We start from the raw sequence: 54,901 nt of genomic DNA on the forward strand, positions 1-54,901 counted from the left end.
CTCACGGCCGCTCGCTCACGGACGTGACAACCGTCACCCCGGCCCGAACCTTCCCGCGACGACGACGGCGTCCCGCGGGCGCGGGTGGCGCGCGTTCGGTCGTGCGCGGGCACCGGGGGCAAGATGGACCGGTGGAGACCGCGATCCTCTGGCACACCGGGCCGCTCATCGACGACGTCGAGATCGCGCAGGTCCACGACCTCGCCGCGGCGGCGGAGCGGGAGGACGGCGTGGCTCCCCTCTCGGAGCAGCCGCTGCTCAACCTGCGCGAGGCGACCGACGACGTCGTGCACCTCCTCACGTGGCGCGGGGGCGAGCTCGCGGGCTACGCCCAGGTGGACAAGCGCGGGGACGCGCCGAGCGCGGAGCTCGTCGTGCGCCCGGCGCACCGCCGCCACGGCCTCGGGTTCCACCTCCTGGGCAGCGCCGCGGACCGCGCCGTCGAGCCGCGCCCGTCCGAGCGCACCGCGGACGAGCGCGCCACGGACGAGCACGGCCCGGTCGGGGCCGGCACGGACGGCGCGCCCTCCCCCGGCAGGGACGTCCCGCCGCTGCGCGTGTGGGCCCACGGCGACCTGCCCGCGGCGCAGGCCCTCGCCGCGCGGGCGGGGTACGGCGTCGTGCGGGAGCTGCTCGTGCTCGAGCGCCCGCTGGGCGGCCCGGCGGAGCACCCGCGCCCCGCCGTCCCGGCGGGTCTGCGGCTGCGCGCGTTCGTGCCCGGGGACGACGACGCGGCCTGGGTCCGGGCGAACGCGCTCGCGTTCGCGCACCACCCGGAGCAGGGGCGGCTCACGGTCGACGACCTGCGCGCGCGGATGCGCGAGGACTGGTTCGACGCCGCCGGTCTCCTGCTCCTCGAGCGCGACCCGGCGCCCGGCGACGGTGCGCCCGAGCTCGTCGGGTTCGTCTGGACCAAGATCCCGACGGACCAGCCGGACGCCGCGCGCGAGGGCGAGATCTACGTCGTCGGCGTGGTCCCGTCCGCCCAGGGCGAGGGGCTCGGGCGGCTGCTGACCGCCGTCGGGCTCGCGCACCTCGCGGAGCGCGGGGCACGCACGGCGGTGCTCTACGTGGACGGCGACAACGTCCCGGCGGTGCGGACCTACGAGCGGGCGGGATTCGTGCGGCGCGCCGTGCACGTGCAGTACGCCCGGCCCGCCCGCTGACCGCCGCGCCGACCGCGCGGTGACCCGCGTCACGCACCGTTCATCAACTGGTGCCACCATGAACCCATGACCGACACGTCCACGCAGCGCACCCTCGACCCGGACCTCGCCGCGCACATCGCGGAGCACATCGCCGAGGAGCCCGAGATCGAACCGGTCGGTGCGGAGCTCGACCTCGGTCCGCTGCCCGACGACCGGTTCGCCGACCGCGAGCTCAGCTGGCTCGCGTTCAACCAGCGCGTGCTCGAGCTCGCGGAGGACCCGAGCCAGCCGCTCCTGGAGCGCGTGCGGTTCCTCGCGATCTTCGCGTCGAACCTGGACGAGTTCTTCATGGTCCGGGTCGCCGGCCTCAAGCGCCGCATGGCGACGGGCATCGCGGTCACGGCCGCCTCCGGGCTGTCGCCGCGCCAGGTGCTCGACGCGATCAGCGAGCGCGCGCACGAGCTCATGGACCGCCACGCGCGGGTCTTCGCCGACGACGTCCAGCCGGCGCTCGCCGCCGAGGGCATCACGCTCGTCCACTGGGACGAGCTGGAGACGCGCGAGCAGGAGCGCCTGCACAAGTTCTTCCGCAAGCAGATCTTCCCCGTGCTCACGCCGCTCGCCGTCGACCCGGCGCACCCGTTCCCGTACATCTCGGGGCTCTCGCTCAACCTCGCGGTCGTGGTGGCGAACCCGACGACCGGCAAGGAGCACTTCGCGCGCGTCAAGGTGCCGCCGCTGCTGCCCCGGTTCATCGCCGTGGACGCGCGCGGCCGCCCGAGCGCGCCGACGTCGCAGACGGCGTCGCCCGACCGCGGGCCGACGTCGTTCGTGCCGATCGAGGAGGTCATCGCGCAGCACCTCGACCACCTCTTCCCCGGCATGGAGGTGCGCGAGCACCACCTGTTCCGCGTCACGCGCAACGAGGACGTCGAGGTCGAGGAGGACGACGCGGAGAACCTGCTCCAGGCGATGGAGAAGGAGCTGCTGCGCCGCCGGTTCGGCCCGCCCGTGCGCCTCGAGCTCACGCCGGGCATCAGCCCGCGCATCCGCGCGCTGCTCGTGCGCGAGCTCGGTGTCGTCGAGGAGGAGGTGTACGAGATCCCGCTGCCGCTCGACCTCACGGGCCTCAACCTCATCGCCGACCTCGACCGCGCCGACCTGCACTTCCCGCCGTTCGTCCCGACGACGCACCGCCTCCTCGCCGAGGTGGAGAGCTCGTCCCCGACGGACGTGTTCGCCGCGATCCGCGAACGCGACGTCCTGCTGCACCACCCGTACGACTCGTTCTCGACGTCGGTGCAGACGTTCCTCGAGCAGGCGGCGGCCGACCCGGCGGTGCTCGCGATCAAGCAGACGCTGTACCGGACGTCGGGCGACTCGCCGATCGTCGACGCGCTCATCGACGCGGCCGAGGCGGGCAAGCAGGTGCTCGCGCTCGTCGAGATCAAGGCCCGGTTCGACGAGCAGGCCAACATCTCGTGGGCACGCAAGCTCGAGCAGGCGGGCGTGCACGTCGTGTACGGGATCGTCGGGCTCAAGACGCACTGCAAGCTCTCGCTCGTCGTGCGCCAGGAGTCGGACGGCCTGCGCCGCTACTGCCACGTCGGCACCGGGAACTACCACCCGAAGACGGCGCGCCTCTACACCGACCACGGCCTGCTCACGTGCGACCCCGACGTCGGGCAGGACCTCACGCGCCTGTTCAACCAGCTCTCCGGGTACGCGCCGCAGTCGCGGTTCCACCGCCTGCTCGTCGCACCCCGCACCGTACGCTCCGGCCTCGTCGAGCGGATCGACCGCGAGGCGGTCGCCGCGCGCGAGGGCCACGAGGCGTGGGTCAAGATCAAGGTCAACTCCGTCGTCGACGAGACGACGCTGGACGCGCTCTACCGCGCGTCGCAGGCGGGCGTGAAGGTCGACCTCGTGGTGCGCGGCATCTGCGCCGTCCGCCCGGGCGTGCCCGGGCTGAGCGAGAACATCCGCGTGCGCTCGATCCTCGGGCGCTTCCTCGAGCACTCGCGCATCTACGCGTTCGCCAACTCCGCCGGCCCCGCCATCGGTGAGGGGCCGGAGAGCGGCCCGGAGGTGTTCATCGGGTCGGCCGACCTCATGCACCGCAACCTCGACCGCCGCGTCGAGGCGCTCGTGCGCATCACCGACCCCGACCAGGTGATGGAGCTGCTCGACCTGCTCGACGCGTCGATGTCCGAGCGCACCGCGTCGTGGCACCTCGACGCCGACGGCACGTGGCACCGCCCCGACACCGCGCCCGACGGCTCGCCGCTCGTCGACCTCCAGGCCAGCCTCGTCCAGCGACAGCGCCGCCGGCTCGTCGGGAGGCGGTAGCGGATGGGAGTGCCGTCCTCCGCGCTCCGCGGCGGCGTGCCGCTCGTGGACACGCTCGGCCCGACGCACGTGTCGCACGCGCCCGTCATCGAGTCGGCCGGTGCCCTCGTGTGGCGCGTGCGCGACGACGAGCTGCAGGTGCGCCTCGTCCACCGGCCGCGCTACGACGACTGGTCGTGGCCCAAGGGCAAGCTCGACCCGGGCGAGACGTTCCAGGCGGCCGCGGCGCGCGAGGTCGCCGAGGAGACGGGCAAGCCGGTCGTGCTGGGCGTCCCGCTCCCGGGGCTGCAGTACCTCACGCCCGAGGGCCGTGTGAAGCGCGTGCACTACTGGGCCGCCCGCAGGGCGTCGAGCCGGTCCGACGCCGGCGCGCTCGCCGCGCGCGCCCCCGTCCCGCCGGTGTCGCCCCAGGAGATCGACCGCGCCGCGTGGCTCTCCGCGGACGACGCCGCGCGGCGCCTCACGCGGCAGGCCGACCGGGCGCCGCTCGAGGCGCTCGTGCGCGAGCGCGACGAGGGCCGGCTTGCGACGCACGTCGTCGTCATCGCGCGCCACGGCAAGGCCGTGGCGCGGTCGGCGTGGCACGGCGACGAGCAGGACCGCCCGCTCACGCCCGCGGGCCACGCCCAAGGGGTCGCGCTCGTGCCGGTGCTCGCGGCCTACGGCGTCGAGACGATCGTCACGAGCCGGTGGGACCGCTGCGCCCAGACGATCGCGCCCTACGCGACCGCCTCGGGGCTCGCCCCGGTCAGCATCGACCACCTCACCGAGGCGCAGCACGAGCGGTCCCCCGCGCGCGTCGCGCGGACGGTCCGGGAGCTGCTCGAGGCGGAGCGGTCGTCGGTGCTGTGCACGCACCGGCCCGTACTGCCCACGGTGCTCGACGTCCTCGGCCAGCACTCGCGGCGCCCGGTCGCGAACGCCCTGCCCGCGCACGACCCGTTCCTCGAGCCCGGCGAGATGATCGTGGCCCACGTGGCGCGCACACCGAAGGGCCCACGCGTCGTCGCGGCGGAGAAGGTCGCCCCGCCGCTGCACTGAGACCCGCACCGGCGTCCCCGCGCCGCGACGTCCGGACGCACGACGACGCCCCGCCGGCGGCCGCGAGGCCTCCGACGGGGCGCCGTCGTCGTGCGAGGGGACCGGCGTCGCCGGTGCGGGTCAGAGCAGGATGGGGCTGAGGATCCAGTAGACGACGGCCGCGACGAGCGCGGCGGCAGGGATCGTCAGGACCCACGCGGCGCCGATGTTCTTGGCGACGCCCCAGCGCACCGCGGACAGGCGCTTGGTCGCGCCGACGCCCATGATCGCCGAGGTGATGGTGTGGGTCGTCGAGACGGGCGCGTGGAAGATGAACGCGTTGGCGTAGAGCACGACGGCGGACACCGACTCGGCGACGAAGCCGCGCGCCGGGTCGAGCTCGATGATCTTGCGGCCGAGCGTGCGCATGATGCGCCAGCCGCCCGCGTAGGTGCCGAGCGAGATCGCCGTCGCGGCCGACAGCTTGACCCACAGCGGGATCGTGTTGTCGTCCTGGAACCCGCCCGCCACGAGGGCGAGCACGATGACGCCCATCGTCTTCTGCGCGTCCTGCAGACCGTGGCCCAGCGCCATCGCGGCGGCGGAGGCCGTCTGCGCGATCCGGAACCGGCGGAACGCCCGGGCGGGCGCCGCGTTCCGGAACACCCACAGCAGCAGGACCATGAGCGCGAACGCGAGGCCGAAGCCGATCAGCGGCGAGAAGATCATGGGGAGCACGACCTTGTCGAGGATCGCGTCCCAGTGCACCGTGATCCCGGACGCGAGGCCGACGCCCGCGAGGCCGCCGATGATCGCGTGCGTCGACGACGACGGCAGGCCCAGCCACCACGTGATGAGGTTCCACGTGATCGCGCCGACCAGCCCGCACAGGACGATGACGAGACCCTGGTGGGGTGGCACGTCGCCGACGGCGACGATGTCCTCCGCGATGGTCTGCGCCACGGCCGTGCCGAGCAGCGCGCCGATGAGGTTGAACACCGCCGCCATGAGGAGCGCCGCGCGCGGTGTGAGGGCCCGGGTCGACACCGAGGTCGCGATGGCGTTCGCGGCGTCGTGGAACCCGTTGGTGTAGTCGAACGCCAGGGCGAAGGCCACGACGACGACGACGAGCACTGCCTCCACGGGGCTCAGGACTCCTTGAGGGCGATGGTCTCGACCGTGTTGGCGACCTTCTCGAAGGCATCGGCCGCCTGCTCGAGGACCTCCACGATCTCCTTGAGCTTCATGAGGAGGACCGGGTCGGACACGTCGTCGAAGAGCTCGGCGAGCAGCTTGCGGTGGACCTTGTCCGCCTGGTTCTCCAGGCGGTTGACCTCGACCCAGTACTCGGGGAGGTCGTCCATCGAGCGCAGCCGCGGCATCGCCTCGGCCGTGAGCTCCGACGCCCGCTGGAGCACCTGGACCTGCTCGGACACGCGGGCCGGGAGCTCGTCGACCTTGTAGAGGACGATGAGGTCGGCCGCCTCCTCCATGTAGTCCATGCAGTCGTCGAGCGCCGACGCGAGGGCGTAGATGTCGTCCCGGTCGAACGGCGTGACGAACGTCTGGTTGAGGCGTCGCATGATCGAGTGCGTCGCGTCGTCCGCGAGGTGCTCGGTCTCGCTCAGCTGCTTCGCGAGCTGCTTGCGCGTGGGGCGGTCCGCCCCCAGCAGCTCCGCGAGGAGCGTGGACCCTGTGACCAGGTGCTGCGCCGAGGCGGCGAGGAGGTCGAAGAACGAGGTGTCGCGCGGTGTCAGGCGCAGGCGCACGGGGGGCTCCGGAAGGGACGCGGGGTAGGGGTCTGAGCTGGCGTCGGCCGCGGGGGCCGCTCGACCGCCGGGGGGACCGGACGGCCGGGGTGGTCACGATCTCTGGTCGGATGATCTCTCGGTGAACGCACGTCGAACTCTCGTCAAATGTAGCCGACGCGCGGAGCGATGCTGGAATCGTCGGGCCCAAGGTCCCGGATGCTCAGGACACCCACAGCCTGCGCCCGGCCTCGTCGCCGGTGCGGCCACCGCGCCCGCGCACCGCACGAGAGGCGGCGCGCGGTGGGCGCGAGGGGGAAGTAGTGACGCCGGACCGGGAGCGCCTCTCGGCGCGTGGCCGCTCGTAGCGGCTGAGTGTGGAGCCCGGGGCTACCGCGGCCCGGCGTCGAGATCCATCGTACGTGCCGCACCCCGCTCGGGGTACCCGTGTTCGCGCTCCGCGAGACCGCCCCCGCCCGCCGTGCGGGCGCGCCGCCGATCCCGCACCCTCGCGCCCGCGGGGTCCCGACGGGCCCGACCAGGTGGCTCCGGTCGGTCGAGCAGGCGGTCCGGGCGCGTCAGGTCGCACGGACGCGCCAGGTCCGCCTGCTCGGCGACGACCGGGGCTCCGCAGCGGGGAGGAGCGCGCGCTCAGTCGAGGCGGTCGGCGCGCCAGAGCTCGGCGGCGTGCTCGAGCTCCTGGGCGGTCCGCAGCAGCGAGCCCGCGCCCCGGGTCGTGCGCAGGGCGCCGTCGGGGTCGGCGACCTCGCGCGCGTCGGCGTCGAACGCGGCGCCGGTGGCGAGGATGCGGCAGAACGAGCCCGCGCGCTCGAGCGCGACGGCGAGGTCGCCGGTGAAGACGCCCGACAGCACCGCGTCGGCGAGGTCGCGCACGTCCTGCGGGCCTGGCGGCCGGGGCACGCCCGCGATGGCCTCGTGGACGGGCGCCGCGTCGACGCCGAGCCGGTAGCGGAGGGTGACGGTCTGCGGGTCCCGGCGCACCCACTCGCGCAGCACGTAGAGCCGCCAGAGCGCCCCCGGCAGCGAGTTGGGCGCGGCGTCGGACCACAGGCCGGCCACGACGTCGAGGCCCTCGGTCTCGACGAGGTGGACGAGCCGCTCGACGACCTCCGGGTCCTCGGTGTCGCGGGCGCGGTGGACGATGGCGTGCGCGGTGGTGTGCGCGACCCGGTCGCGGAGCGCGGGGTCGAGCTCTCCGGGCAGCTCGTCGGCGTCGCGCGGGTCGAGCATGGCGGGGCGCCGCGGGCGCTGCGTGCGGTCGGACCGACCGGGGTCGGGCCGGGCTCCGGGGGTGGGGACGTCGTCTGGCACCCGCCCAGTCTCCACCCGGCGCCGGGACGCCCGCAGCCTCCGGGCGCCGCTCGGGGCCCCACCTCGTTCACCGCGCCACGGTCGGGACCCCGCCCTACAGTGACGACAGAGGGACGACAGGAGCTGCCACCGGCTCCGGAACGGAGCGGAGGGCGAGATGTCGAGCAGCGGCGCAGCAGGTCAGAGGACCGTGAGCGAGCGGAGCGCCCATCGGAAGGCGATCGGTCTCGCCGTCGCCGCCGCGGTCGGCGGCTTCCTCTTCGGGTTCGACAGCTCGGTCATCAACGGCGCCGTCGCGGCGATCGAGGGACAGTTCGACCTCGACTCCGCGGTGACGGGGCTCGTCGTCGCGATCGCCCTGCTCGGCTGCGCGCTCGGCGCGTGGTCGGGCGGCCGCCTCGCCGACCGGTGGGGCCGCACGCGCGTCATGGTGTTCGGCGCCGTCCTGTTCTTCGTCTCCTCGATCCTCTCGGCGATCGCGTGGTCAGCCTTCGACCTGGCCATCTGGCGGTTCATGGCGGGCGTCGGCATCGGTATCGCGTCGGTCATCGCGCCCGCGTACATCGCGGAGATCGCGCCGGCCCGGCTGCGCGGCCGCATGGGCTCGCTGCAGCAGCTCGCCATCACGATCGGCATCTTCGCCGCGCTGCTCTCCGACCAGCTCCTCGCGGAGACCGCGGGCGGCGCGTCCAACGAGCTGTGGCTCGGGTGGGAGGCGTGGCGCTGGATGTTCCTCGTCTGCGTCGTCCCCGCGGCGGTCTACGGCATCCTCGCCCTGCGCATCCCCGAGTCGCCCCGGTACCTGGTGGCGAAGGGCCGGGACGACGAGGCGCGCGCCGTGCTCGAGTCGGTGCTCGGGCCGGAGGAGGACGTCGACGACCGCATCGCGCAGATCCACCGCTCGATCGTCGTCGACGAGAAGAACGCGCAGGAGGGCACGCTCCGGGGGTCGACGTTCGGCCTCAAGCCGATCGTGTGGGTCGGCATCCTGCTCTCGGTGTTCCAGCAGTTCGTCGGCATCAACGCGATCTTCTACTACTCCACGACGTTGTGGCAGACCGTCGGCTTCGACGAGAGCCAGTCGTTCCTGTTCTCCACGATCACCGCCGTGACCAACGTGGCGGTGACGTTCGTCGCCATCGTCCTGGTCGACAGGGTGGGCCGACGGCCGATCCTCCTCGTCGGCTCCGCGGGCATGACCGTCTCGCTCGCCGTGATGGCGTTCGCGTTCACCCAGTCGAGCGGGAGCGGCGACAACATCTCGCTGCCCGACCCCTGGGGGCCGATCGCCCTGGTCGCGGCGAACGCCTTCGTCGTGTTCTTCGGCGCCTCCTGGGGGCCGCTGGTCTGGGTCCTGCTCGGCGAGATGTTCCCGAACCGCATCCGTGCCGCCGCGCTCGGCGTCGCGGCGATGGCTCAGTGGCTCGCCAACTTCACCGTCACGATCGCCTTCAAGCCCGCCCTCGACACGTTCGGCGCCTCCGTCCCGTACACCGCGTTCGCCGTCTTCGCGGCGCTGTCCTTCGTCTTCGTCCTCGCGAAGGTCCCCGAGACGAAGGGCGTCGAGCTGGAGGACATGGGCGAGCAGCCCTCGGGCCGCTCCGCGCACTGACGGCCACCTCTGGGTCGTCACCGAGCCCGGCCCTCCCCTCGCCGCCAGGACGAGGGAAGGGCCCGGGCTCCGTCGTTCCCGCCACCAGCTCTGCCTGCCGGGAATTCCTTGCCCCACACAATGGTTGCTGAAAGCAACTTCGCGGAGTATGCTTGCCTGCAGCAACCAAGGAGTGCCTGTGCCTGTGACCGCCCTTCCCGCGACCGACGTCGCGCACCCCGGACTCACCCCCGACCCGTCCCCCGCGGCGGGACTCGTCCGCGCGCTCGACGACCTGGCGCGCGCCCAGCGGGAGTCCGCCGTCCGGATCGCCCGCGACCTCGACATGCCGCGGGCGTCGTTCGGCCTGCTCCGGATGCTCCAGCACTGCGGCCCCGTCCAGCTCGGGGACGTCGCGGCGAAGCTCCGGGTCGACCTCTCCGTCGCGAGCCGCCAGGTGAGCCACCTGGTCGACGCGGGCCTCGTGCGCCGCACGGTGGACGACGACGACCGGCGGGCCCGGACCGTCGAGCTCACCGAGGCGGGCCGCGCGCTCCTGGTGCGGGCGTACGAGCACATCGACGTCCTCGCCGCGACGACGTTCGCGGACTGGGGCGACGAGGAGATCGTCGAGGCCACGCGCCACATCGAGCGCGTCGCCGCGGCGGTCGTCGCGGTCCACGACTCCCCCCGCGCCGCCGGGTGACCGACGACGTCCGGCGGCCCTGCGCCGTCGGGCCCGCGCCCCGACCACCGGCCGCACCGCGGACCGGCCCCCGACCACCTGACACCGCCCCCCGACACGTGCGCCCCGCCCCGGCCTCGTGAGCAAGGAACCCAGCGCCTGATGACCAGCACCCCCGCAGAACGCACCGCACCGCCCGGCAGCGCCGGAGCCTCCGCACCGATGACCCGCCGCGAGGTCATGGAGTCCCTCTCCGGGATCCTCCTCGGCATGTTCGTCGCGATCCTCGCGAGCTCGATCGTCTCGAGCTCCCTCCCGAAGATCGTCAGCGACCTCGACGGCTCGCAGTCGTCGTACACGTGGGTCGTCACCTCGACCCTCCTCGCCATGACGATCTCGACCCCCATCTGGGGCAAGCTCGCCGACCTCACCAACCGCAAGGTCCTCATCCAGATCGCGCTCGTCGTCGCGGTCGTGTCCTCCGCGCTCGCGGGGCTCTCGCAGAACGTCGGCACCCTCATCGCGCTGCGCGCGTTCCAGGGCATCGGCGCCGGTGGCCTCATGGCGCTCGCCACGGTGCTCATCACCGACATCATCTCGCCGCGCGAGCGCGGCAAGTTCATGGGCCTCATGGGCGGCATCATGGCCGTCAGCCAGATCGGCGGGCCCCTCCTCGGCGGCGTGCTCACCGACGCCGTGAGCTGGCGCCTCAACTTCTTCGTCGGCCTGCCGTTCGCCATCGCCGCGATCGTCGTCCTCCAGCGCACGCTGCACCTGCCGAAGGTCGCGCGCCGCGTCGTCCGGATCGACTACTGGGGCGCGATCCTCATCAGCGCCGGCGTGTCCTCGCTCCTGCTGTGGGTGACGTTCGCCGGGCAGAACTTCGAGTGGCTCTCGTGGCAGACCTTCGCGATGGTCGGCGGCGCGGTCGTCGCGCTCGTCGGTGCCGTGCTCGTCGAGCGCGTCACGCCCGAGCCGCTCATCCCGCTGCACCTGTTCAAGAACCGCACGTTCGTCCTCGCGGTCGTCGCGTCCGTCGCGGTCGGCGTCGCGATGTTCGGGACCGCCGTGTTCCTCAGCCAGTACATGCAGGTCGCGCGGGGCAAGACGCCGACCGAGTCCGGCCTCCTCACGATCCCGATGATCGTCGGCACGTTCGTCGCGTCGACCCTCTTCGGCCAGCTCATCACGCGCTACGGCCGCTACAAGGCCTTCATGGTCACCGGTGGTGCGATCCTCGTCGCGTCGCTCTTCGCGCTGTCGACGATCGACTACCACACGAGCTTCACGCTGATCAGCGTCTACCTGTTCTTCCTCGGCGTGAGCATGGGCATGCTCATGCAGAACCTCGTGCTCGCCGTGCAGAACACGCTCGCCGTGGAGGAGATGGGCGCCGGGACCTCGACCGTCGCGTTCTTCCGCAGCCTCGGCGGCGCGATCGGCGTGTCCGTGCTCGGCGCGGTGCTCGCGAACAAGGTCACGACGTCGATCCAGGACGGCCTCACCCAGCTCGGCGTGCCGGCCGGCTCGATGGGCGGCGGCAACGCCGTGCCCGACGTCTCGACCCTGCCCGCGCCGATCAAGGACCTCGTCGAGAAGTCCTACGGCGACGGGATCGCCGAGATCTTCCTCGTCGCGGTGCCGCTCGCGCTCGTCGCGCTCATCGCCGTGTCGTTCCTCAAGGAGGTGCCGCTCGGCACCAAGACCGGCCTCCAGGAGCGCCTCGAGAAGGAGGCGGCCCTGCTCGGCGCGGACGCCCCCGTCGACGCGACCCCCGGTCGCGTGACCCTCGCGGAGGAGACGGAGTCCACGCTGCTCGGCGCCTACGAGCCCGCGGGCGTGGTCGACGACGAGGCGACCGCGCGCCGGTCGCGCTGACGTCGGCGTCCCCGCCGCACGGGGGCACCGCCGACACACCCCGAGGGGGTGGTCCCGGACCGTCCGGGACCACCCCCTCGGTCGTGCGCGGGGAGCTCCCGTCGCCCCGTGCGGGTGAGGTTCCGGGGAGGAAGGTGACCGGGCCGTGCCCTTCGCGCCATGATGGCCCTGTGCCCCCCGAGACCGCTCCGGCCCGCCCCGCTCCCGACACCGCGCACGTCGACGACGACGCGTACGTCGACCTCGAACGCGAGCTGCGGATCCTGCTGCGCCGCGCCGGCGCGGTCGCCACGGGCATGGCCCGCCGGATCCATCCCGACCTGGAGGCGAGCGCCTACCCGCTGCTCGCCCACATCGCCGACCACCCCGGCGTCCGCGGCTCGGAGCTCGCGGCGCAGTTCGGCGTGGGGCGCGCGACGATCTCCCGCCAGCTCAGCCGCCTGCACGACCTCGGCCTCGTCGCGCGCGAGGTCGACCCCGACGACTCGCGCGGGCAGCTCATCACCCTGACGCCCGACGGCGAGGCGCGGCTCCACGCGGCGCACAGCGGGCGGGTCACGTCGATCACCGAGGCGCTGGAGGGCTGGGACCAGCGCGACGTCGCGACGCTCGCGACGCTCCTGCACCGGTACTCCGAGGACGTCGTGCGCTGGGCCGCCAACCGGTGACCCTGGCCCCCGGCGCGGCATGACCGTGCCCGACGGCGCCCGCCCGCCCCACGACGCCCCGCGCGGCCGCGGGGTGGCCCGGGTCCGACGGCGGCCCGTCGTCGCGCTCGTCCTCGCGCTCGTCGTGGTGGCGGGACTCGTCGTCGCGACGCGTGTCCCCGACCCGTGGGGCGACGTCGGCGGCGACGTGCTCTACGCCGTCGCGACCTTCGTCCTCGTGGTCCTCGTGGCGCCGCGCGTGCGCCCGCTCGTGGCGGGCGCCGTCGCGCTGGGGTGGTGCTGGGCGGTCGAGGCGCTCCAGGCGACGGGCGTCGCCGCCGCCGTGAACGACGCGGTCCCGCCCGCGGCGTGGCTGCTGGGCAGCACGTTCGCGGTGCGGGACCTGGTCTGCTATCTGGTGGGCGTGGCGCTCGCGTGCGTGGTCGACGCGGGCGTCGGCGCCCGGTCGGCTACTCCGCGCCGGCCTCGAACGTCAGGCTGACCGAGTTCATGCAGAACCGGTCGCCCGTCGGGGTCTGGGGCGCGTCGTCGAACACGTGGCCCAGGTGCGAGCCGCAGCGCGCGCAGCGCACCTCGGTGCGCACCATGCCGTGGCTGCGGTCGGTGAGCAGCTCGACGCGGTCGCCCGCGAGCGGGCTGAAGAAGCTCGGCCACCCGCAGTGCGAGTCGAACTTCGTGTCGGAGCGGAAGAGCTCGTTCCCGCACGCGCGACACGCGTAGACGCCGACGCGCTTCTCGTCGAGCAGCTCGCCCGTCCACGCGCGCTCGGTCCCGGCCTGCCGCAGCACGGCGTACTCCTGCGGGGACAGCTCGGCGCGCCACTCGTCGTCGGTCTTCACGACCTCGTAGGGCTGGTTCTCGTGGGTCTGGCTGGTCATGATCCACCTCCGACGGTCCCAACCACGCCGACCGCTCCCGTGTTCCCGCCCCGCCTCACCCGCTGAGCGCAGAAAAAGCCGCGGCCGAACCGGTTCGACCGCGACTCTTTCCTGCACTCAGCGTGGGGGGCGTCAGCGCGGGCTGGAGGTCGAGTAGACGGTGCTCGACCCGCCGGCGGGGCGCTGCGCACGGCCGCGGCCGCCACGGCGGCGGCCGCCGCCCTGGCCTGCTGCGCCGTTCCCGGCGCCCGAGGTGCCGCGGCCGTCCCGGGCGCCCTCGGGGCGACCCGCGCCCGTCGCGCGCTGCACGGGGCGCTGACCGCCCTGGCCGCGCGACGCCGTCGTGCCCTGGCCCGCGGGCTGCGCGGCCGGGCGTGCGCCGCCCTGGCCGCCACGGCCACGGCGCGACGCGCGCGACCCGCCGTTGGACGAGCCCGTGCCGCGCTTCGCCTGCGTCTGCGGCGGCGTGATGTCGGACGGGCGCACGTACTCCGCGACCTCGCCGACGAGCCCCTTGATCGTCGCGTCGCCCGGGGCGACGGGCTGCGGCTGCGCGGTGATCTTCGCCTTGCGCGTGAGGTCGCGCACGTCGCCGCGCTGCTCCGGGAGCATGACGGTGACGACGACGCCCTCCGACCCGGCGCGGGCGGTACGGCCCGAGCGGTGCAGGTACGCCTTGTGCTCCGCCGGCGGGTCGACGTGCACGACGAGCTCCACGTCGTCGACGTGGATGCCGCGCGCCGCGATGTCCGTGGCGACGAGCACCTTGACCGCGCCCGACGAGAACGCCTCGAGGTTGCGCTCGCGCGCGCCCTGGCCGAGGTTGCCGTGCAGGTCGACGGCGGGCACGCCCGCCGCGGTGAGCTGCTTCGCGAGCTTCTTCGCCTGGTGCTTGGTGCGCATGAACAGCACGCGACGGCCCGTGCCCGAGGCGAGCTCGTGCACGATCTGCTTCTTCGCGTCCGCGTCGCGCACCGCGAGGATGTGGTGCGTCATCTGCGGGGGCGCGGCCGCGGCGTCGTCCACCGAGTGGCGCACCGGGTTGCTGAGGTAGCGCTTGACCAGCTGGTCGACGCCGTTGTCCAGCGTCGCGGAGAACAGCATGCGCTGCCCCTGCTTCGGCGTCTTGTCCATGATGCGCTTCACGCCGGGCAGGAACCCGAGGTCGGCCATGTGGTCGGCCTCGTCGAGCACGGTGATCTCGATGCCGTCGAGCGTGAGCAGGCGCTGGTTGAGGAGGTCCTCCAGGCGGCCCGGGCACGCGATGACGATGTCGGCGCCCTTGTCGAGCGCGGCGACCTGGCGCGACTGCGCGACGCCGCCGAAGATCGTCGTCGTCACGAGCCCGAGCGCCTTGGCGACCGGCTCCATCGTGGCGTTGATCTGGTTGGCGAGCTCGCGCGTCGGGCACAGCACGAGCGCACGGGGCCGGCGCGGGTGGCGCGACGACTTCGCCCACGACAGGCGGGCGACGGTGGGCAGCGAGAACGCGAGCGTCTTGCCGGAGCCGGTGCGGCCGCGGCCGAGGACGTCACGGCCCTTCAGCGAGTCGGGCAGCGTGGCGGTCTGGATGGGGAACGGGGAGTCGATGCCCTGGCGCGAGAGCTCGCGCACGACAGGGGTGGGCAGGCCGAAGTCGGCAAAGGAAGTCACAGGTGATGGGCCTCTCGGGGCTCAAGGTCGGGGTCCGCCGCACGCAATCCGGGGGGATCTCCACGACGCCGGGCGCGCGGGATCGCGCTGCCCTCGAACGTCCAGTGTCTCATGCCCGACGACGGGCGGCCGGGTGAGGTGCGTCTCGGCACCCTCGGGCACAGGGCCCTGTGGTGGAATGTCGCGCGTGCACGCCCTGGCGAACGCCCTCACCGTCCTGCCCGCCCTCCCCCGCGGCGGGGTCGCGGGAGCGCCCGCCGACGCCTCCACCGCGGGCAGTGACGTCGCCGCGTCCGTGGGGGACGTCGTCGGGCAGGTGTGGCAGGCCGCGACGACGCCCGTCCCTCCCCCGGCGGCCGCCGTGGTCGTCGCGATGGGCGCCCTCGCGCTCGTCGTCGTGCTCGTCACGCCCGTGTGGCGCGTGGCCCGGCACGTCGTGACCATCGCGCACGAGGCGTCGCACGCGATCGCGGCCCTGCTGACGGGCCGCAGGCTCGCGGGCATCCGCCTGCACTCCGACACGTCGGGGCTCACCGTCTCGTCCGGGCGCCCCCGCGGGTTCGGCATGGTCCTGACCGCGTTCATGGGATATGTCGGCCCCGGCCTCATCGGCCTGGGGGCGGCCGCGCTGCTCCGCCAGGGGTACGCCGTCGGGCTGCTGTGGCTGCTCGTCGTGCTGCTCGCCCTCATGCTGCTGCAGATCCGCAACTGGTTCGGGCTCTGGTCCGTGCTGGTCACCGGCGCCGCGCTCGTCGGGGTGTCGTGGTGGGCGACGCCGCCCGTGCAGAGCGCCGTCGCCTACGCCGTGACGTGGTTCCTGCTGCTGGGCGCCGTGCGGCCGGTGCTGGAGCTGCAGTCCGAGCGGTCGCGCGGCCGGGCGAGCACCTCCGACGCCGACATCCTCGCGCGCCTCACCCGCCTGCCCGGCCTTTTCTGGGTCGGGGTGTTCCTCGTCGTGACGGTCGGCGCCGCCGTGCTCGGCGGGTCGTGGATCGTCGGGCCCGCCGCCTGACCCTCGCGTACCGGTCGCACCCCGGTCGAGCGGGCCTCGCAGGCCGGTCGAGACACGACGACGGGCCGCCCGCCGGAGCGAGCGGCCCGTCGTGGGACCGAGGACGCGCCTGGAGGAGGAGGACGCGTCGTCGAGATGGTCCGGCGCGAGCGCCGGGAACGTCCCGTCAGCCCTGCGGCGTCAGGACGAACGCCGGTCCCTGCGCGTTCGGGTCCGTGTCGAGCGTGAGGTTCGCGAGGGTCGGGGCCGTGGCGGACTCCACGAACACCTTCGCCTCGCCGTTCTCCACGACCGTGTCGTCGGGCTGCGGGGCGGGGACGAGCGCGAGCTCGAAGCTGCCCGCCTGGTCCGCCGACTCGGCGATCCGCAGACCGCCTCCCTCGGGGACGCCGGCCTGGGTCTGCAGGTCGTGGACAGCGGAACGGGCGTTGTCGGTCAGGGTAAGCACGAGAGCTCCTCTCGTCGCCGGGCGGAACCTGCGGGACACGTCCGTGCGGCCCACGCCTGGCCGGCGTGACCTGCCGTCGGTGCACCCTCCCGCGGGCTCCTCGGTCTTCTCCACCGAAACAAGAACCGCCGACCGTCGCAAGCGAAACGCCCGGTTCTCACCAAATTTCTCACGGAGCAAGACCGCGGGTGACACGTCGTGGAGCGCCGCATAGGGTGCGCGCCCGCCGGGGGTCGCGGTCTGAGATCGGCACCCGCTACCGGGGTCGGCACGTACTGCCGCGTTCGGCACGTACTGCCGCGTTCGGCACGTTCTGCCGCGTTCGGCAGTCGCACGTGCCGATCTGCGTCGGGACTGCCGAACTCGGTCGGGACTGCCTAACTCGGTCGGGACTGCCGAACTCGGTCGGGACTGCCGACGGCGGGGCGCGGGTAGCCTGTGCGTGGACGCCACCGGCGTCCGGGGCCTCTAGCTCAATCGGCAGAGCTGCGGACTTTTAATCCGTAGGTTGTGGGTTCGAACCCCACGGGGCCCACCTCCTGACCCGCGGACGCCCCGGCACCCGTCAGGCGCCGTCGAGCGCAGCGACGACGAGCCCGAGGGCCACGGCCGCCAGGGCGAGGGGCCAGCCCCAGCCGGCGAGCGAACGACGCAGCCGCGGGTCCTGCGTCACCACGTAGGCCGAGCGCAGGAGCACTGCGGCCAGCAGCCCCGTGACCAGGGCGAGCAGCAGCAAGACGTCGACGAGCACGCGCGCACTCTCTCACGACGCGGCTCGGCGGACGGCCACACCCCCGTCGGCACCGGTCAGCGCCCGCGCGCAGGGTCGGGTCGGGTCAGCAGACGCTCAGGCCGTGAACGTCGCCCAGACGGTCTTGACGTCGTCAGTCCGGTACCAGCCGACGTCGAGCGAGAGCTGGCGGGCCATGTGCAGGCCGACGCCGCCTGCGCCGGGGATGCGGCGTCCGGCGTAGACGGGCTCGGTGGACACGTCGTGGTCGGCGACCTCGAGGAGGAAACGGTCGCCGCTGCGGGCGAGGCGCACGATCGTCGGGGGCAGGCCGTGGCGCAGCGCGTTGGTCGCGAGCTCCGAGGCGATGAGGACGAGCTTGTCCGGCGTGGACGAGAGCCGACCGGTCGACGGGACGCCCTGGCTCTCGAGCGTCGCCACGAGGCCGGCGCGCAGCGCGGAGAGCTCCTCCGTCGTGGAGAGCACCCACTCCTCCACGAGCTGGTACTCCTCGGGCGGCATCGACGTGATGAGGTCGGCGTCGTCGAGGGGGACGTCGATCAGGCTCTGGTCGTCCACGCGGGGGTACCTCCAGCGGCTTGAAGGAGCGGAGCGGCCACCCTGACACGCGAACCCCCGGCCCGCACCCCGTCCCGCCCGGCTCACCGGGAGCCCGCCGGCCCGGCCACCGGGACCGGACTGGTCAGCGGCCCGACGCCGTGCGTTCATCCCCCGTTGGTTGCGCGCGGGACGGGTGCGGCCGGACCGTCGGACCATGGCGATCGAGGACGAGGACCGCGAGATCGACGTCGTGGTGGAGCGGGTCAGCACGCGATTCCCGGACGTGCCGGTGGACGACGTCCGCGAGCAGGTGCTCGCGGAGCTGGGCCGGTACCAGGCCGCGCACGTGCGCGACTTCGTGCCGGTGCTGGTGGAGAACGCGGTGATGGACGTGCTGCGCTCGGGCGAGCGGGCGCACCGGCCGCCCCGCGGGAGCGTGCACCGCGACCGATGAGTCCGGGTGTGGGCGGCCGTCGGTACGTTCGCGGCGGGTCGATCGACCTGCCCCGACGACGAGGAGCTCGCATGTCCTTCCAGGCCTATCTCGACGCGGTCGAGGACAAGACCGGTCTGACCCCGCGCCAGCTGGTCGACCTCGCGCACGAGCGCGGGTTCGACGAGACGACGAAGGCGACCCCGATCCTCGAGTGGCTCCGGGACGACTACGGCCTGGGCCGCGGGCACGGCATGGCGATGGTCCACGTCATCACGAAGGGCCCGCAGATCTCGTCGAAGCACGTGGGGTCGGTCGGCTCGCACCGCGACGACTCCGACACGCTGTGGCTCGACGGCAAGGCGACCCGGCCGGCCTGACACCCGGCACGGCCGTCCCCCGGCCCGCACGCCGGTGCCCGACGACGTCCCGGGAGCGGGCGTCGTCGGGCACCGGGGCGCGGGGCGGCTCAGGCGACGGGCGCGGTCAGAGCGTCCAGCGCTGGGCGTCGGTCTGGTTGCAGGTCCAGAGCTGGACCTTCTGGCCGTCGCGCAGGGGTGCGCCGCCCTGGGCGTCGAGGCACTTGCCGGACTGCGGGTTGCGCAGCGCCTTGGTCGCAGAGTCGTACGTCCACTTCTGCGCGCCCGTGCCGTTGCACGTGTAGATCCACACGGCGGTGCCGTCGGCCGTCCCGCTGCGCGCGACGTCGAGGCACTTGCCGAGGGCGCGCACCGTCCCGTCGGTGCCGCGCGTCCACTGCTGCGCCGCGTTGCCGCTGCAGGTGGCGAGCTGGACCTGGTTGGTGTCGGTCGGGTCGGCCCACGGGACGTCGAGGCACAACGTGCTCCCGATGCGGAGCGCACCCGTCCCGGTGGGCAGACCGCCGGGGGTGCCCGGCTGCTCGGTGCTGCCGCCGTTCCCGATGGGTGTCGCCGTGCCGGTGAACGGGTCGAGCTTGATGTACGCCGCCTGGGGGTTGCCGTCGTGGACGAGCGACTCGTGCGCGCCGACGTCGTCGAACGCGAACGCGTACGCCTTGCCGTTCGCCATCTGCTGGTGCGCGAGCTTCGCGTAGACGTTGGTGCGGGCGTCCTGGTAGAAGCCGGCGCTGCTCGCGTCCGGCTGGTTCGGGTTGGTCAGTGCCGTGGTGCGGACGAGCGCGGCGCACAGGGTGCGGGCGATCGGCCCGACGACGTGGTCGTTGGGCGCCTGGAGGTCCTTGTGGCACCCGTACACGCTCGACGCGTCGGGCTTCTTGAAGGCGGCGACCTCCTGCCCGGACCCGTTCCTGAAGCGGAACCAGTCGCCGTCGACCCGGCCGCGGAACCGCGTGCCGGGCTCGTGGGAGAACGGCGTGACGACCATGTCGCGCGTGCGGTACGAGTTCCACACCTCGGTGACGTAGGAGTCGATCGAGGCCGACGAGATCTTCCCGACGTCGATCCCGTGCGACGGGTTGAGCGCGCGCAGGCGGCTCCCGTCGGGCGCGCGCTGCACGAGCCCGCCCCACCCCGCGCTCTCGAGGGCCGTGTAGAACGCCTCGTAGCCGTTCGGCTTGAGCATGCCCGTGCTGAGGACCTGCCCGTCGGCGCGCTGGACGCCCACCTGGTACGGCGCGGACCAGTGGTCCACCTGCGTGCTGTTGATCCACAGGCCGCCGTCGTTGAGCGTGTACTCGGTCCAGTTGAAGAGGATGTTCCGGTTGGGGTCGGAGTCGTTCTGGACGGCGGGCTGGACGAGCCGCCCGTCGAGCACGATCTGGAACGTCATCTTCTGGCCGTACGAGTAGTAGACGCGCCCGGACAGCTTCGGGAGCCGGATCGTCACGGACTGGCCGGGGCCGGGGCCCGCGATGGACGCGTCGGGTGCCGGGACGGGCACGGGCCCGACCCCGCCGGGCCACGGGTGGAACGTGCCGCCCGCGTCCGCCCAGCCGGCGACGCCGTCGCGCTCGCCGAGGACGTACAGGTAGATCGGCCCCCTGCCCGAGTCGTTGGTGATCGTCAGCGGGATGGTCGCGGGGACTGCGCTCGCGGGCGCCGCCACGCCGACCAGCGCCCCGCTCACCGCGAGGACCGCGGCGCACAGCGCGGCCCACGCTCGTCTGCTGCTGTTCTTCCTGTCGTGAGGCATACGGGATCTGCTCCTGTTCGGTTGCTCCGTCGAAACCGGTCGCCGGACCGTTCCGGCGACAGCGTTGCCACAGGAGGTGTGGAAGCGCTGCCACGACCGTAACGGACAGCGGCCCGCGACGCCAGGGAGCGCTCCCCGGAGTTCGGTGCGGCGTGCTGGGGGCCATGGATCGACGCCGCGGCCCTCCCTCCGTGCGCGGCCCCGGGAGGCAGCCGGTCGCCCGTAGACTCGAACGAGTGCAGTGCCACCACTACGACGCCGGCCGGTGCCGGTCGTGCACCCTCCTCGACCTCGCGTACCCCGCGCAGGTCACCGGCAAGCAGGAGCACTGCGCCGAGCTCCTCACCCCGCTCGCGCCGGACCTCACCTGGCTGCCCACGGTCGAGTCCGCCGAGTCCGGCTTCCGCAACAAGGCGAAGATGGTCGTCACCGGCACCACCGACGCCCCGGTGCTCGGGATCCTCGCGGAGGGCGGCGGCGTCGACCTCACCGACTGCCCGCTCTACCCGCCCGCGCTCCAGGCGTCGTTCCCCGCGCTCGCGGCGTTCGTCACGCGCGCGCGGCTCGTCCCCTACGACGTCCGCACCCGGCGTGGCGAGCTCAAGTACGTCCTCGTCACCCTCTCCCCCGACGGCGACCTCATGGCGCGGTTCGTCCTGCGTTCCACCGAGTCCGTGCCACGGGTCCGCAAGCACCTGCCGGCCCTCCTCGACGCTCTCCCGTCGCTGCGCGTCGTGTCCGTGAACCTGCACCCCGAGCACAAGGCCGTCGTCGAGGGCGAGACCGAGATCGTGCTCACCGAGGCCGAGACGCTGCGCATGCACGTCAACGGGATCGACCTCCACCTGCGCCCGCAGAGCTTCTTCCAGACCAACACCGACGTCGCCGCGGCCCTCTACCGCCAGGGCCGGGCCTGGGTGGACGACGCCGCACCCGCCACGGTCTGGGACCTCTACTGCGGCGTGGGCGGGTTCGCGCTGCACGTCGCGGGGCCCGGTCGCGACGTCGTCGGCGTCGAGACGAGCGCCGAGGCCGTCGCGAGCGCACGGCTCACCGCGCGCGACGCCGGGCTCGACCGCACGACCTTCCTCGCCGAGGACGCGACCGCGTTCGCCCTCTCACGGCAGGACGTGCCTGACCTCGTCGTCGTGAACCCGCCGCGGCGCGGCATCGGGGAGTCGCTCAGCACCTGGCTGGAGCGGTCCGGCGTCGGGCACGTCGTCTACTCGAGCTGCAACGCGACGACGCTTGCCCGCGACCTGGCCCTCATGCCGTCGCTCCGACCGCGGGAGGCGCGCGTGCTCGACATGTTCCCGCAGACGTCGCACTACGAGGTCGCGGTCCTGCTCGAGCGCGCCTGACCGCGCCCGGCGTCCGCGAGCGCCGCGCGGCTCAGGGGCGCTCCCCCGCGCGTCGGGACGCCTCGACGGCCGCGGACTCGACGCGCGCGCGGTAGGCGACCCACTCGTCGTCGTCCAGCGCGGGCAGGTTGCCCCGCCCGTCGCCCGCCGCGCCGTCGACGAGCTCGCGCACGATGTCGGCGTGCCCGGCGTGGTGCGCCACCTCCGCGAGCACGTGCACGAGCACCTGGTGGAGCGTGACGTCCCGGTTCTCCGGGCGCCACCACGGCACGTGCCCGGGTGCGTCGAGGTCGAGCGACGCCACGGTCGCGTCGCACAGCTCCGACGACCGGCGGAAGAGCCTCAGGATCTCCTCCCGGCTCTCGTCCGCCGTGGCCCACATGTCGGCGTTCACCTCCGCGCCGTCGGCGAACCAGGGCAGGTCGAGGTCGTGCGTGCCGCCGAACGCCTCGTGCAGGTAGCCGAGCTGCACGCTGCCCACGTGCTTCACCAGGCCCAGGATGTTCGTGCCGGTGCGCGTGAGCGGACGGCGCACGTCGTACTCGCTCAGCCCCTCCGCCTTGGCGAGCAGCGCGTCGCGCTCCCGGCTCAGGTACCGCAGCAGCGTCGCCTTGGGGTCGTGGCCCGGTGCCGTCCTCGTGCTCATCCACCGGACGTTACCGACGCCCTCCCACGCCGGTGCCAGACTCCCCTCATGGCCACCGTGCACGCAGAGATCACCGACCGGCTGGCGACGTTCGTCCTCGCGCAGCCGGTGTTCTTCGTCGGCACCGCGCCGCTCGCGGCGGACGGTCACGTCAACGTCTCGCCCAAGGGCATGGCGGGGACGTTCGTCGTCCTCGACGCCCACCGGGTGGCCTACCTCGACTACACGGGCTCGGGCGCGGAGACGGCCGCGCACCTGCGCGAGAACGGGCGGATCGTCGTGATGTTCTGCGCGTTCGAGGGGCCGCCCAACATCGTCCGCTTCCACGGGAGCGGGCGGTACGTCGAGGCCGGCACCCCGGAGTTCGAGGCGCTGCGCCCCGCGTTCGCGAAGGAGCGCGAGCTCGGCCAGCGCGGGATCGTCGTCGTCGACGTCGAGCGCGTCTCCGACTCGTGCGGATTCTCCGTGCCGCACATGGACTTCGTCGCGGACCGGGACGTCCTGGACCGGTCGCACGAGCGCCGCTCGCCGGAGTACTTCGAGACGTACTGGCGCGAGCGCAACGCCGCGAGCCTCGACGGCCTCCCGGCGATCGGCGACGGCCCCCGCACCGTGGAGGCCACGACGCCACCGGAATCCCTCGGGCGCTGACGCCTCACGGCCGGCTCCTGGGTGCGTGCGTTTCCGAGAGCCCGAGAGCCCGCTGCGCGAGCATGGGCGCATCCCCCAGTCAGGCCCTACCGGGCCTCTACCTCGCCGAGGCAGGGCCCCGGTTCGTGAGAGAGCCCTGGCCCCGCGAGGCAGAGGCGGGTTCTCGCGAGGTAGAGCCCGGGTCCGCGAGGTAGAGGCCTGGTCCCGCGGAGTAGAAGCCCGGTCCCGCGAGGTAGAGGCCTGGTCCCGCGAGGGAGGACGCTCGATCTCACGAGGAGGGCCGCTCGTCCGCCGTCGCGGCGAGGTAGGCCCTCCCGCGCGGCGAGAGGCGGTACCCGACGTCGAGGCTCTCGGTGAGGCCGAGCTCCTTGAGCCGACGCACGCGCACCTTGAAGTCGTCGCGGGCCATGCCGAGCCCGGCCGCGAGCTCGCGGGCGACGACGCCCTCGTGCGCGCCGATCAGCTCGAGGTACCGGCGCGTCCACGGCTCCGCGGCGGCCCGGTCCTTCCGCGCGAGCGCGGTGCGAAGCTGCTCGACGGCGTCCGCGTCGAGGTCCGCGTCCTCCCGCAGCACGGCGCGCGGGTCCGGGCCGGCGAGCCGCAGGCCCACGCGGTAGAGGTCGCCCTCGCGCCCGGCGCCCCGAGCGAGCACACGCTCGGGCGAGGTCATCCCCGCGAGGCGGGCCTCGTCGTCGGACACGACGGGCGCGCCGTCCGGACCGACGGGCACGCGCTCGACCGACGTCACCTCGACGACGCCCACCCGCGTGCGCTGGAGCGTCCCGACGCGAACGCGCGGCGTCGTCCAGCGGCGGAACGTCAGCGTCACCGTCCCGTCCTGGAGGCCGCGCAGCGTGCGGGCGTCGAGGAGCACGTTCCGAGCGTACGACCACGCCGCCACGCCCTCCCGAGGGAGAGCGCGGCCGGTGAGGTAGAGCCGAGGTCACGACCAGGGCTCTACCTCGGCCCACCAGGGCTCTACCTCGCGCGACCAGGGCTCTACCTCGCGCGACCAGGGCTCTACCTCGGCCCACCGGGGCTCTACCTCGCGCGACCAGGGCTCTACCTCGCGAGCCCGCGCGACCGCGGCTCTACCTCGGCAGGGCAGGCGGGTCAGGCGAGCTCGGGGCGGCGGGCGACGGTGAGGACGTGGGTGTCGGGCCAGTCGACGGGCTCGCCGGTCGTGGCGTCGTGCAGGGCGGCGACGGGCGCGAACGCGTGCTCGACGACCCACTCGTTGCGCCACGCCCCGCTCCCCGGCTCGAGCTCGAACCCGGCGGCGGTGAGGAGGTCGGCCCACCGGGGGCCGGTGAGGTCGCAGAAGCGCTCGTGGCTCTCGGACAGCCAGTTGTCGACGTAGTCCTTGCGCGTGAGGAACTCCATCGCCTCGCGCAGCGTGAGCCGCCACGACCCGGGGCGCACGCGCTCGGGCCGGAAGTCGGCCCCGGAGAGGCGCGGGAAGTCGTACGCGAACTGGACGAGCCGCGCGTCGGTCGAGAGTGCCCCGACCCACGCCGCGACGTCCGCGCGCGCGAGGTCGTCGAGGTCCGTGCGCGCGCCGCCGGGCCCGTCGCCGGTCGCGGGGGCGCCGTCGTCGGTCCGCAGCGTGAGCACGATGACCCGGTCCGGCTCCGCGGGGCCGCACACGTCCGAGTTGATCCACACGCCGCCGGGCCGCGTGTGCGCGTGGACGCGGCGCGCGAACGTCTCGACGTCGCGCACGCCGTCCCCGTACGACGACACCTCGTGCGTGAGCGCGACGGTGAGGGTCGTGTCGACGGAGGCGTCGGGCATCACGGACCGGTCGAGGATGTTCGCCTGCACGAACCACACGTGCGGGTTCGCGAACACGCCCTGCGCCTTCTTGTGCTCGGCCTCCGCGACGAGGTGCCGCGCGACGTCGACGCCGAACAGGTCCGACTCGTGCAGGCGCGGCTCGCGCGCCACGTGCTCCAGGAGGCCGCCCGTCGCACACCCGATGTCGACGATCCGGCCGGGCCGCACGTGCGGGGCGACCTGGGCCCACTTGCGCGCCGACGCGTCCTCGAACGCGGCGGCGTACGTGCGGTAGTCGCGCGTCGAGGTGAGGTCGCCGTCGCCGGACACGACCGGGTCGGCGAAGATCCGCCGGACGTCCTCGACGAACCGGTAGCGCGCGAAGAACTCCGGCACGGCGGGGTGCGCGACGTCGCGCCAGCGCTCGTCCCCCGCGGCGATCTGCTCGACGACGTCCCACGGCCGCGCGGGGAGGTCGCCGCCCCGCTCGGCGGCGTCGAGCTCGACCCCCGCGACCCGGTAGCCGAGCGCGCGGTAGGCGTCGACGAGCGCGGGCGTCGAGCACGCGACGACGGTGTCGGCGGGGTCGGGCGCGACGCCGGTCGCGGTCGCGACGCTCGTCACGACGAGGTGGGCGAAGCGGTCGTCGGGCGCGACGTCGGGCACGGGCACGACGACGGACGCGAGGCCCTCCCGGGTCGTGACGTTCTCGACGAGCGCCTCGCGCCGGTGCCCGGGCAGCGGGTTGCGGCGGGTGCCCGCGTGGTTGGCGGACGTCACGACCCAGACGACCTCCACGTCGGGGGCGCAGCGCACGCGCCGACCGTCGAGGTCGTGCACGAGCCCGGCGCGCAGCGCCCGGAGGTAGTCGACCTGGTAGCGCGTGACGACGTGGTGGCGGCCGGGGAAGAGGATGCGGCGCACGGGCGGGCCGTCGGCGGGGAGGGGCACCCGCACACGGTGCGGCCAGGCGGCACCCGGGCGCAACCCGTCTCACGTCTCGGGCCGACAGCCGCAGTCCTGGGCGCCACCCGTCTCACGTCTCGGGCGGCCAGACGCAGCACCCGGCGGGCCGGCGGTGGGGACGCGGCCGCTCACGAGGCGCGGAACGGCGCGGTTCCGCGGGTCCGGGCACGCGTCCGCGCCGCGCGACACGCCCGACCTGGACGGCCGTCCACGATGCAGCTGGGCGCGCCGTATGCGACGGTATGGGCGATGTTCTGGATCGTGGCAGGGGCTGTGCTCGTCGTGTCCGGCCTCGCGATCGCCGCGACGGCCGTCCGTGGCGCGCGCCGCGCCGGGTCGACGGGTGCGAGCGGCATCGCGATCGCGGTCGGCGGCGGCCTCCTCGTGTGGGGCGCCGTGGCCCTGCTCGTCGGCCTGCTCACCGAGGGCTGACCGGCACCTCCCGCGCGTCCACGAGCTCCGCCCCGCTCACCGCGCCCGAGAGCCCGCGGCGCGAGCGGGTGAACGGGACCGCGACCACCGACACCACCGCGAACAGGGCCGCGAGCGGTGCCGCGACCGAGGCGGCCACCCCCACCGCCGCAGGGATCCCGGCCGGCAGGTCGCTCAGCAGGCCGAGCGCTCCCCACAGGGCGCCGCCCGCCGACGCGCGGGCGACCCGCTGCGCCGTCGTGCCGCGCCGCCCGGCCCAGCGCGGGGCGAGCCATACCGTCCGCTGGCCCCACGAGGCGCCGCTGCCGAGGAACGTCGGCACCACGAAGACGACCACGAACGGCACGAGCGTGCCGAGCAGCCACTGGGCCCAGTCCGCGCCGTCGGGCAGCGGGCGCCCGAGCGCGTAGAGCACCGTGCGGTAGGCGACCTGCAGCACGACGCCCAGCGCCGTGACGAGCAGCGCGTCGAGCAGCATCCCGAGCCATCGCCGCCAGACGGTCACCGGCCGGGCCTCCTCGCGGCGCGCCTCGAGCTCTCCCGCACGCGGCATCCAGCGCAGCAGGAGGGGCGCCGCGAGCGCCCCGAGGAGCGCGCCGAGCGTGTTGGTCAGCACGTCGTCGACGTCGGCGACCCGGTACGAGCACGGGATGATCCCGAAGATCCCGGTGTACTGCGTGGTCTCGACGAGGAGCGACACGAGCAGGCCGGACAGCGTCGTGACGAGCACCCCGCGGCCGAGGTAGCGCCGCACGAGCACGCCCCAGGGGACGAACAGGACGACGTTGAAGACCACCTGGAGCACGGCGGTGCTGCGCAGGGTCGCGCCGAGCCCGAGCCCGGCCGTGTCCCGCCGGACGTCCGCGAGCGAGTGGAACGGCACGAGCTCGGCGCCCGCGACGCCGTACTGCGCGCACCACCGCGCGAGGTCGCCGCTCGGGAGCGGCAGGAGCGTGTAGGCGACGAGCGCGACCCCGTAGACCGCGACGGCGGCCGCCCCGAGCAGACGTCGGCCGCTCAGGCGGCCGTACCGCCGGTACTGCCACGCGAGCGCGGGCACGAGGAAGGCGGCGAAGAGCAGGGCGCCCCCGAGCAGGCCGACGTACGCGGGCCACGTCCACCGGTCGGTCACGCGCAGGCTCCGCCCTGCGCGGGACGGCGCGCGGCGCGCGTCACGGTCGGGACCGGGGTCGGGTTCGGCGTCACGGGCCCCAGTATCGCGGCCGACGACGACCGGCCCCGTCCGGCGGGACCTTCGGCGCGGCCCGGGGCGGGAGCTCGGGCCTACCGTGGAGGTGCGGTCGGGAGTCACGGGTCGCCGCGGGTGCACCGAGGACCGGTCCGGGACCGGCCGCCGCGCACCGACCGGTGCGCGCGGCACGAGGGACGAGGTGAGCACGATGAAGGCGGCGCGGTACCACGGCAAGGAAGACCTCCGGATCGAGGACGTCCCGGAGCCCGAGACCCGGCCGGGGACCGTGAAGATCCGGCCCGCGTGGACGGGGATCTGCGGCTCGGACCTGCACCTCTACCTCGAGGGCCCGTTCCCGCCGGCGCCGTCGGAGACGCAGCCGCACCCCCTGTCGGGCGAGACGCTGCCCGTCGTGTTCGGGCACGAGTTCTCCGGCGTGGTCGAGGAGCTCGGCGAGGGCGTCGAGGGCCTCGCGGTCGGGGACGCGGTCGTCGTCGAGCCGTTCATGGTGTGCGGCGAGTGCCCGCCGTGCCGCGACGGGCTCTACAACGCGTGCGTGAAGATGGGCTTCATCGGCATCTCGGGCCGCGGCGGCGGGCTGGCGGAACACGTCGTCGTCGAGCGGCGGTGGGTGCACCCGGTGGGCGACGTCCCGCTGGACCAGGCGGCGCTCATCGAGCCGCTGGCCGTCGCGTACCACGGCGTCCGCCTCTCCGGGGCGCAGGCGGGCGACACGGTCCTCGTCGGCGGCGCGGGTCCGATCGGCCTGCTCACGTGCGCCGTGCTGCACGCGATCGGGGCGCGCGCGATCGTCACGGAGGTGAGCGGGGCGCGCAAGGCCAAGGCGCTGGAGACCGGGGTGGCCGACGACGTCCTCGACCCGCGCGAGGTCGACGTCGCCGCGCGCGTCCTCGAGCTCACGGACGGCCGCGGCGCGGACGTCGCGATCGAGTGCTCGGGCGCGCAACCTGTGCTCGACACGCTGACCCGCGCGCTCAAGGCGGGCGGCACGCTCCAGATCGTGGCGCTGTTCTCCGAGCCGCCGACGCTCGACGTCATGACGGTCCTGCTCCGCGAGCTGACCATCAAGGGCGCGATCGGGTACGCGGACGACCACCCGGCCGTGATCCGGCTCGTGCAGGAGGGCAAGGTCGACCTCGCCCCGTTCGTGACGAGCCGCATCGCCGTCGAGGACGTCGTGGAGAAGGGGTACCGAGAGCTCATCGACCACAAGGACGACCACGTGAAGATCGTCGTGTCGGTGTGAGACGGCGGCCTGCGGCCCCCACCGTCCCCGGGGGCCGCGGGCCGCGCTGCTCGACCTGCGGTGCACGGCGGGGCGTGCCACGGTGGAGGAGCACCGCAGCACCCGGCCCCGGGAGGCCCGCATGGACGTCCTCGCCGCCCACGGCGACGCGATCGGCGCGTTCGACGCGCTCGTGCGCCCGCTGCGCGACGACCGCTGGCCGCTCCCCACGCCCGACGCGGACTGGACCGTCCGCGACCTCGTCAACCACGTCACGGCCGAGCAGCTCTGGGCCCCGGAGCTCCTCGCGGGCCGCTGGATCGAGGACGTCGGCGGCGTCTTCGACGGCGACGTGCTGGGCGACGACCCCGTCGACCGCTGGGTCGACGCGTCCGTCCAGGCGCGCGAGGCGTTCCTCGCGCCGGACGCCCTCGACCGTCGCGTGCACCTCTCGTACGGCGACGAGTCGGGGGCGGAGTACTGCGCGCAGATGACGTTCGACCTCGTGGTGCACGCGTGGGACCTGGCCCGGGCGACGGGCGGGGACGAGGAGGTCGACCCGGCGCTCGTCGCGTGGGCGCTGCGCTACGCCGAGGCGCGCTCGACGTTCCTCGAGCCCGGCACGCTCTTCCGCGGCCCCCTCGACGTCGACGACGGCGCCGACGACCTCACGCGCCTCCTCGCGCTCACCGGCCGCGCGCGCTGACCGCCGCCGCACGACGACGGGGTGAACGTCGGCGGAACGTCCGGCGTGCGGCGTCCTGCGCAGGACGGCCGGGCGCGCCGCGCGCGAGACTGGCCCCATGCCGCTCGACCGCACCGCACCCCGGACGCCGGCGGAGCCGCCCGGCGCACCGGGTCGCGCCCGTCTCCTCGAACCGGTCGCCGACCGCGCGGGCCGGCCGCTCGTCGTCGGGCACCGGGGCAACTCGTCCGTCGCGCCGCAGAACACGCTCGCGGCGTTCGAGGCGGCGTGGCGCGCGGGCGCGGACGCGATCGAGCTCGACGTGCACCTCACGGCCGACCGGCACGTCGTGGTGCTGCACGACGACGTCGTGGACGAGACGACGGACGGCACCGGCCGCGTGGACGGACTGACGCTGGCGCAGGTCCGCGCGCTGGACGCCGGGTCGTCGTTCGCGCGGGCGTTCGCGGGCCAGCGCGTCCCCACGTTCGAGGAGGCTGCGCGGTTCGTCGCGGAGCGGCCCGGGCTGGAGCTGCTCGTCGAGCTCAAGGGCGTGTGGTCGGCGGACGACGCGGCGCTCGTGACGGGGGTCGTGGACGCGGCCGGGATCGGGGACCGGGTGGTCGTCCAGTCGTTCTGGCCGCCCACGGTCGCCGCGCTGCGCGACGCCGCGCCGCACCTCGACCGGGCGCTGCTGCTGGCGCTGCACCCGGACAGCCTGGGCGAGCTGGTCGCGGTGTGCGCGGACCTCGGGGTCGTGGGGTGCCACCCGGAGGTCGCGTTCCTCGCGCACGAGCCGGGCCTCGTGGAGACGCTGCGCGACGCGGGCCTGCGCGTGCACGTGTGGACCGCGGACACGCCGGACGAGTGGGACGACCTCCTGGTCCAGGGCGTCGACGGCATCATGACCGACCGACCCGACCGCCTCGTCGGCTGGCTCGACGCGCGGCTCGGCCCCGCCGCGCACGCGGGCGCCCGAGAGGTGGACCTCGCCGCGTCGCCCTAGCCTCGACGGATGAGCGCGACGACCCCGCCGACGCCCCCGGGCGCGCACCCGCCCGGCACCGCGACGAGTCCTGCCGCGCCCGGCGGCGCGCCCCGGTCTCCCGCGGTGTGCGTGCTCGCCCTGACGCCGCTGCTCGCGATCGAGATCGAGCCCGCCGGGCCGACCGAGACGTCGCCCGAGGTGCACGTCCACCCGGGCGGGCAGGGCCTGTGGCTCGCGCGCATGGCCTACTCGCTCGGGGCGCACGTCGTGGTCTGCGGGCCGTTCGGCGGCGAGACGGGCAGCGTCGCGGCGCACCTCGCCCGCACCGAGAACCTCGAGCTGCGCACGGTCGGCACCGGCGGCAACGGGGCGTTCGTCCACGACCGGCGCAGCGGCCAGCGCACCGAGCTCGTGACGATGGACCCCTACCCCCTGAACCGGCACGAGGTCGACGACCTCTACAGCACCGTCCTGGTCAGCGCGCTCGACGCGGCCGTCACGATCCTCACCGGCTCGGAGACGGCCGTCGGGGTCCCCGCGTCGTTCTTCCGGCGCCTCGCTCACGACCTGCACGCCTCGGACCGCCAGGTCGTCGCGGACCTCTCCGCCGACCAGGCGCAGGCCGTCGCCGACGCGCCGGGGGTCGTGCTCAAGATGAGCCACGAGGAGCTCGTCGAGGGCGGCTTCAGCGACGACGAGTCCGAGGAGTCGCTCCTGCGGTCCGCGCGCGCCATGGTCGACGCCGGCCCGCGCGCGCTCGTCGTGTCCCGCGCGCACGACCCCTCGCTGCTCGTCACGCGCGAGCACACGTACCGGGTCACGACGCCCCGCGTCACGACCGTCGACCACCGCGGCGCGGGCGACTCGATGACGGCGGGGATCGCCGTCGGGCTGGGGCGCGGGCTCGAGCTGCCCGACGCCGTCCGGCTCGGCGCCGCGGCCGGGGCGCTCAACGTCACGCGGCGGGGCCTCGGGACGGGCCGCCGCGACCAGATCGAGCGCTTCGCGCGCAGCGTCACGGTCGAGGACGTGACCTGACGCCCGCCCGCGGAGCGTGACCGAACACCGAGACCCGGACCCGAACCCTCAGGAGGACCGCGTGCGCGCACTCGTGACCAACGACGACGGGATCGACTCCCCCGGCCTGGCGGTGCTCGCCGGGGCGGCGCTCGACGCCGGGTACGAGGTCGTCGTCGCGGCGCCCGCCCGGGAGTCGTCCGGGGCGAGCGCCGCGCTGCTGGGCGCCGAGCGCGACGGCCGGCTGGCCGTCGAGCCGCGTAGCGCGCCCGGCCTGCCCGACGGCGTCACCTCCTACGCCGTGCGCGCCGCCCCCGCGCTCATCGCGTTCGTCGCCGCCTACGGCGGGTTCGGCCCGCGGCCCGACCTCGTGCTCTCGGGCGCCAACAAGGGCGCGAACACGGGCAACGCGATCCTGCACTCGGGCACCGTCGGCGCGGCGCTGTCCGCGATGACGCACGGCATCCGGTCGCTCGCCGTCTCGGTCGACGCCGCCGAGCCGCGGCACTGGGACACCGCGCGGCTCGTCACCGACCACGTGCTCGCCTGGATGGACAGGAGCGCCGCCGACGTCCCGCTCGACCGGCGCACGCTCAACGTCAACGTGCCCGACGTCGCCCCCGACCGCCTGCGCGGGCTGCGGCAGGCGCCGCTCGCGTCGTTCGGCCTCGTCCAGGCGAACATCCACGAGGACGGCGACCGGCACCTCGTGCTCCAGTACTCGGGCACCGAGCGGCACTCCGAGCCCGACTCCGACACCGGCCTGCTCACGCGCGGCTGGGCCACCGCGACGCTCCTCGTCGCCCCCTACGCGGACGCGAGCGTCGACATCCCGACCCTCCCGCCCCTGGCTTGACGACCCCCGCCGTCGAGCACGGGGTCCGCGACCGCGTCGCGGCCGATCCGGTCGTCAACCCCGTGCTCGACCGTCGCCGGTGTCGTGATCGGGGGTCTCGTCGTCCGGCACCGTCTCGTGCTCGGCGGTGCGCTCGCGCTCCTCGATGACGTCCTGGCCGGGCCCGGCGAACGCCCGCGAGCGCTCCTCGCCCTCGGGCGTCCCGCTGAAGAAGGCGGACTCCGCGGCCTCGGGCAGGTCGTCGTCGTGCCCGACGGCGGGCAGCGGCCGGGTGCTGCCCGGCGCCTCGGCGTCGTCGACGCCCCCGTCCGCCGCGGTCGGCCCGGTGCGGCCCGGACGACCCGCGCCGTCGTCGGGGCCCGGCACCACCCCGACGAGCCGCGTCGGGTCCTCGCTCGGCGCGGCGCCCGCGCCCCGGCCCGCGCGCCGGATCGTGCCGAGGACGACGGGCGCGTCGGCACGACGCGCACCTCGCTCCGCGGGGAGCCGCGGCGGCCGCGCCGGGGCGACGGGACCGCCGTCCTCCGTGGCGTCGCGGCCGGGGCCTCCGTTCGCGTCCGGCCCGTCCGGCGCGCCGAGCCCGTCGCGCTCGTCCGGCCGGTCGAGGTCCAGGGCGTCCACCGCGCGCTCCAGCCGCGTGCGCGGCAGGCCCTGGGGCGCGGCGCGCTGCAACCAGTCGACGAGACCCTCGCGCACGAAGCACCGCAGGTCGAACAGCGTCGGGGCGTCGTGCGCGCTGACGAGCGCGCGCACGCGGACGAGGCCCCCGACGGCGTCGGTCACCTGGAGGATGCCGACGCGCTCGTCCCACAGGTCCGTGAGCCCGAGCAGCCGCCGCAGCTCGGCGCGCATGGGGCCGACCGGCACCTCGAAGTCGAGGTCGAGCTCGACCGTGCCCAGCAGGTCGGCCGCGCGCCGGGTCCAGTTCTGGAACGGCGTCGTCGTGAAGTACGTCGACGGCATGATGAGCCGGCGGTCGTCCCACAGGTGCACGACGACGTACGTCATCGTGATCTCCTCGATGCGCCCCCACTCGCCCTCGAGGACCACGACGTCGTCGACGCGGATCGCGTCGGTGAACGCGATCTGCATGCCCGCGAAGACGTTGGCGAGCGACGTCTGCGCCGCGAGCCCCGCGACGATCGAGATGAGCCCGGCCGACGCGAGCAGGCTCGCCCCCGCCGCGCGCGCGGCGGGGAACGTCAGCAGGATGCCCGCGACCGCGCACACGACGATCACCGCGACGGTGAGCCGCCGCAGCACCGTGATCTGCGTCCGGACGCGGCGCGCGTGCCGGTTGTCCGCGGTGTCCATGCGGTAGCGCTGGAGCGCGGAGTCCTCGAGCACGAACGCGATCGCGCCCACCCACCACGCCCCGACCACGATGAGCGCGATGAGCAGCAGGTGCTCGACGGCGGGCCGCCACGGCGTCCCGGCGTCGGTGGTGACGCGCACGGCGATCCAGACGGCGACGACGGTGAGGACCGCGCGGTCCGGCCGCCGGAGCCGTCGCGACAGGTCCCGGGCCAGCTCGCTGCGCCGCCCGGCCCGCCGCACGACGGCGGAGATCACCGTCCCCAGCACGAACGCCAGGACCACGCCCGCCGCGACCGCACCGAGGGTGAGCAGGACGTCGGTCGTGTTCTCGAGCTCGGTGTCCATCCCCCCAGGCTAGGCAGGGTGCGAGACCGTCACCTCCGGGCCGCGCGACGGACGCGGGGCGCCCGGGACCGCGGGGGGCGGGCCAGCCACGGGGCGAGCACCTGCGTCACGCGCGGCAGCACGAGGTAGGTCATCACGGGCGTGAGGACGAGCGTCGTGGCGAGCACGCGCGGGACGACCGGCACCGCGTCCCACGCGGGGACCAGGCTCCCGACGAGCAGGGTGAACGCGAGGTTCACGGGGAAGAACCCGAGCCAGATGCTCACGGACTGCTTCCAGCGGGGCGGCGCCGCGGCGACCGCCGCGCCCGACGATGCGCCCGACGACGCGCCCGGCGTCGGGTCGTCGAACCAGCCCTCGATGCCCGTGCGGCGCTCGACCCGCGTCTCCTCGACGAGGTCCCGGCCTCGCGCGAGCCAGCCCACCCGGTCGGGCGAGGTCTCCCAGGCGTCGAGCGTCGCAGCGTCCGCGAACCGGTAGAGCATGTGCCAGTCGTGCGACCCGGCCGAGGCGCGCACCCAGCCGGAGCCGAGGAAGCCCGGGTAGCGGTTGGCGAGGTTGACCCCGTCCTGCACCCAGCGCGTGACGGCTGGGACGTTCTCGGGCCGGACGCGGCGCTCGATCGCGACGGTCACGGGACCGGCGCCGGTGCGGGCCGGGCCGGAGCGGGGTCGGGCGGGCGGGCTCGGGGGCAGGGCGCGGGCGGGGTCGCCGCCGGTCCGCCGCACGTCCCCGGGGACGTCGTGGGTCATGGGACGAGTGAACGCGGCGGGTGTTTCCGGGTCGTGAACGCGCGCGGGCGCGGGACGGATCGTCCCGCGGGTCGGGACGCGAGCCGACGCGCGCGGCGGCCGGGCCGGGCCTACCGTGGCAGGCATGATCTCGTGGGAGCTCGCGCTCGCCCTGCGCGACGCGGGCGTGCGGTGGTCCCCCGCCTCGGGCGACCGCTTCCGCCTCCTCACCACCGGTGCCGACGGCGACGTCTTCACCGTGAGCGACATGACCATCGAGCCGCACGAGTTCGACACCGGCGTCGTGCTCGGCTTTAACGGCACGACGGAGTGGGCGCTCGACTCCGTCGCGCTCGAGGACGCGCTGTGGCACCCGCTGGAGGACCAGCTCCGCGAGCTGCTCGGCGGCACGTTCCGCGCGCTCGAACGGACCGCCGACGGGTACGTCGTGCGCACCGAGGTCCTCGGCGAGGCGGCCGAGCACCGCGCCGCCGACGCGGCCGACGCCTACGCGGACGCCCTGCTCGCGCTCGTCGCCGTGAGCACGGAGGGCCCGCCCTGACCCGCCGCCGGCACGCGGCCTGGCTCGACGACGTCCGGCGTGCCCCGGGCGTCGTGCGCCGGGTGCTGCGCGCGCTGGGCGACGAGCCGCCCCTCGCCGTCGAGCCCGAGCCGCCCGAGGTCTCGCCCGACCTCGTGCCCCTCCTGCGCGAGCTCGGGACGGCGCTCCTCGACTCCGGCCGCTCGGTCACCGACGTCGAGGACGACCTCGAGGCGGTCGCCCGGCGGTCGGGCGCCTCGACCGTCGGCACCCTCGTCCTGCCGACGGGCGTGTTCGTCCGGGTGAGCACCGAGAGCGGCGCGGTCGCGGACTTCTCGGCCGCGGAGGCGAGCGGTCTCAACCTCGACCAGATCGGGGCGCTCATGACGCTCGTGCGCCGCCTGCGCACGTCGGACGTCCCGCTCGCCGACGCGCGGGCGCAGCTGCGCGCGATCGTCGCCCGCCCGCCCCGGTTCGGGGCCGCGCTCACCGTCGTCGGGCACGGGCTGCTCACCGTCGGTTTCGGGCTCGTGCTCAACCCGACGGGCCCGCTCCTGCCCGTCTACCTCGCCCTCGGGCTGCTCGTCGGAGCGCTGCGCTGGCTCGGCACGCGGTGGCCCACGCTCGCGACCGCCCTGCCTGTCGTCGCGGCGTTCGTCGTCACGCTCCTCGCCGTGGACGTGGTGCACCCGTGGCTGGGCGACGACCCGCTGAGCGTGCTCGTCCCGCCACTCGTGTCGTTCCTGCCCGGGTCGGTGCTCACCGTCGCGGCGATCGAGCTGACGAGCAACCAGATCGTCGCGGGGGCGAGCCGGCTCGTCTACGGCGTCGCGCAGCTCCTGCTCCTCGTGTTCGGCGTCGTCGCCGGCGCCGCCGTCGGGGGCCCGCTCGTCGCGGCGCCGCAGGGCGACCACCTCGGGTGGTGGGCGCCGTGGGTGGGGATCCTCGCCGTCGGGCTGGGGCAGATGCTCTTCGCGTCGTCGCCGCGCGGTTCGCTCCCCTGGGTCCTGCTCGTGCTGCTGGGCGCCTACGCGGCCCAGCTCCTGGGGTCGCTCGCCGCGGCGCCCCTCGCCGGGTTCTTCGGGGCGCTCGTCATCGCCCCGCTCGCCGCGCTCGTCGAGCGCTCGCGGCACGGGCCGCCGGCGGCCGTCACGACGCTGCCCGCGTTCTGGCTCCTCGTGCCCGGCGCCCTGAGCCTCCTGGGTCTCTCCGACCTCGTGAACGGGGGCCCGGAGGCCGCGCAGGAGATCGCGAACGCGGTCGTCGCCGTGTTCGGGATCGCGCTCGGGACGCTCGTCGGCTCGGCGGTCACGCGCGACGCAGGACGCGTGACACGTACCCTCTTCACGTCCTGAGCACACGGTCCCCACGCCATTCCCGGGGGTTCCCCTCGTGAGCCCACCCCTCTGGACGTCCGTCTAGTTGAAGATGGAACAGCCGACAGGCCTCCGCGGTCCACCCCGAGACCGTGCCTGTCGGCGTCGTGGTGAGAGGGCGCGCTCGCGTCCCGCCCGACCGCACGCCGTCGTGGTCACCCCGCGCTCCCCTGCGCAGGTGCCCAGGGACCGGAGCGCGCCGCGCTCGACCGCCCGCGACCACGACCCGATGATCGGATCGTCCGCTTGACCACTGCACAGCACCTCACGTCCACCCCGACCGGCACCACCGGCGCGTACCCCGCCGTCCGCGGCGAGGCGCGCTAGATGGGCCGCCACACCGCGCGCCGGGCCTCGTTCCCCGCCGCCCTCGTCTCCGCCGCCCGCCGTGGCACGCACGGGACCGGCTCTGCCGCGCCCCGGCGCCGCCGCACGCTCGGGACCGGCGCCGCCGTCGCGGCCGTCGCGCTCACCGCGAGCACCGCCGCGGCGGCCTTCGCCGACGGCGCGGCGCCGTCCGCCACGACCGACGCGACCGAGGCGGCGCCCGCCGGCACGCCGACGTCGGGCGCCGCGGTCGCCCCCGTGTCCCTCGGGACGGTCGCCGCCCCGGCGACCGCCGACCCGGCGACCGTCGACGCCGCGGGCGACGTGCTCGTCCGGGCCCAGTTCCTCACCGGGGAGGGCGCCGCGGCGCTCACGCCCGAGCAGGTCGCCCAGATCGAGGACGCGCGCACGCGGCTCAGCGAGGCCGTGTCCGAGGCGTCCCCGTCCGAAGACGCCACCACGCTCCTCGGCTCCCCCGCGGAGTCGGGGCTCGCGAGCCCGGCCGACGGCGCCCCGACGACCGCCGAGGCCACCGAGGAGCCCGCGACCGACGACACGCTCACCGCCGCCGAGACGCTCGGCGCGAGCGTGCCCGCGCTCGACGGCCGCGCCGACGACCGTGCGAGCCGGTCCTCGGCCCGCACGCCGCTCGACGAGCTCGAGGCCGCGGTCCCGACGCTCGGCACCGCGACGCCGGGCCTGGCCACGGCGCCCGACGACGCCACGCCCGGGACGGACGCCGCCGCGCCGTCGGCGGGCGCCGACGCGGCGACCGAGTCACCCGAGGAGGACGCGGCAGCCGCGGACACCGCGACCGACGCGCCCGACCTCACCGCCGGCACGGCAGACGCGACCGCCGAGGCACCCGCGGACCCGGCGGCTCCCGCCGGCACGGAGGAGATCGCCGCGCTGACGGCGGAGCTCACGACCCTGCTCGACGCCGCCGGCTCGGGCGTGACCGTCCAGGTCGTGCCCGGACCGCCGTCGGCCGAGGAGGTCGCCGCCCAGCTCGACCAGTGGGCCACGTCCACCGCGGGCTACGGCAACGGGCAGATCCCGGCGAGCGCGCTGTGCGAGCTGTCGTTCGCGCCCGGCGAGCAGCTCCGCTGCGACGCCGCCCACCAGATCGAGGCCCTCAACGAGAAGTACCGCGAGGCGTTCGGCGCGAACCTGTCCGTGACGGACTCGTACCGCTCGTACGCGTCCCAGGTCGCCGTGAAGGCGTCCCGCGGCTACTTCGCGGCGCCGCCCGGCATGTCGAACCACGGCTGGGCGCTCGCGCTCGACCTCGGCGGCGGCATCCAGAGCTACGGCACCGCGCAGTACGAGTGGATGCGCGCCAACGCGCCGGCCTACGGGTGGGAGAACCCCGAGTGGGCCCGCGCCGGCGGCTCGAAGAACGAGCCCTGGCACTGGGAGTACGGCGACATCTCCTGACGAGCCGCTCCCCCACGACGACGGCCCCGGCACCGCGACGAACTCGCGGGACCGGGGCCTTCGTCGTCCGTGCCCGGCGACGCCGGGCGCGTCAGGTGAGGGCGTCCGCGAGGAGCAGCATCGTCACGAGGAACCCGGTGACGAGGTTGAGCCACAGGAACGCCCGCCACCCGGCGTTGGCGCGCTCGCAGTCGTCGTCGCGCACGTCGCGGAACCGCAGCACGTTGACGGCGTACGGCAGCGGGAGCAGCGCGGCGAGGACGCCGGGCCACGGGAGCACCGCGAGCACGACGGCCGCCCCGACGTACGCCGCCGCCGCGGCGAGCACGGTCGCGTGCGCGCCGATCGCCGTCGCGACGGACGCGATGCCGCCCTCGCGGTCCGCGCGCACGTCCTGCACCGCACCGAACGCGTGCGAGGCCATGCCCCAGAGCACGAAGCCGACGAGCACGGGCCAGACGGACCGCGCGGAGAGGTCCGCGTCGACGAGCACGAGCGCGTACAGCAGCGGCCCGGCGAAGTGCATGGCGGAGGTGAACGAGTCGAGGAACGGGCGCTCCTTGAACCGCAGCCGGGGCGCCGAGTAGGCGACGACGCCGAACACCACGAGCGCGAGGACCGCGCCCGCGAGCGGGTCGCCGAGGAGCAGGAGCGCGACGAGGAACGGCACGTTGGTCGCGACGCACGCGCGCAGGATGCGCCGGTGCGTGACGCGCGCGGTCGCCGGGTCCGCCAGCGCACCCTCGATGCCGCCCTTGCGCGGGTTCCGCAGGTCGCTCGCGTAGTCGAAGACGTCGTTCACGCCGTACATGAGCAGGTTGTACGGCACGAGGAAGTACAGCGTCCCGACGACGAGCGCGAGGTCGACGCGCCCGCCGGTCGCCACGAGGTACCCCGCGGCGAAGGGGTACGCGGTGTTGATCCAGGAGAAGGGCCGCGACGCGGCGAGGACGTCCTTCACCGGTCGTCCTCCGTGGCACGCGCGCGCCCGGACCCGCGCTCGGCGGTGCGGTCGCGACCGGCGGTGCGGTCGCGACCGCGGGCGCCGAGCACCGTCCACAGCACCGGCATCCCGAGCGCGGCGGCGAGCGCGTACGCGAAGTCCTCGAGCGGCGCCCCCCACAGGTAGACGCCGAGGATCTTGTCCGGGTGGTAGACGTACAGGTCGGCCGCGATCATCAGCGTGTCGAACACGAGGGTGAGCACGCACATCACGACGGCCGTCCACACGAGCGGCCCGGGTCGCAGCCGGCGCAGCACGCGCCACGACACCGCGACGAGCACCGCGAGGACGATGACGTTGAGCACGATGTTCGTCACGCGTCGTCCTCCCCGGCGCGCCGGGCCGCGAGCACGCGCTCGGCGCCCCGCCAGACGAGCAGCGCGTTGTAGCACAGGAGCGTCAGGAACACCGCCTCCTCGACGGGGAGGTCGGGCGCGAGCAGCAGCCCGGTCATCCAGGGGCTCTCCCCGCGCGCGAAGATCCCGAGCGCGAGTCCCGCGACGTCCCACGCGAGGAACCCGACGACGCCGAGCCCGACCGTGAGCGCGGCCCGCCGCGGGTCGGACCAGAACGCGAGCCGGAACCGGCGGTCGAGCACGGCCAGGCCGCCGAGCGAGACCGCGAGCGCACCGAGGTAGGCGAGGCCCGTCACCGGCGGACCGCCACCGGCCGGTCCGCCGGCCGGAGCCGTTCGGGCCGGCGGCTCGCGGCGAGGAAGCCCTCGCGCAGCGGCTCGGGCAGCGGGCGCGCGGACGTCTCGCCGAGCAGCCGCTTGGCGACGAGCTCGGCGCTGATCAGGCACATCGGCAGTCCCACGCCCGGGATCGTGCCACCTCCGGCGTGGTAGAGCCCGTCGACACGGCGGGACGCGTTGCCCGGGCGCCACAGCGCGGACTGCCGCAGGGTGTGCTCCATGCCGAGCGCGCCGCCGCGCCACGCCGAGAGCTCGGTCGCGAAGTGCGCCGGGCCGAGCACGCGTCGCGTGACGACGCGCCCCGGGAGGTCCTCGACGCCCGCCCAGCGTCCCACCTGGGCGAGGTAGCGGTCGGCCAGCCCTTCGAGCGTGCGCTGCGACGGCTCGTCGCCGCCGAGCGTCGGGTCGGCGGGGAACGGCACGAGGAGGAACAGGTTCTCGTGGCCGGGCGGCGCCGCGGGGGCGGCCGACGTCGGCCCGTCGGTCGCGCTCGTGCGCGACACGTACAGCGAGGCCGGCTCCGGCACGCGCAGGCCGCGGGGGTCGCTGCGACGGTCCGGGCCGAGCACCGCGTCGAAGTTGGCGGGCCAGTCCTTCGTGAAGAACAGCGAGTGGTGCGCGAGCTCGGGCAGCTCGCCGCGGACGCCCGCGAGCACGAGCAGCGCCGAGATGCCGGGGCCCTTGTCCTCCCACGCCGCGGCGGGGAGGTCGGCCCAGCGCGGATCGAGGAGCGCCGTCTCCGTGTGGTGCCGGTCGGCGGCCGACACGACGACGTCCGCCTCGACGAGCTCGCCCGACGCGAGGCGCACCCCGGCGACCCGGCCGCGGCGACCGCCGCCGGGCACGACCTCGATCCCGGCGACGTCGGCGCCGGTGCGCACCTCGGCGCCCGCGTCGCGCGCGAGCCGCTCGACGGCCTCGATGAGCGTGTACATGCCCCCGCGGGGGTACTGGACGCCGTCGACGAGGTCGAGGTGGCTCATGAGCGAGTAGAGCGCGGGCGCGCGGTAGGGGGACGACCCGAGGAACACGGCGTGGTACCCGAGGAGCTGCTGGAGCCGCGGGTCGTCCACGGCGCGCGCGGCCCGGTCGGCGAGCGACTCGCGCAGGAGCCCGGCCAGGCGCGGCAGCCGGCGCAGCACCGCGGGCGAGAGCGCCCGGTCGGGGCGCTCGAACGTCGTGTAGAGGAAGTGGTCGAGCGCGAGCCCGTACGCCTCGCTCGCGTCCTCGGCGTACGCGGCGACCCGGCCCCCGGCACCCGGCTCGATCGCGTCGAGCCGCGACCGGTTGACCCCGGGGTTGCCGGACAGCTCGAACGTCGACGCCGCGCCGTCCGCGCCCGGCTCGAAGAACACCCGGTACGCCGGGTCGAGCGGGACGAGGTCGAGGTGGTCCTCGACGCGCGCGCCGAGCAGCCCGAAGAAGTGCTCGAACACCTCGGGCATGAAGTACCAGGACGGGCCGGTGTCGAAGCGGAAGCCGTCCACCTCGAGCGTGCCCGCGCGACCGCCCACCTCGTCGTGCCGCTCGAGCAGGGTGACGCGGGCGCCACCGCGCGCGAGCAGGGCGGCGGTGGCGAGCCCGGCGATCCCCCCTCCGACGACGACGACGCCCGGAGCCCTCACGCGAGCACCTTCCGCGGGCGCGGGGAGCGGGCGGACGCCACCTGGCCGAGGAGCTGGCCGCCGGCGGCGCGCGCCGCGAGCGCGACCTTCATCGTGTCCGGGATGCGCACGCGCGCACGCAGGATGTCCTCCGGCGGCGTCGCGGCGAGCCGCGCGAGGAGCCGCTCGTAGACGGCGACGGTCGCGGCCACGGCGATGCGCGGGCGCACCGGGAGCCCGGGGAGCGCGGCGCGGGCGGCGGCGAGGTCGCCCTCCACCTCGCGGCAGAACGCCTCGACGTCCCGGCGGCGCAGCCGGCCGGGGACGACGCCCGGCAGGTAGGCGCGCCCGAGCTCGTCGTGGTCGGTGCGCAGGTCGCGCAGGAAGTTGATCTTCTGGAACGCCGCGCCGAGCGCGCGGGCGCCGCGGACCAGCACCGGGTCCGGGACGCGCAGCGGCTCTCCCGGGCGGCGCCGCGCGTTGAGGAACACCGCGAGGCACATGAGGCCGACGACCTCCGCCGAGCCGTACACGTACCGCTCGTAGCTCTCGCGGTCGTGCACGCGCACCGTGAGGTCGGTGCGCATCGAGGCGAAGAACGGGTCGACCTCGTCGTGCCCGAAGCCGCAGCGGCGCGCGGCACGGGCGAACGAGTGGACGACGAGGTTCGTCGACCAGCCCCGGTCGAGCGCCCGCGCCGTCTCCGCCTCGAGCTCGTCGAGGAGGTCTGCCGCGCCGTCGCCGCGGCGCGTGTCCACGACCTCGTCGGCGATCCGCACGAGCCCGTACACCGCGTCGATCCCGTCGCGGGTCGGCGTGTCGAGCAGGCGTGCGCCCAGCCCGAACGAGGTCGAGTACGCCGCCAGCACGACCCGGCTCGTGCGTGCGGCGGTCAGGTCGTACAGCCGTGCCGGGTCGCTCTCGTCGCCCACGTCGTCGTCCCGCCTTCCGTCGCCGGGGCACCTCCCCGGTCAATCCTCAGCATGCTGAGGGATGTAGGATCGCACGGGACGCCGGATTTCACACCTCGGAGGCGGCCTCGCGCGTCGTGTCGATGCGGCGGGGCCCGGACTGCCAGGCCTCCCACGCCGACGCGATGATCTCCGGCAGGCCGTTCGTGGCGCGCCAGCCGAAGAGCTCGTTGATGCGGCGGGGGTTCCCGACGAGCTGCGGCGGGTCGCCCGCGCGGCGCGGCAGGACCTCCGGCGTGACGTCGAGCCCGCTGACGCGCCCGATCTCGTCGATCACCTCGCGCACCGAGGAGCCCTCGCCCGTGCCGACGTTGAAGACGTCGAACGGACGCTCGTCCACGTCGAGGTACTCGAGCGCGGCGAGGTGGGCCTGCGCGAGGTCGAGGACGTGGATGTAGTCCCGGATGCACGTGCCGTCCGGCGTCGGGTAGTCGTCCCCGAAGATCTTGGGCCGCTCGCCGCGCTCGAGGCGGTCGAGGACCATGGGCACGAGGTTGAGCACCGCGGGGTCGCCCAGGTCCGGCCAGCCCGCACCGGCGACGTTGAAGTAGCGCAGGGCGACGAACCGCAGCCCCCACGCGCGGCTCGCGGCCCGACCGAGCCACTCCCCGACCAGCTTCGTCTCGCCGTAGGGGTTGATCGGCTCGGCGTGCAGCTTCTCCTCGACCAGGGACACCGACGGCATGCCGTACGTCGCCGCCGACGACGAGAAGACGAGGCGGTCGACGCCGGCCGCCTGCATCGCGGTGACGAGGTTCGTGAAGCCCCCGACGTTCTGCTGGTAGTACCAGGCCGGCTTCTCGACCGACTCCCCCACCTGCTTGCGCGCCGCGAAGTGGACGACCGCGCGCACGTCGTGCTCGGTCATGGCGCGCGTGAGCACGTCCACGGCCTCGGGCGACGCGACGTCGACCTCGACGAGCACCGCGTCACCCACCCGGTCCGCGCGGCCCGTGCTCAGGTCGTCGACCACGACCACCTTCTCGCCGCGCTCCTGCAGGAGGCGCACCACGTGCGCGCCGATGTACCCGGCTCCGCCGGTCACGAGGATCGTCATGGCACCACCCTAGTGCGCGCGCCCCGCGCGGCGACGGGTCGCCCCCAGGGCGTCCGGTCGCGCGCCGCGGGGAGGCCCGACGGCGCCCTCAGGCGTGGCGGTGCGCCTCGCGGTCGCGCAGGGCCGCCGTCTCGAGCTGGAAGGTCGAGTGCTCGACGGAGACCGGGAAGTGGTGGGCGACGCACGTGCGCACGCGCTCGACGATCTCCAGCGCGTGCCCGTCGCGGAAGCACGCGTCGTCCACGACGACGTGCGCCGAGATGGTCGGGAGCCCCGTCGCGACCGTGGAGGCGTGCAGGTCGTGGACGTCCTCGACGTGGTCGAGCGAGAGGATGTGCCGCCGGACGTCGTCGAGGTCCAGGCCCTCGGGCGTGAACTCCATGAGGACGGCCGTCGCCTCGCGCAGGAGGCGGAACGCGCGCGGCACGATGAGGACGGCGATGAGCAGGCCGGCGATCGCGTCGGCCCGCTGGTAGCCCGTCGTGGCGATCACGACGGCGGCCACGATGACCCCGACGGAGCCCAGCGCGTCGTTGACCACCTCGAGGAACGCGGCCCGCAGGTTGAGGTTCGCGCGCCGCCCGGACGCCAGGACCGCGATGGCGACGAGGTTCCCCACGAGGCCGACGATCCCGAACACGAGCAGCTCGGAGGAGGGCACCTCGGGCGGCTCGAGCAGGCGCCGGACGCCCTCGACGGCGGCGTACGCGCCGACGGCGAGGAGCAGCGCCGCCTGCGCGAGGGCCGCGAGCACCTCGACACGACGGAAGCCCCACGTGCGGTGCTTGGTCGCCGGGCGCAGCGCGAGCGACGCCGCGACCAGCGCGACGGCCAGCCCGATCGCGTCGGTGAGCATGTGCGCCGTGTCCGTGAGGAGCGCCAGGCTCCCTGTGAGCACCGCGCCGACGGCCTGGGCCGCGAGGATCGTCGCGGTGATGCCGAACGCGACGGCGAGCCGCCTGCGGTGGTCGGGCGCGCCGAGGTCACCTGCGCCGTGGTCGTGACCCGCTCCCATCGATCCTCCATTCATCGGTGTTTACCGATGATATCGATGAACACCGATGTTTTCTAGGCGGGATGCACCGTGACACGCGTCACGCGCAGGGGTCAGGGGGCGAGGGCGACGTGCTCCGCGTCGGCGAGGAGGTGCGCGACCTCCGGGCGCACGAGGCGGTACCAGGACGACCGGCCCTCCCGCCGCACCGCGACGACCCCCACCTCGCGCAGCGTGGTGAGGTGCTCCGAGACGGTCGACTGCGCCAGCCCGAGCTCGCGCGTGAGGTCGACGACCCGGCGCTCCGAGCCCGTGAGCAGGTGCACGATCGCGAGACGGCGCGGCTCGGCGAGCGCGTGGAGCAGGCGCGCGACCGCCTCGTGGTCGTGCGCGCCGTCGTGCCGGGGGTCGCTCGCGGCGCTCGTCGTCACCCGCCGATCCTAGCGATCGGCAGCCCCGGACCGCCCGGGCTCAGCCCCAGCCGAGCTCGTGCAGCCGGTCGTCGTCGATGCCGAAGTGGTGCGCGATCTCGTGGACGACGGTCACCGCCACCTCCTCGACCACGTCCTCGCGCGTCTCGCAGATGGCGAGCGTCGGGTTCCGGAAGATCGTGATGCGGTCGGGCAGCGCGCCCGCCGCCCACATGTGGTCGCGCTCCGTGAGCGGCACCCCCTCGTAGAGCCCGAGCAGCTCGGGGTCGTCGTCGGGCGCGTCGTCCTCGACGAGCACCACGACGTTGTCCATCTGCACCGCCAGCTCCTCGGGGACGAGGTCCAGCCCGTCGCGCACGGCGTCCTCGAAGTCGGCCCGCGTCATCTCCACCACCCGCCCATCCTCCCCCGCGCGGGCGGCGGATCCGACGAGGAGCCCCCGGCGGCGCCGCTGTACACTGGCCGACGTTCCTGAGCCCCCATCGTCTAGCGGCCTAGGACCCCGCCCTTTCACGGCGGTAGCACGGGTTCGAATCCCGTTGGGGGTACGCGAGATCGCGTCGGAACCGGTGGTCACCGGCGGATTTACGGATCGGCTCACCGGTACGGTACGATCCTCTCGGTTCGAATGCGGGCCACCACACCACCAGGATCGCTGGTGAAAATCACCGGGTTCCCTGGTGCTAAGGTGTGTCTCGCGAAGAACAGCAAGGCCCTGTAGCGCAGTTGGTTAGCGCGCCGCCCTGTCACGGCGGAGGTCGCGGGTTCAAGTCCCGTCAGGGTCGCGTGAGGCGAAGAGCCCGGTCGGCATCGGCCGGCCGGGCTCTTCCCCCATGGCTCTGTAGCTCAGTTGGTAGAGCGTTCGACTGAAAATCGAAAGGTCACCGGATCGACGCCGGTCGGAGCCACCGAGAGACCCCCGCCCGGGATTCCGGACGGGGGTCTTCTGCGTCCCGGGCCCGCGCGGTGTCCCTCGCGCGACCCTCCTCGCCCCCGGGCACCGCGCGCACCCCCGGGGAAGTTGCGCGCCGACCCCGGTGCCGGTTGAGTGGTGGGGGATCACCTGCGGAAAGGCTGAGAGATGAGCGACTGGATCGACGGGCGCATCCCGCCCGAGGAGCAGAAGCCGACGGTCGGACAGCTCGTGGAGCGCTTGTCCGAGCAGGCGACCCGGCTCGTCCGCTCGGAGATCGCCCTCGCGAAGGCCGAGCTGACGACGAAGGCGAAGCACGCCGGCATCGGCATCGGCCTGCTCGTCGTCGGCGGCGTGCTAGTGCTGTACGGCCTGGGCTTCCTGCTGCACTCCGCCATGGAGGGCCTCGCGACCGCCATGCCGCTGTGGCTCGCGGCGCTGATCGTCGGCGGCGTCCTCGTGCTGGTCGCCGGTACGCTCGCGTTCGTCGGCGTCAAGCAGCTCCAGCGGGGCGTGCCGCCGACGCCGACCGGTGCGGTCGAGAGCATCAAGGAAGACGTCGCGACCATCAAGGAAGGACTGCGCCCGTGAGCGGAACCGGCGAGACCCCCGACCCCCAGCTCTCCCCGTCCCAGCTCGAGGACGAGATCGCGCGCACCCGCAAGGAGCTCGCGGGGACGATCGACGAGCTCACGACGCGGCTCGACCCGCGCGTCCAGGCCAAGGCCGCCGCGCAGCAGGCGAAGCAGGCGGCGAGCGACACCGGGGCGTTCCTCTCCGGCAACGGGCTGCCCGAGGAGGACCCGGACCGGTCCCGCAACGTCAAGCTGCTGCTGGGCGCCGCCGTCGTCGGTGTCGCGCTGGTGGCCGCGGCGATCCTCCGCCGCCGCTCGTAACGACCCCCTCGACGAACGCCGTCGACCCCGCGCCGGTGCTCCACCGGACGCGGGGTCGGCGGCGTTCCGGCGTGCGGGAAGGTTCGACGACGCGCGGGGCGTCCGGCACGCGGGAGGGTTCGGGGACGCGGGACGTCCGGCGTGCAGGAACGTCGCACGCGCGCAGGGCTGGGTGGCAGGGCCGGCGCCGACCGAGAACGTGCGTCGTGCCGGCGTCCGTTCGGGTGCGCGCCGCCACGTCGGCGTGCCGTGGGCCGTGGGCCGGGCACGACGCCGGGTCAGGACTTGTCGGTGCCGTCCGCGGGCTCGCTGGCGGCGCCGAGCAGGGCCCGGACCTCGGACTCGCGGTAGCGCCGGTGGCCACCGAGGGTGCGGATCGACGACAGCTTGCCCGCCTTCGCCCAGCGGGTGACGGTCTTGGGGTCGACGCGGAAAAGGCTGGCGACCTCGGCGGGCGTGAGCAGAACCTCGGACTCCCCGTGCATGGACATCACGACACCTCCTCCTGGTACGCGCTGGTCCGGCAGATACCCCGGATCACGACGACAGCACGACGCCAGTACCTTCCATTGTCGCAGCATGCGGATTTCGGGCGACTTGACGGACGGGTGAATTAGGCGCTCTATGGTCGGATCGGCCGGATAGGCGCTCCTGCGGCATACGAGAGCGTTGCCGCAGGTGGTCCGCAGGGGCCCTCCGCACCACCGGACCCGGCCCGGGCGAGGCCACGCGGTGGAGACTGTGTGACGGTAGGCACGTCCACGGCTCGACCAGGGTCTCTGAGTGGATGGAATAGGCCCTGAGCATGTACCGTTGGACCCTGAACAGACGAAACTACACCCCGGGGCCGCACGTCTGAGTACGTTGCCGCCCCGCTTCTACGTTGAGGGGGTCGGAGCCATGGGCCGCGGCCGTCAGAAGGCAAAGCAGACCAAGGTCGCTCGCGCGCTGAAGTACTACAGCCCCGAGACGAACTACAGTGCGCTCGAGCAGGAGCTCACGGGTCACAGCCGTACGGATGTCGTGACCGACTCGCGCTTCGGCGCCGAGCCGGACGACCTCGAGCGCTACGACCAGCGCTACAACGACTGGTCCGACGACCGCTGACGGTCGTCCGCGACACCCCCTCCGCCGTCTCGCACGGACGCACCTGACCTCGACGGCGCCGTCGCCTGCCCGCAGGCGGTGGCGCCGTCGTCGTGCGTCCACGACGGATCGCCCCACCGCGACGTCCAAGGGGCCACCATCACCGCGACGTCCACGACGGGTCGTCCCACCGCGGCGTCCTTGACGGATGGACCCGTCGCACCCGCGGGAGAGCAGCCCTGGCCGGGCCGACGCCGCGATCCGCGCGCCGACCCGACCGGGCGGTGCTCAGGAGCGGTAGTCCCCGACGAGGCGCACCGCGCCCGCCTGGACGCCCTTGGTGCCGGCGACCAGGTCGCCGTCGGCGAGGTCGCGGGCCGCGTCCGGGTCGAAGGCCTCGACCGTGCCGAGCACCCACGCGGGCACGCCGAGCGCGGCGGACCGCGCCAGGGCGGCGTCGACGCCGTCCGCGCCCACGACCGCGACCATCCCCACGCCGAGGTTGAGGGTGTTCTCGAGGTCGCCGCGCGGCACCCCGCCCAGCTCGCGCACGAGGCGGAAGACGGGCGGCACGTCCCAGCTCCCCCGGTCCACGACCCCGACGAGCCCTGCCGGGAGGACACGCGCGAGGTTCGCGGCCAGGCCGCCACCCGTGACGTGCGTGAACGCGTGGACCTGGGCCGCGTCGTCGGCGGCCAGAGCGAGGCAGTCGGTCGCGTAGACGCGCGTCGGGGTGAGCAGCTCCTCGCCGACGGTGCGGCCGAGCTCGTCGACGTGCCGCTCGAGGCCCCAGCCCGCGTGCTTCAGCACGGCGCGCACGAGCGAGTAGCCGTTCGAGTGGAGGCCCGACGACGCCATGGCGACGAGCACGTCGCCCTCGCGCACGCGTTCCGGGCCGAGCAGGGCGTCCGCCTCGACGACGCCCGTGGCCGCGCCCGCGACGTCGTACTCGTCCTCGCCGAGCAGGCCCGGGTGCTCGGCCGTCTCGCCGCCGACGAGCGCGGTGCCGGCGACCTCGCAGGCCGCGGCGATGCCCCGCACGATGCCCGCGATGCGCTCGGGCACGACCTTGCCGCACGCGATGTAGTCGGTCATGAACAGCGGCTTGGCGCCCACCACCACGATGTCGTCGACGACCATGCCGACGAGGTCGAAGCCGATCGTGTCGTGCACGTCGAGCGCCTGGGCGATCGCGACCTTGGTGCCGACGCCGTCGGTCGACGTCGCGAGCAGCGGACGGCGGTACGTCGCGACCTCGGAGAAGTCGTAGAGCCCGGCGAACCCGCCGACGCCGCCGAGGACCTGCGGCCCGTGGGTGCGGCGTACGGCGTCCTTCATGAGCTCGACGGCCTTGTCACCGGCCTCGGTGTCGACCCCCGCGGCGGCGTAGGTGAGGCCCGTGCGGGGCGAGTCGGCAGTCATGGTGTCGGCTCCAAAGGTGTCTCGCGGCGCGCGCGCCGGTGGTGCGTAGGGTGCGGGTCAGGGGTGCTGGAGGGCGCCGGCGCCGCCGGCGGTCACAGAGAGGCTGCGCAGCCCGTCCTCGGGCGCCCCGAGCGGGAGCTCGGCCTGCTCGAGGAGGTGCTTGCCGAGCTGGTCGTCCGGCGGCAGCTCGATGGGGTACTTGCCCGTGAAGCACGCCGTGCAGAGCTGGGACGACGGCTGCTCGGTCGCCGAGATCATGCCCTCGGTCGAGATGTAGCCGAGGCTGTCGGCACCGAGCGACTGGCCGATCTCGTGCGGCGAGAGGCCGTTCGCGATGAGCTCGGCGCGCGACGCGAAGTCGATGCCGTAGAAGCACGGCCACTTCACGGGCGGCGAGCTGATGCGCACGTGCACCTCGGCCGCGCCGGCCTCGCGCAGCATCCGCACGAGCGCGCGCTGCGTGTTGCCGCGCACGATCGAGTCGTCGACCACGACGAGCCGCTTGCCGCGGATCACGTCGCGCAGCGGGTTGAGCTTGAGCCGGATGCCGAGCTGGCGCAGCGTGTCCGACGGCTGGATGAACGTGCGGCCCACGTAGGCGTTCTTCGTGAGCCCCTGGCCGAACGGGATGCCCGACTCGGCGGCGTAGCCCACCGCGGCGGGCGTGCCGGACTCGGGGACCGGGATGACGAGGTCCGCCTCGACCGGGTGCTCGCGGGCGAGCTGGCGGCCCATCTCGACGCGCGCCGCGTGCACCGAGCGACCGTTGATGCTCGTGTCCGGGCGGGCCAGGTAGACGTACTCGAAGACGCAGCCCGCACGCTCGATGGGCGCGAACCGCTGCGAGCGCAGGCCCTCCGCGTCGATCGCGATGAGCTCGCCGGGCTCGACCTCGCGCACGAAGGACGCGCCCACGATGTCCAGAGCCGGCGTCTCGCTCGCGACGACCCAGCCGCGCTCGAGGCGGCCGAGCACGAGCGGGCGCACGCCCTGCGGGTCGCGCGCGGCGTACAGCGTGCGCTCGTCCATGAAGACGAGCGAGAACGCACCGCGCAGGCGCGGGAGCACCTCGAGCGCCGTCGCCTCCAGCGTGTGGTCGGCGTCGCCCGCGAGCAGGGCGGTGACGAGCGCGGTGTCCGTCGTGTTGCCGCGCGCGAGCTCGCCGCGGCGCTGGCTCCCGTAGCGCTCGGCGACGAGGTTGACGAGCTCGGCGGAGTTCGTGAGGTTGCCGTTGTGCCCGAGGGCCACGGTCCCGGACGCGGTGGCGCCGAGAGTCGGCTGCGCGTTCTCCCACGTCACGCCGCCCGTGGTCGAGTACCGGCAGTGCCCGACGGCGATGTGCCCCGTCAGGGCGTTGAGGGCCGTCTCGTCGAAGACCTGGGAGACGAGGCCCATGTCCTTGTAGACGAGGATCTGCTCGCCGTTGCTCGTCGCGATGCCCGCCGACTCCTGACCGCGGTGCTGCAGCGCGTAGAGCCCGAAGTAGGCGAGCTTGGCGACCTCCTCGCCGGGCGCCCAGACACCGAAGACGCCGCAGGCGTCCTGGGGGCCTTTCTCGCCGGGCATGAGGTCGTGGTTGAGAAGTCCATCTCCGCGGGGGGCCACGTACCTCAGTGTCCCACAGCGCGCGGGCGAGGACGGAAGCGGACGACCAGGCGGACGGCCCCCGCCGTCGTTCACGGTGGCGTTACGTCGTCCCACCTGTCGGTCGGGGGTTTCGCTGCGTGGGAACGCCGCGCTTGAATCTCGACTTACCCGACCGCAGGGGTCCAGTATGGCCGCCGCGTCGGGCCCGTTCCACCACCGCTCCCGCTCCCCGGGACCCCGACGAAGGACGACACCATGCGACGCCTCCGGACGACGATCACCCTCGCGGCTGCCGCGGCAGCCACCGCCCTGGTCCTCACCGCCTGCGCGCCGACCGCCGTCGACGGGTCGGGCGGGGGCGACGCGAGCGGCGACGGGGGCTCCGACGTCGAGCCCACGACGCTCTCGCTCGTCGGCTTCGCCGTGCCGAAGGCGGGCAACGACGCGGCGCAGGAGCTGTGGGGCGAGACCGAGGACGGCCAGGGCGTGACCTGGGAGACGTCGTACGGCGCGTCCGGCGACCAGAGCCGCGCGGTGGCCGACGGGCTGGAGGCCGACTACGTGCACTTCTCGCTCGAGGGCGACGTGACGCGCCTCGTCGACGCGGGCCTCGTCGCCGAGGACTGGAACGCGGGCGAGAACCAGGGCATCGTCAGCCAGTCCGTCGTCGTGCTCGTGGTGCGCGAGGGCAACCCGAAGAACATCCAGAGCTGGGAGGACATCGTCCAGCCCGGGGTCGAGATCGTCACCCCGAACCCCGGCTCGTCGGGCTCGGCCCGCTGGAACATCCTCGCCGGGTGGGGCAGCGTCATCGCGAACGGCGGCTCGGAGGAGGACGCGACCGAGTACCTGCGGAAGTTCTTCACCAACGCGGTGGCGCTGCCCGGCAGCGGCCGCGACGCGACGACGGCGTTCACGTCCGGCACCGGCGACGTCCTGCTCTCCTACGAGAACGAGGCGATCCTCGCGCGGCAGAACGGCGAGACGTTCGACTACGTGGTCCCCGACCAGACGCTCCTCATCGAGAACCCCGCCGCGGTGACGGTCGACGCCGACCCCAAGGCGCAGAGCTACCTCGACTTCGTCCTCACGCCCGAGGGCCAGGAGGCGTTCGCGCACGTGGGCTTCCGCCCCCTGACCGGGGACGTCGACTTCGAGGTCGAGGGCGCCAACGACCCGAGCGACCCGTTCCCCACCGTCCCGACGCTCCTCACCATCGCCGACGACTTCGGCGGCTGGTCGGCGACCAACGACAAGTTCTTCGGCGACGAGGGCCTCGTGACCAAGATCCAGGCCGAGACCGGGAAGCAGTGACCCGTGTCCTCGACCCTCGCCGAACGACCAGGCCGGGCGGCGCGCGAGCGCCGCCCGGCCTCGGCCGCGCCTCCCGGCCGCACGCGCCGTCGGGCGCCCAACGGCCCCTACCGACTCACGGCGACCTCGGGCCTCGGGCTCGGCGTCGCGCTCGTGTGGTTCTCGGCGCTCGCCCTCGTCCCGCTGATCGCGGTGCTCGTCGAGACGTCCGTCGGCGGCTGGCCGGCCTTCGTCGCCGCCGTGACGCAGCCGCAGACCGCCGCGGCGCTGACCCTCACGGTCACGCAGGCGCTCGCCGTGACCGCCGTCAACGTCGTCATGGGCACGCTCATCGCGTGGGTCCTCGTGCGCGACCGGTTCCCCGGCAAGCGGCTCCTCGAGGTGCTCATCGACATCCCGTTCGCGCTCCCCACGATCGTCGCCGGCCTCGTGCTGCTCGCGCTGTACGGGCCGTCGGGGCCGCTGGGGATCGACGTCGCGAACACGCGCGCCGCCGTCTTCCTCGCGTTCCTGTTCGTCACGCTGCCCTTCGTGGTGCGCAGCGTGCAGCCCGTGCTCGCCGAGCTCGACCGGGACGTCGAGGAGGCCGCCGCGTCGCTCGGCGCGACGCGGGCCACGACCTTCCGCCGCGTCGTCCTCCCGGCCCTCGCGCCCGCGATCACTGCTGGCGCCGCGCTGTCGTTCGCGCGCGCGATCAGCGAGTACGGCGCGCTCGTGCTGCTCTCCGGGAACCTGCCCATGCGCACCGAGGTGGGCTCCGTGCGCATCCTCAGCTACCTGGAGAACGGCCAGCCGGAGCAGGCGGCGGCCGTCGCGTCGGTGCTCCTCCTCGTCTCGCTGCTCGTCATCGCGACGATCCAGCTCCTCCAGCGCAGGGTGGCCCGCCGTGGATAGCTCCCCCTGGGTGCGCCGCACGCTGCGCGCCGTCGTGGTCGTCTACCTGGTGCTGCTCGTCGGGTGGCCGGTCTCGCTCGTCGTGCGCGGCGCGTTCGCGGACGGGCTCGAGACGTTCCAGCGGGCTCTCGCCGACCCGTCCGTCGTCTTCGCCCTCCAGCTCACCGCCGCCGTCGCGGTGCAGGTCGTGCTGATCAACACCGTGTTCGGCGTCGGCATCTCGATGCTCATCGTCCGGTACGACTTCCCGGGCAAGGCGCTCCTCAACGCCCTGCTCGACCTCCCGCTGTCCGTCTCCCCGATCGTCGTCGGGCTCTCGCTCGTCCTCGTGTACGGGAAGAACGGCTGGTTCGGCGGCGCCCTCGAGGACGCCGGGCTCCAGGTGATCTTCGCGCCGCCGGGCATCGTCCTCGCCACCGCGTTCGTGTGCCTCCCGCTCGTCATCCGCGAGGTCGTGCCGGTCCTCACGGAGCTCGGCACCGACGAGGAGCTCGCCGCCACGAGCCTCGGGGCGAGCCGCCTCCAGACGTTCCGGCGCATCACCCTGCCGGCGATCCGGTGGGCCGTCGTCTACGGGGTCGTGCTCACCCTCGCGCGCGCCCTCGGCGAGTTCGGCGCGGTCAAGGTCGTCTCCGGCAACTTCGAGGGCCGCACGCAGACGTCCACGCTGCTCGTCGAGCAGCGGTACCAGGACTTCGAGCAGGGCACCGCCTACGCCGTCGCGTTCCTCCTCGCGTCGGTGTCCGTCGCGTGCATCGTCGCCGTGACGTTCCTGCGCTCCGACGACGCCGCCGGCCCCCGCCCCCGCCGCTCCCCCCGCACCGTCAGGTCCACCCGCACCGCCGCCCCCACGGAGGCCGACGCATGAGCATCGAGATCCGCAACGTCCGCAAGACCTTCGGCGACTTCGTCGCGCTCGACGACGTCTCCGTCTCCGTGCCGACCGGCCGCCTCACGGCCCTGCTCGGCCCGAGCGGCGGCGGCAAGTCCACGCTGCTGCGCGTCGTCGCCGGGCTCGAGGTGCCGGACTCCGGCCAGGTCGAGCTCGAGGGCCGCGACGCCACGAACCTGCCCGCGCGCCGCCGCAACGTGGGCTTCGTCTTCCAGCACTACGCGGCCTTCAAGCACCTGAGCGTCGCGCGGAACGTCGCGTTCGGGCTCGAGATCCGCCGCACGCCGAAGGCCGAGATCGCCGAGCGCGTCGACGAGCTCCTGCGGCTCGTGCACCTCGAGAGCTTCGCGCACCGGCTGCCGTCGCAGCTCTCCGGCGGGCAGCGCCAGCGCATGGCGCTCGCCCGCGCACTCGCGATCCGCCCGAGCGTCCTCCTGCTCGACGAGCCGTTCGGCGCGCTCGACGCGAAGGTCCGCAAGGAGCTGCGCGACTGGCTGCGCCGCCTGCACGACGAGATCCCCGTGACCACGGTGTTCGTCACGCACGACCAGGAGGAGGCGCTCGAGGTCGCGGACGAGATCGTCGTCGTCAACGAGGGCCGCATCGAGCAGGTCGGCACGCCCGACGACCTCTACGACCGCCCCGCGAACGACTTCGTCATGGGCTTCCTCGGGCCGGTGACCCGCCTCGGCGGCGTCCTCGTCCGCCCGCACGACGTGCACGTCGAGGTCCTGCCCGACGGCGGGGCGGGCCTCGACCCGTCGGCACACCGGGGCGTCGCGATCGGGGACACGGCGGACGCGGCGGGCGTGACCGGCGTCGTCACGCGCACGACGCGCGTGGGGTTCGAGGTGCGCGCGGAGGTGACCGCGGGCGACGAGGTGGTGTCCGTCGTCGTGACCCGCGCGGAGGCGCGGACGCTGGGCCTGGCGCCCGGCGTGGCGGTGCGGCTCTCCCCCGCCGCCGGCGCCCCGACCGGTACGGCC

Annotated in this window: 56 protein-coding genes and 4 tRNA genes (1 of these 60 cut by a window edge); 33 read left to right on the forward strand and 27 right to left on the reverse strand. The window is 74.4% G+C overall.

The features are described 5' to 3' along the window. Positions 1–131 precede the first annotated feature (131 nt). The 3 genes from mshD (at position 132) to ACPCUX_RS15345 (ending at position 4,538) form a co-directional block, all read left to right on the forward strand. Positions 132–1,166: a mycothiol synthase gene (gene mshD / locus ACPCUX_RS15335; RefSeq protein ID WP_423389108.1), complete on the forward strand. Its 1,035-nt coding sequence runs from the start codon at positions 132–134 to the stop codon at positions 1,164–1,166. 66 nt (positions 1,167–1,232) lie between these two features. Continuing rightward, complete coding sequence (locus tag ACPCUX_RS15340) at positions 1,233–3,497, forward strand: RNA degradosome polyphosphate kinase (protein WP_085386554.1); 2,265 nt, start codon at positions 1,233–1,235, stop codon at positions 3,495–3,497. 3 nt (positions 3,498–3,500) lie between these two features. Beyond that, positions 3,501–4,538, forward strand: coding sequence for an NUDIX hydrolase (locus ACPCUX_RS15345; protein WP_389299976.1), 1,038 nt, complete (start codon positions 3,501–3,503; stop codon positions 4,536–4,538). Positions 4,539–4,658: 120 nt separating this feature from the next. Here the strand turns inward: ACPCUX_RS15345 and ACPCUX_RS15350 are convergent, their stop codons facing one another. From ACPCUX_RS15350 to ACPCUX_RS15360, 3 genes are all read right to left on the reverse strand, one after another. After that, entirely contained in the window at positions 4,659–5,660 is a 1,002-nt protein-coding gene (locus ACPCUX_RS15350) for an inorganic phosphate transporter (RefSeq protein ID WP_021482998.1), read from the reverse strand. A gap of 5 nt (positions 5,661–5,665) precedes the next feature. Beyond that, positions 5,666–6,286 (reverse strand): DUF47 domain-containing protein, encoded by a 621-nt coding sequence (locus ACPCUX_RS15355; protein ID WP_021482999.1) that lies wholly within the window; start codon positions 6,284–6,286, stop codon positions 5,666–5,668. Positions 6,287–6,916: 630 nt separating this feature from the next. Beyond that, positions 6,917–7,516 (reverse strand): hypothetical protein, encoded by a 600-nt coding sequence (locus ACPCUX_RS15360; RefSeq protein WP_043655142.1) that lies wholly within the window; start codon positions 7,514–7,516, stop codon positions 6,917–6,919. A 238-nt stretch (positions 7,517–7,754) separates the two neighbouring features. Here ACPCUX_RS15360 and ACPCUX_RS15365 point away from each other — a divergent pair, with 238 nt between their 5' ends. From ACPCUX_RS15365 to ACPCUX_RS15385, 5 genes are all read left to right on the forward strand, one after another. Next, positions 7,755–9,209, forward strand: a complete 1,455-nt coding sequence (locus ACPCUX_RS15365) for a sugar porter family MFS transporter (RefSeq protein WP_423389109.1) — start codon at positions 7,755–7,757, stop codon at positions 9,207–9,209. Positions 9,210–9,393: 184 nt separating this feature from the next. Then, the gene (locus tag ACPCUX_RS15370) at positions 9,394–9,894 is read left to right on the forward strand and encodes a MarR family winged helix-turn-helix transcriptional regulator (protein WP_051028182.1); all 501 of its coding nucleotides are present in this window, start codon (positions 9,394–9,396) and stop codon (positions 9,892–9,894) included. Between the two features lie 141 nt (positions 9,895–10,035). Further along, complete coding sequence (locus tag ACPCUX_RS15375; RefSeq protein WP_423389110.1) at positions 10,036–11,751, forward strand: MDR family MFS transporter; 1,716 nt, start codon at positions 10,036–10,038, stop codon at positions 11,749–11,751. Positions 11,752–11,921: 170 nt separating this feature from the next. After that, a complete protein-coding gene (locus ACPCUX_RS15380) occupies positions 11,922–12,419 on the forward strand; it encodes a MarR family winged helix-turn-helix transcriptional regulator (RefSeq protein ID WP_034652516.1) in 498 nt (165 codons plus the stop codon). Positions 12,420–12,438: 19 nt separating this feature from the next. Further along, entirely contained in the window at positions 12,439–12,900 is a 462-nt protein-coding gene (locus ACPCUX_RS15385; protein WP_241769894.1) for a DUF2809 domain-containing protein, read from the forward strand. Here ACPCUX_RS15385 and msrB read toward each other — a convergent pair. Together msrB and ACPCUX_RS15395 are read right to left on the reverse strand one after the other, a co-directional pair. Further along, complete coding sequence (gene msrB / locus ACPCUX_RS15390) at positions 12,869–13,297, reverse strand: peptide-methionine (R)-S-oxide reductase MsrB (RefSeq protein ID WP_034652513.1); 429 nt, start codon at positions 13,295–13,297, stop codon at positions 12,869–12,871. The genes ACPCUX_RS15385 and msrB overlap by 32 nt on opposite strands. Positions 13,298–13,429: 132 nt before the next feature. Continuing rightward, positions 13,430–14,950, reverse strand: coding sequence for a DEAD/DEAH box helicase (locus tag ACPCUX_RS15395; RefSeq protein ID WP_137279713.1), 1,521 nt, complete (start codon positions 14,948–14,950; stop codon positions 13,430–13,432). Between the two features lie 295 nt (positions 14,951–15,245). Between ACPCUX_RS15395 and ACPCUX_RS15400 the strand changes: the two genes are divergently transcribed. Continuing rightward, a complete protein-coding gene (locus ACPCUX_RS15400) occupies positions 15,246–15,962 on the forward strand; it encodes a M50 family metallopeptidase (protein ID WP_423389128.1) in 717 nt (238 codons plus the stop codon). 166 nt (positions 15,963–16,128) lie between these two features. Here the strand turns inward: ACPCUX_RS15400 and ACPCUX_RS15405 are convergent, their stop codons facing one another. Beyond that, positions 16,129–16,410 (reverse strand): HesB/IscA family protein, encoded by a 282-nt coding sequence (locus ACPCUX_RS15405; protein WP_061266560.1) that lies wholly within the window; start codon positions 16,408–16,410, stop codon positions 16,129–16,131. 462 nt (positions 16,411–16,872) lie between these two features. Here ACPCUX_RS15405 and ACPCUX_RS15410 point away from each other — a divergent pair. Next, positions 16,873–16,945 (forward strand) — tRNA-Lys (locus ACPCUX_RS15410). A gap of 30 nt (positions 16,946–16,975) precedes the next feature. Here the strand turns inward: ACPCUX_RS15410 and ACPCUX_RS15415 are convergent. Both ACPCUX_RS15415 and ACPCUX_RS15420 read right to left on the reverse strand, forming a co-directional pair. Beyond that, positions 16,976–17,161 (reverse strand): hypothetical protein, encoded by a 186-nt coding sequence (locus ACPCUX_RS15415; protein ID WP_114553134.1) that lies wholly within the window; start codon positions 17,159–17,161, stop codon positions 16,976–16,978. A gap of 96 nt (positions 17,162–17,257) precedes the next feature. After that, on the reverse strand, positions 17,258–17,719 hold the full coding sequence (locus ACPCUX_RS15420) for an ATP-binding protein (RefSeq protein ID WP_171467435.1): 462 nt from the start codon (positions 17,717–17,719) through the stop codon (positions 17,258–17,260). Positions 17,720–17,915: 196 nt separating this feature from the next. Here ACPCUX_RS15420 and ACPCUX_RS15425 point away from each other — a divergent pair, with 196 nt between their 5' ends. Further along, a complete protein-coding gene (locus ACPCUX_RS15425) occupies positions 17,916–18,155 on the forward strand; it encodes a three-helix bundle dimerization domain-containing protein (protein ID WP_114553135.1) in 240 nt (79 codons plus the stop codon). A 71-nt stretch (positions 18,156–18,226) separates the two neighbouring features. Continuing rightward, the gene (locus ACPCUX_RS15430; protein WP_114553136.1) at positions 18,227–18,514 is read left to right on the forward strand and encodes a DUF4287 domain-containing protein; all 288 of its coding nucleotides are present in this window, start codon (positions 18,227–18,229) and stop codon (positions 18,512–18,514) included. A 106-nt stretch (positions 18,515–18,620) separates the two neighbouring features. Here ACPCUX_RS15430 and ACPCUX_RS15435 read toward each other — a convergent pair whose 3' ends face one another. Further along, entirely contained in the window at positions 18,621–20,267 is a 1,647-nt protein-coding gene (locus ACPCUX_RS15435) for a glucan endo-1,3-beta-glucosidase (RefSeq protein WP_423389111.1), read from the reverse strand. A 236-nt stretch (positions 20,268–20,503) separates the two neighbouring features. Between ACPCUX_RS15435 and rlmC the strand changes: the two genes are divergently transcribed. Then, complete coding sequence (gene rlmC, locus ACPCUX_RS15440) at positions 20,504–21,628, forward strand: 23S rRNA (uracil(747)-C(5))-methyltransferase RlmC (protein ID WP_034651278.1); 1,125 nt, start codon at positions 20,504–20,506, stop codon at positions 21,626–21,628. Between the two features lie 31 nt (positions 21,629–21,659). On the opposite strand, the gene ACPCUX_RS15445 is transcribed toward rlmC, so the two are convergent. Then, positions 21,660–22,274 carry a DinB family protein gene (locus ACPCUX_RS15445; protein WP_043655055.1) on the reverse strand — a complete coding sequence of 205 codons (615 nt, stop codon included), beginning with the start codon at positions 22,272–22,274 and terminating at the stop codon, positions 21,660–21,662. 48 nt (positions 22,275–22,322) lie between these two features. Here ACPCUX_RS15445 and ACPCUX_RS15450 point away from each other — a divergent pair, with 48 nt between their 5' ends. Then, on the forward strand, positions 22,323–22,925 hold the full coding sequence (locus tag ACPCUX_RS15450) for a pyridoxamine 5'-phosphate oxidase family protein (RefSeq protein ID WP_137279718.1): 603 nt from the start codon (positions 22,323–22,325) through the stop codon (positions 22,923–22,925). Positions 22,926–23,193: 268 nt separating this feature from the next. On the opposite strand, the gene ACPCUX_RS15455 is transcribed toward ACPCUX_RS15450, so the two are convergent. Together ACPCUX_RS15455 and ACPCUX_RS15460 are read right to left on the reverse strand one after the other, a co-directional pair. Beyond that, the gene (locus ACPCUX_RS15455; RefSeq protein WP_423389112.1) at positions 23,194–23,799 is read right to left on the reverse strand and encodes an ASCH domain-containing protein; all 606 of its coding nucleotides are present in this window, start codon (positions 23,797–23,799) and stop codon (positions 23,194–23,196) included. Between the two features lie 239 nt (positions 23,800–24,038). Next, positions 24,039–25,652 carry a class I SAM-dependent methyltransferase gene (locus ACPCUX_RS15460; RefSeq protein ID WP_423389113.1) on the reverse strand — a complete coding sequence of 538 codons (1,614 nt, stop codon included), beginning with the start codon at positions 25,650–25,652 and terminating at the stop codon, positions 24,039–24,041. Between the two features lie 264 nt (positions 25,653–25,916). On the opposite strand from ACPCUX_RS15460, the gene ACPCUX_RS15465 reads away from it, so the two are divergent. Next, positions 25,917–26,099: a hypothetical protein gene (locus tag ACPCUX_RS15465; protein ID WP_043655062.1), complete on the forward strand. Its 183-nt coding sequence runs from the start codon at positions 25,917–25,919 to the stop codon at positions 26,097–26,099. Here the strand turns inward: ACPCUX_RS15465 and ACPCUX_RS15470 are convergent. Then, complete coding sequence (locus ACPCUX_RS15470) at positions 26,086–27,231, reverse strand: VanZ family protein (RefSeq protein WP_043655066.1); 1,146 nt, start codon at positions 27,229–27,231, stop codon at positions 26,086–26,088. The two genes, ACPCUX_RS15465 and ACPCUX_RS15470, sit on opposite strands and share 14 nt — an antisense overlap. 268 nt (positions 27,232–27,499) lie before the next feature. On the opposite strand from ACPCUX_RS15470, the gene ACPCUX_RS15475 reads away from it, so the two are divergent. From ACPCUX_RS15475 to surE, 5 genes are all read left to right on the forward strand, one after another. Continuing rightward, positions 27,500–28,558 (forward strand): 2,3-butanediol dehydrogenase, encoded by a 1,059-nt coding sequence (locus ACPCUX_RS15475; RefSeq protein ID WP_021483082.1) that lies wholly within the window; start codon positions 27,500–27,502, stop codon positions 28,556–28,558. Positions 28,559–28,679: 121 nt separating this feature from the next. Continuing rightward, complete coding sequence (locus ACPCUX_RS15480; RefSeq protein ID WP_423389114.1) at positions 28,680–29,243, forward strand: TIGR03086 family metal-binding protein; 564 nt, start codon at positions 28,680–28,682, stop codon at positions 29,241–29,243. Positions 29,244–29,340: 97 nt separating this feature from the next. Next, positions 29,341–30,228, forward strand: a complete 888-nt coding sequence (locus ACPCUX_RS15485; RefSeq protein WP_423389115.1) for a glycerophosphodiester phosphodiesterase — start codon at positions 29,341–29,343, stop codon at positions 30,226–30,228. Between the two features lie 9 nt (positions 30,229–30,237). After that, positions 30,238–31,248 carry a 1-phosphofructokinase family hexose kinase gene (locus tag ACPCUX_RS15490; RefSeq protein WP_085386567.1) on the forward strand — a complete coding sequence of 337 codons (1,011 nt, stop codon included), beginning with the start codon at positions 30,238–30,240 and terminating at the stop codon, positions 31,246–31,248. Positions 31,249–31,309: 61 nt separating this feature from the next. Next, entirely contained in the window at positions 31,310–32,083 is a 774-nt protein-coding gene (surE, locus tag ACPCUX_RS15495; protein ID WP_085386568.1) for a 5'/3'-nucleotidase SurE, read from the forward strand. A 54-nt stretch (positions 32,084–32,137) separates the two neighbouring features. Here surE and ACPCUX_RS15500 read toward each other — a convergent pair whose 3' ends face one another. Both ACPCUX_RS15500 and ACPCUX_RS15505 read right to left on the reverse strand, forming a co-directional pair. Beyond that, positions 32,138–33,745: a mechanosensitive ion channel domain-containing protein gene (locus ACPCUX_RS15500; protein ID WP_423389116.1), complete on the reverse strand. Its 1,608-nt coding sequence runs from the start codon at positions 33,743–33,745 to the stop codon at positions 32,138–32,140. A gap of 29 nt (positions 33,746–33,774) precedes the next feature. Further along, positions 33,775–34,497, reverse strand: coding sequence for an antibiotic biosynthesis monooxygenase (locus ACPCUX_RS15505; protein ID WP_114554096.1), 723 nt, complete (start codon positions 34,495–34,497; stop codon positions 33,775–33,777). A 124-nt stretch (positions 34,498–34,621) separates the two neighbouring features. Between ACPCUX_RS15505 and ACPCUX_RS15510 the strand changes: the two genes are divergently transcribed. From ACPCUX_RS15510 to ACPCUX_RS15520, 3 genes are all read left to right on the forward strand, one after another. Then, positions 34,622–35,038, forward strand: a complete 417-nt coding sequence (locus ACPCUX_RS15510) for a hypothetical protein (protein ID WP_034654403.1) — start codon at positions 34,622–34,624, stop codon at positions 35,036–35,038. A gap of 62 nt (positions 35,039–35,100) precedes the next feature. Beyond that, positions 35,101–36,372, forward strand: coding sequence for a threonine/serine ThrE exporter family protein (locus ACPCUX_RS15515; protein ID WP_186325201.1), 1,272 nt, complete (start codon positions 35,101–35,103; stop codon positions 36,370–36,372). A gap of 348 nt (positions 36,373–36,720) precedes the next feature. Then, positions 36,721–38,157, forward strand: coding sequence for a M15 family metallopeptidase (locus ACPCUX_RS15520; RefSeq protein WP_423389117.1), 1,437 nt, complete (start codon positions 36,721–36,723; stop codon positions 38,155–38,157). A gap of 91 nt (positions 38,158–38,248) precedes the next feature. Here ACPCUX_RS15520 and ACPCUX_RS15525 read toward each other — a convergent pair whose 3' ends face one another. From ACPCUX_RS15525 to ACPCUX_RS15565, 9 genes are all read right to left on the reverse strand, one after another. Then, on the reverse strand, positions 38,249–39,118 hold the full coding sequence (locus ACPCUX_RS15525) for a prenyltransferase (protein ID WP_086149195.1): 870 nt from the start codon (positions 39,116–39,118) through the stop codon (positions 38,249–38,251). Continuing rightward, positions 39,115–39,477: a lycopene cyclase domain-containing protein gene (locus ACPCUX_RS15530; protein ID WP_081895887.1), complete on the reverse strand. Its 363-nt coding sequence runs from the start codon at positions 39,475–39,477 to the stop codon at positions 39,115–39,117. The genes ACPCUX_RS15525 and ACPCUX_RS15530 overlap by 4 nt, the downstream gene beginning before the upstream one ends. Further along, complete coding sequence (locus ACPCUX_RS15535; RefSeq protein WP_031317163.1) at positions 39,474–39,812, reverse strand: lycopene cyclase domain-containing protein; 339 nt, start codon at positions 39,810–39,812, stop codon at positions 39,474–39,476. Before ACPCUX_RS15535 ends, ACPCUX_RS15530 begins: the two co-directional genes overlap by 4 nt. Beyond that, on the reverse strand, positions 39,809–41,479 hold the full coding sequence (gene crtI / locus ACPCUX_RS15540) for a phytoene desaturase family protein (protein ID WP_423389118.1): 1,671 nt from the start codon (positions 41,477–41,479) through the stop codon (positions 39,809–39,811). Before crtI ends, ACPCUX_RS15535 begins: the two co-directional genes overlap by 4 nt. Then, on the reverse strand, positions 41,476–42,390 hold the full coding sequence (locus tag ACPCUX_RS15545; RefSeq protein ID WP_085386576.1) for a phytoene/squalene synthase family protein: 915 nt from the start codon (positions 42,388–42,390) through the stop codon (positions 41,476–41,478). Before ACPCUX_RS15545 ends, crtI begins: the two co-directional genes overlap by 4 nt. Before the next feature lie 88 nt (positions 42,391–42,478). Further along, positions 42,479–43,486, reverse strand: a complete 1,008-nt coding sequence (gene galE / locus ACPCUX_RS15550) for a UDP-glucose 4-epimerase GalE (protein WP_085386577.1) — start codon at positions 43,484–43,486, stop codon at positions 42,479–42,481. Positions 43,487–43,574: 88 nt separating this feature from the next. Further along, on the reverse strand, positions 43,575–44,501 hold the full coding sequence (locus tag ACPCUX_RS15555; protein WP_423389119.1) for a cation diffusion facilitator family transporter: 927 nt from the start codon (positions 44,499–44,501) through the stop codon (positions 43,575–43,577). Between the two features lie 92 nt (positions 44,502–44,593). Then, positions 44,594–44,911: an ArsR/SmtB family transcription factor gene (locus ACPCUX_RS15560; protein ID WP_021481595.1), complete on the reverse strand. Its 318-nt coding sequence runs from the start codon at positions 44,909–44,911 to the stop codon at positions 44,594–44,596. Positions 44,912–44,951: 40 nt separating this feature from the next. After that, positions 44,952–45,296, reverse strand: coding sequence for a metallopeptidase family protein (locus ACPCUX_RS15565; protein WP_081895889.1), 345 nt, complete (start codon positions 45,294–45,296; stop codon positions 44,952–44,954). A gap of 90 nt (positions 45,297–45,386) precedes the next feature. On the opposite strand from ACPCUX_RS15565, the gene ACPCUX_RS15570 reads away from it, so the two are divergent. The 5 genes from ACPCUX_RS15570 to ACPCUX_RS15590 all read left to right on the forward strand — a co-directional run bounded on the left by ACPCUX_RS15570 (position 45,387) and on the right by ACPCUX_RS15590 (position 46,720). Beyond that, positions 45,387–45,459, forward strand: a tRNA-Glu gene (locus ACPCUX_RS15570). Between the two features lie 163 nt (positions 45,460–45,622). Next, positions 45,623–45,696 (forward strand) — tRNA-Asp (locus ACPCUX_RS15575). A gap of 50 nt (positions 45,697–45,746) precedes the next feature. Further along, positions 45,747–45,819 (forward strand) — tRNA-Phe (locus ACPCUX_RS15580). 173 nt (positions 45,820–45,992) lie between these two features. Beyond that, positions 45,993–46,415, forward strand: coding sequence for a phage holin family protein (locus ACPCUX_RS15585; protein WP_021481597.1), 423 nt, complete (start codon positions 45,993–45,995; stop codon positions 46,413–46,415). Continuing rightward, a complete protein-coding gene (locus ACPCUX_RS15590) occupies positions 46,412–46,720 on the forward strand; it encodes a DUF3618 domain-containing protein (protein ID WP_021481598.1) in 309 nt (102 codons plus the stop codon). Before ACPCUX_RS15585 ends, ACPCUX_RS15590 begins: the two co-directional genes overlap by 4 nt. A gap of 278 nt (positions 46,721–46,998) precedes the next feature. Here the strand turns inward: ACPCUX_RS15590 and ACPCUX_RS15595 are convergent, their stop codons facing one another. After that, on the reverse strand, positions 46,999–47,211 hold the full coding sequence (locus tag ACPCUX_RS15595; RefSeq protein ID WP_021482113.1) for a BldC family transcriptional regulator: 213 nt from the start codon (positions 47,209–47,211) through the stop codon (positions 46,999–47,001). 409 nt (positions 47,212–47,620) lie between these two features. Here ACPCUX_RS15595 and ACPCUX_RS15600 point away from each other — a divergent pair, with 409 nt between their 5' ends. Continuing rightward, a complete protein-coding gene (locus tag ACPCUX_RS15600) occupies positions 47,621–47,827 on the forward strand; it encodes a DUF3073 domain-containing protein (protein ID WP_021482112.1) in 207 nt (68 codons plus the stop codon). A 267-nt stretch (positions 47,828–48,094) separates the two neighbouring features. Here the strand turns inward: ACPCUX_RS15600 and purM are convergent, their stop codons facing one another. Continuing rightward, the gene (purM, locus tag ACPCUX_RS15605; protein ID WP_423389120.1) at positions 48,095–49,228 is read right to left on the reverse strand and encodes a phosphoribosylformylglycinamidine cyclo-ligase; all 1,134 of its coding nucleotides are present in this window, start codon (positions 49,226–49,228) and stop codon (positions 48,095–48,097) included. A 57-nt stretch (positions 49,229–49,285) separates the two neighbouring features. Next, entirely contained in the window at positions 49,286–50,833 is a 1,548-nt protein-coding gene (gene purF / locus ACPCUX_RS15610) for an amidophosphoribosyltransferase (RefSeq protein WP_031315107.1), read from the reverse strand. A 237-nt stretch (positions 50,834–51,070) separates the two neighbouring features. On the opposite strand from purF, the gene ACPCUX_RS15615 reads away from it, so the two are divergent. The 4 genes in view from ACPCUX_RS15615 to ACPCUX_RS15630 are tightly spaced (at most 3 nt apart) and all read left to right on the forward strand, a layout consistent with a single transcriptional unit that may run on beyond the window. Continuing rightward, positions 51,071–52,129, forward strand: a complete 1,059-nt coding sequence (locus ACPCUX_RS15615; RefSeq protein WP_034653459.1) for a sulfate ABC transporter substrate-binding protein — start codon at positions 51,071–51,073, stop codon at positions 52,127–52,129. A 3-nt stretch (positions 52,130–52,132) separates the two neighbouring features. After that, positions 52,133–53,023: a sulfate ABC transporter permease subunit CysT gene (gene cysT, locus ACPCUX_RS15620; RefSeq protein ID WP_423389121.1), complete on the forward strand. Its 891-nt coding sequence runs from the start codon at positions 52,133–52,135 to the stop codon at positions 53,021–53,023. Continuing rightward, the gene (locus ACPCUX_RS15625; protein WP_114552656.1) at positions 53,016–53,891 is read left to right on the forward strand and encodes a sulfate ABC transporter permease; all 876 of its coding nucleotides are present in this window, start codon (positions 53,016–53,018) and stop codon (positions 53,889–53,891) included. The genes cysT and ACPCUX_RS15625 overlap by 8 nt, the downstream gene beginning before the upstream one ends. Continuing rightward, a protein-coding gene (locus ACPCUX_RS15630; RefSeq protein WP_423389122.1) for a sulfate/molybdate ABC transporter ATP-binding protein crosses the window boundary here: on the forward strand, positions 53,888–54,901 show its 5' portion. It continues 45 nt past the right edge of the window; only the first 1,014 of its 1,059 coding nucleotides appear in the window; the start codon lies at positions 53,888–53,890; its stop codon lies off the right edge, out of view. The genes ACPCUX_RS15625 and ACPCUX_RS15630 overlap by 4 nt, the downstream gene beginning before the upstream one ends.

Origin of the sequence: Cellulosimicrobium sp. AB352, from assembly GCF_049538415.1 — a bacterium.
Classification (GTDB): domain Bacteria; phylum Actinomycetota; class Actinomycetes; order Actinomycetales; family Cellulomonadaceae; genus Cellulosimicrobium; species Cellulosimicrobium funkei.

Bases quoted from the DNA above. Each gene is read 5' to 3' on its own strand.
- ACPCUX_RS15340 (WP_085386554.1), top strand. From the start codon at position 1,233: ATGACCGACACGTCCACGCAGCGCACCCTCGACCCGGACCTCGCCGCG.
- ACPCUX_RS15345 (WP_389299976.1), top strand. From the start codon at position 3,501: ATGGGAGTGCCGTCCTCCGCGCTCCGCGGCGGCGTGCCGCTCGTGGAC.
- ACPCUX_RS15360 (WP_043655142.1), bottom strand. From the start codon at position 7,516: ATGCTCGACCCGCGCGACGCCGACGAGCTGCCCGGAGAGCTCGACCCC.
- ACPCUX_RS15365 (WP_423389109.1), top strand. From the start codon at position 7,755: ATGTCGAGCAGCGGCGCAGCAGGTCAGAGGACCGTGAGCGAGCGGAGC.
- ACPCUX_RS15375 (WP_423389110.1), top strand. From the start codon at position 10,036: ATGACCAGCACCCCCGCAGAACGCACCGCACCGCCCGGCAGCGCCGGA.
- ACPCUX_RS15385 (WP_241769894.1), top strand. From the start codon at position 12,439: ATGACCGTGCCCGACGGCGCCCGCCCGCCCCACGACGCCCCGCGCGGC.
- msrB (WP_034652513.1), bottom strand. From the start codon at position 13,297: ATGACCAGCCAGACCCACGAGAACCAGCCCTACGAGGTCGTGAAGACC.
- ACPCUX_RS15425 (WP_114553135.1), top strand. From the start codon at position 17,916: ATGGCGATCGAGGACGAGGACCGCGAGATCGACGTCGTGGTGGAGCGG.
- ACPCUX_RS15430 (WP_114553136.1), top strand. From the start codon at position 18,227: ATGTCCTTCCAGGCCTATCTCGACGCGGTCGAGGACAAGACCGGTCTG.
- ACPCUX_RS15435 (WP_423389111.1), bottom strand. From the start codon at position 20,267: ATGCCTCACGACAGGAAGAACAGCAGCAGACGAGCGTGGGCCGCGCTG.
- ACPCUX_RS15445 (WP_043655055.1), bottom strand. From the start codon at position 22,274: ATGAGCACGAGGACGGCACCGGGCCACGACCCCAAGGCGACGCTGCTG.
- ACPCUX_RS15450 (WP_137279718.1), top strand. From the start codon at position 22,323: ATGGCCACCGTGCACGCAGAGATCACCGACCGGCTGGCGACGTTCGTC.
- ACPCUX_RS15465 (WP_043655062.1), top strand. From the start codon at position 25,917: ATGTTCTGGATCGTGGCAGGGGCTGTGCTCGTCGTGTCCGGCCTCGCG.
- ACPCUX_RS15475 (WP_021483082.1), top strand. From the start codon at position 27,500: ATGAAGGCGGCGCGGTACCACGGCAAGGAAGACCTCCGGATCGAGGAC.
- ACPCUX_RS15480 (WP_423389114.1), top strand. From the start codon at position 28,680: ATGGACGTCCTCGCCGCCCACGGCGACGCGATCGGCGCGTTCGACGCG.
- ACPCUX_RS15485 (WP_423389115.1), top strand. From the start codon at position 29,341: ATGCCGCTCGACCGCACCGCACCCCGGACGCCGGCGGAGCCGCCCGGC.
- ACPCUX_RS15490 (WP_085386567.1), top strand. From the start codon at position 30,238: ATGAGCGCGACGACCCCGCCGACGCCCCCGGGCGCGCACCCGCCCGGC.
- ACPCUX_RS15500 (WP_423389116.1), bottom strand. From the start codon at position 33,745: ATGGACACCGAGCTCGAGAACACGACCGACGTCCTGCTCACCCTCGGT.
- ACPCUX_RS15505 (WP_114554096.1), bottom strand. From the start codon at position 34,497: ATGACCCACGACGTCCCCGGGGACGTGCGGCGGACCGGCGGCGACCCC.
- ACPCUX_RS15510 (WP_034654403.1), top strand. From the start codon at position 34,622: ATGATCTCGTGGGAGCTCGCGCTCGCCCTGCGCGACGCGGGCGTGCGG.
- ACPCUX_RS15520 (WP_423389117.1), top strand. From the start codon at position 36,721: ATGGGCCGCCACACCGCGCGCCGGGCCTCGTTCCCCGCCGCCCTCGTC.
- galE (WP_085386577.1), bottom strand. From the start codon at position 43,486: ATGACGATCCTCGTGACCGGCGGAGCCGGGTACATCGGCGCGCACGTG.
- ACPCUX_RS15555 (WP_423389119.1), bottom strand. From the start codon at position 44,501: ATGGGAGCGGGTCACGACCACGGCGCAGGTGACCTCGGCGCGCCCGAC.
- ACPCUX_RS15565 (WP_081895889.1), bottom strand. From the start codon at position 45,296: ATGACGCGGGCCGACTTCGAGGACGCCGTGCGCGACGGGCTGGACCTC.
- ACPCUX_RS15585 (WP_021481597.1), top strand. From the start codon at position 45,993: ATGAGCGACTGGATCGACGGGCGCATCCCGCCCGAGGAGCAGAAGCCG.
- ACPCUX_RS15595 (WP_021482113.1), bottom strand. From the start codon at position 47,211: ATGTCCATGCACGGGGAGTCCGAGGTTCTGCTCACGCCCGCCGAGGTC.
- ACPCUX_RS15600 (WP_021482112.1), top strand. From the start codon at position 47,621: ATGGGCCGCGGCCGTCAGAAGGCAAAGCAGACCAAGGTCGCTCGCGCG.
- purM (WP_423389120.1), bottom strand. From the start codon at position 49,228: ATGACTGCCGACTCGCCCCGCACGGGCCTCACCTACGCCGCCGCGGGG.
- ACPCUX_RS15615 (WP_034653459.1), top strand. From the start codon at position 51,071: ATGCGACGCCTCCGGACGACGATCACCCTCGCGGCTGCCGCGGCAGCC.